The following is a 57,671-nucleotide window of genomic DNA, read 5'->3' as shown; positions in this document are numbered from 1 at the left end:
CGCCCGGCCCGTTACCCGGCCCGTTCTGCGGTGTGCCCGCCGGTACCGGAACCTCCAGGCGCTGCCTGCGGCGCTTGAGGAGCAACATCACGCCGGTCACCCCGTAGGCGATGGTGGCCAGGGCGAGCGGCCCGCCCATCGCGGCGCCGACGCCGGTCTGCTTCGCCTCGTCGGTGGCGCCGGTGGTCACCGCGACCAGCGTCACCACCGATTCGGGCAGAGCGGTACCGAAGGCGGCCAGGATGGTGCCGACCGCCATCTTTCCGACGTTGAGGCGCTCGCCCAGCCACTCCACGGCATTGACGAACCACTCACAGGAGAGGTAGATCGCCCCCGCACACACGATGAGCAGTACGAAATGGATCACAGGAACCGTCCGGATTTCCCGCACCGACGGGCATCGAGGACGACCAGCGCGGGGGGGCGGCGGCAGCTTCGACCCCGCCGACGCGCATCTGATGTCGTCGACAATGGGCCGAAGGTCTCGCCCACCCGCATCCCCATCGGGCGCGGGCCCGGCCACCGGGAACCCGGAGGTTCCAGTGTGTCGACGACCGGTATTGCGGGGCTACTCCCCTTCGCAGTGGCCCAGTGTAGCCGCATGCGGTGACGGAGCCGCCCCCGGCCCCCCTCGCACCTGGTCCGACGACCGGTGAAGGCGGGTTCTCTGGGTCTCAGCTGGCCTCCGACAGAAAGGCTCCGACCTCGGCGGCGAACCGCTCCGGAGCGTCGTGGTGCACGACGTGACCGGCCGGCAGCTCGACGAGGCGGGTCCGCCGGCCGCGGCGGGCGACCATGTCCCGGGCGTGATCCGCCGTCAACTCGTCGCTCTCCGTTCCATGGACCAGCAGGGTGGGGCAGGACACCGCCGTCCAGTCGTCCCAGTGATCACCGTTGAGCGCCTTCTGGGAGGCGACGGTGTCGTCGATCCCGAAGGAGAAGCCCCAGCCCCGGTCGCCCTGCCTGAACGAGCACTCCAGATAGGGCGCCGCCGCGCCGAGGGCGGAGACCAGCGCCACGCGGGACGGTGCGGTGGGGGGAAGGCGCGTGGTGAACGACCAGTCGCAGTGGACTGCCGCGCCTATGTCCTCCACGATCAGCCCACTGACCCTGTCCGGGTGCCGGGCGGCGAACTGGTAGGCGTTCACCCCGCCCAGGGAGTGCCCCAGCACCGGCACCGGCCCGGCCCCCAGGTGCCGGTGGAGGGCGACGACATCGGATACGTAGTCGTCCCTCCCGTAGGCGGGGGCGCGGTCGGATTCTCCGTGTCCGCGCTGGTCGAGCGCGATCACCCGCCACCGTGGCGCCAACGCCTCCGCGAGCGGGGCGAACGCCGACGCCTCGTTGTAGTGCCCGTGCAGGGCCAGCAGCGGTCTCCCCGGACCACCGAAGTCCAGGTACGACAGCTTCCGCCCGTCCGCCGTGAAGTACTCGCGCATGACGTGGATCATAGGAGCCGGCACCGACAGCCCCCCGCCCGGCAGTGGCCCGTGAACGGCCCGTCCGCCCGACGCGGACCCCCTCACCCGGAAGAGCCCGGCCCGGTGTCAGATCGGGTCCGGGATGGCCGCGGCCGGGGAGCGGGGGCCGTCCAGGGTGGCGGGGAGTTCCGCCCTGCGGCGTATGCCCAGTTTTCGGTAGCTGCTCGTCAGGTGCGTCTCCACGGTGCGGCGGGCCAGGTGCAGCAGGTCGGCGATCTCGGTGTTCGTCCGCCCCGCCGCGGCCAGTTCCGCGATGCGGCGCTCGCTGGCGGTCAGGGCCCCCGAGCCGGTCCGGGCCGCGGCCGGGACCCGGGCGCCGCCCTCGCGCAGGGCCTGCTCGGCCAGGGCGAGCAGCCTCAGGCCGCCCTTGCGTTCCGCCAGGTCCGCCGCCTCGCGCAGCCGGTCCCGGGCGCGTGCGCGTTCGCCGGCGGCGAGCAGCTGACGGCCGTGGGCGAGGAGGGCCTCGACCAGTTCCATGCCGGCGTCGGCGGGCGCGTCCCTGAGGGTGTCGACCGCCTCCTCGGCGAGGTGCAGTCCGCGGCGGCCGCCGGTCGCGCTGCCGAGGACGCGCAGTGCGCGACCCACCGTGCGCGGGGTGTTCCACACCCGGGCCAGCCGCAGTTCCTCGGTGGCCAGCGCGAGGGCCTCCTGGCCGCCGCCGAGTGCGAGGCGGCACTGGGCGACCGCCGTCCGCCAGGGGGTGACGACCGGGCTGAGCACCTCCCGGGCCGTCTGGCGGCGGCCGCACTCCAGGAAGTCGTGGAGCGCGCCCGCCGGGTCTCCGGCGGCGAGGCGCTGCACTCCCCGCGCGTAGAGGAAACGGTTCAGCTGCCATGATTCCGGGGCCCGGCTCAGGTCGAAGGCGTCGGCGAGCCGTCCGGCCTCCTCGGAGCGCCCCGCGTGTACCAGTGCCATCAGTACGTGGGCGTCCCGGTTGGAGGGTCCGCTCTGGGCGCGCGCCGCGACGGCCGCTCCGTCGCCGCGCACGGAGATCAGCCGGGCGACGTCGCCGCGGGCCGCGGCGATGTCGGCACGGGTGTTGAGCAGCGCGTCCTCCATGGGGTGGAGCAGGGCCGGGTGCCGGCAGCCGGCCAGACCGCGGTCCACGAGCCGCTCGGCCTCGTCGAGTTCGTCGGCCCACTCGGCGACCGCCGCCGCCGTTCCCAGCAGGAACGGCTCGGCCAGCGGGTCGGAGGGCTTGGCGAGCAGGGCCCGTACGCGGATCATGGCCTCGCCCGCCGAGATCAGGCCGGCCGTGGCCTCGTACCGCACCAGCAGGGCCCGGCTGGCGGTGCCGACGAGTTCCGGCGCGTGCCGGCCGCTCTCGGAAAGCCTGCGGTAGGTCTCCTGACGGGTGGCGAGGTCGGCGTCGGACAGCAGGGCGGTGGCGGTCCGCACGGTGCGGGTGAGTCCCGGATGTCCGTCCAGGCTGCCCTCCGTGCGCCGCAGCACCTCCAGCGCGGTGGTGACCTCGCCGCGGCCGACCAGGGCGGTGCCGAGGGCGACGGCCGCGCGCACCCGGTCGCGGGGGGCGGCGTGCAGGTGCTGTGCCTCCGCCAGGCGTGCGATGCCCACCGCGCCGTCGGCCGAGGCGTACTCCAGCGAGCCCAGCTCGGTCAGCAGTTGCTGGCGCCGGCCGTCGGAGAGCGGTTCGTCCAGGGCGCGGCGCAGATAGCGGGCGGCGGCGCCGGGGCGGGCGTCGTGCACCGCGACCGTCGCCGCGTCGCGCAGCACGCGCAGGGCCCAGGGCAGGCCGACGCCCGGCGCGCGCAGCAGATGGGCGGCGACCGCCTCGACGCGTTCGCCGCGCCGCAGGATCGCCTCCGCGGCCACCAGGTGCGCCGCCCCGCGCCGGGCCGTCGGCCAGCCGGTCAGCACGGCGTCCCGCAGGAGCCGGTGGGCGAAGCGGGGCCGGCCGGCGGAGTCCGGGCGCAGGAGTCCGATGCGGGTCATCGCGGTGAGCCAGCCCGTGACCCGTGCGGGATCCGCACCGGCCGCCTCGGCCAGCGTCCCGGCCACGTCCGGACCCACCGGGTCGGCCGTGCCGCCCCCGGTCCACTGTTGCGGTGCCTCCCGGGTGCCCTGCGCCCCTGCTGTCTCCGACGTCTCCTCTGCCTCTTGTGTCTCTTGTACCTCTTGTACCTCTTGTGTCCCTTCCGACTCCTGCGGCCAGGCCTCCTCCAGTGCCGCGAGGCACCGGGCCACATCGGACGTCGCCGCACCCGCGCTGTTCAGCCACCACGAGACCGCCGCCGGATAGCTCCCGGGGTACAGCGCGGCGCAGGTGTCCGGCAGCGGCGGAGCCGCGTCCGCCGCCGCGGGGCCGGCCGGCCGCGGACCGCCGAGGTCGTCGAGCAGGGCGTGCAGGAGCATCGGGTTGCCCGTCCCCGCCCGTACGCACTCCGCCGTCCATTCGGGTCCGGCCGCCGGGAACGCGGCGCGGACGAGCTCCGCGGCGGCCGTGTCACCGAGCGGGGCGATGGTGTGGGTGCGGACGAGGGAGGGGGGCAGGGATTGGGCGAGCCCCGCGCCCCGTGGGTCGATGTCGTACTGGCTGCGTTCGCTCGCCACGAGCAGCACCGGTAATCGGTCGATGCGGCGCACCGCCTCCCGCAGCCAGCGGAGTGACGGGGCGTCGGCCAGGTGGACGTCGTCGACCGCCAGCAGCAGCGGACCCTCGGCCGCGTACGCGTACAGCAGCCGCCACAGCCGGGCGGCGCTCCCCCGGTCGTCGGGGTCGGGTACGAGGTCGGTGAAGTCCGGCACGGGTGCCAGGAGTTGCAGAACCGTGGAGAACGGCACACCACTGTCCTCCGGCGAGCACCGGGTCCGCAGCACCCGCAGGCCGCGCCCCGCGGCGTCATGTACGGCGTCCTCCAGCATGGAGGTCCGGCCGGTGCCGGTGGCTCCCTGGAGCAGCACCAGGCCGCCGGACCCGGCGCGGGCCCGCTCCGTCTCGGCCGCGAGCAGCTCCCGGGCACCGTCGCGTTCGCGGAGCGGTCCTGTCATCGGTGCCTCCCGTGGTGAATGGTGTGCTTCCCGCCGGTGGAGACGCCGGAATCCGTGTCGCGGTCCTGTGAAGTGGCGTACCTCACTGTCGGCCCCGGACCCCTGCCCCGATGCCGATGGGACCCGTCGTGAACTGCGCGAACGCGCGCGGAGGCGGACCCGCCTCGTGGTGTTCGCCGCGACGGTCTCGTGGTGCGGCTCGTGGTGCTCCACGATTGCGGTCCCGGCGGTGCCCGCAGAAGGGTTGAAGGTGCTCATCCGCTACCGGCCCGCCTCGCGCGTCGGCCGCTGAACAGGGGAAACGCTTGCTCAACTCACCCCCGACCATGACCACGTCCTCTCCGGGCACGGGCCCGAACGCCGGTTCCGTGGACCGGCGCGTCCCCGTGGCGGTGTGCGCCGCGGACCCGATCAGCCACGAGGGCGCGGTCGGCCAGTTGCGCAGACACCCGGAGATCGAGCTGCGCGAGGAGTCCGGTCCGGGCACGGTGGCCCTGCTCGTGGAGGACGCGCTCGACGAGGCAGCGCTGACCCGGCTGCGCCGGATCGTGCGCAGCGAGGGGGCGCGCGCCGTGCTCGTGGTGACCTCCATGCGGGAGAACGAGCTGCTGGACGTGGTGGAGTGCGGTGTCGGCACGATCGTCTGGCGCCACGAGGCCACCGCCGAGCGGCTGGTGCAGGCGGTGCTGGCGGCGTCCCGCGGTGACGGCGATCTGCCCGCCGATCTGCTCGGCCGGCTCATCCAGCAGGTGGGCACGCTGCACCGGGGTGCGGCGGGCCGGACCGGGCCGCCGACCCTCGGGCTCACCCCGCGTGAGGTGGACGTCCTGCGTCTGATCTCCGAGGGCCTCGACACCGGTGAGATCGCGGGCAAGCTCTCCTACTCCGAACGGACCGTCAAGAACGTCATGCACGGGCTCACCACGCGGCTCCACCTGCGCAATCGCGCGCACGCCGTGGCTTTTGCCCTGAGGGAAGGCTACATCTGACCGTCCGGGCAGCCGGAGGCGGCCCGGCGTGTCCGCCGGGGCAGCGCGGACTGCCCGGCGGCCGTCCCCCGTGCCCCTGCGGCCCGGGCGGGCTCCCGGGGGACGATCGGCGGCGGACGACGTGCCGGGCGGAATCGGCCGTGCGGGCAGAGCGGGAGCGCAGGCGTGATCCACGAGGTGGACGAGGTACTCAAGAGCCTGCTGGGCGGCGGGGCGTTGACGGGGTCGGGAATCGAGGTGTCCTTCGAGGCACCGACCCGTGACTGGGCGGCCCGGCGCAACGCCCCTGTGGTCAACACGTATCTGTACGACATCCGGGAGGACGTGGCCCGGCGTCAGCGCGGCCACGTCGCGGTGCGCGACGAGCGCGACGTGGTCGTGCGGCGGAGCCAGCCGCCGCGCTGGTTCCGGCTGTCGTACCTGGTGACGGCGTGGACGAAGACCCCGCAGGACGAGCACCGGCTGCTCTCCGCCGTGCTCGCGACGCTGCTGCCCCGTGAGGTGCTGCCCCCGGAGGAACTTCCGGGCTCCCTGCGCGCGCTGGGCCTCTCCGTGCCGCTGACGGTGGCCGGCATCCAGACGGAGTCGCGGTCGCTCGCCGAGATCTGGTCCGCTCTGGGCGGCGAGCTGAAGCCCTCTCTCGACCTGGTGGTGACCGCGCCCTTCCCGGCCTTCCCGGAGTACGACGCGGGGCCGCCGGTCACCGAGGGCGCGACCGTCCGGGTGGGCGGTGTGGACGGCGACCCGGCGGCGTCCGGGGGGCGTTCGCACCGTCCCCACCAGGTGGCGGCCGCCCGGGCGGCACGGGCCGCCCGTAAGAACGCCGCCTCCCGCCAGGAGACGCAGGCCGGATCCGGCGGCCCGGAGGAGCGATGAGCGCCCCGTACGCCGTCTCGGCAGCTGATCCGCTGACGGCCGGCGCCGAGGCACCGCCCGGCGGCGCCGACGGCCCCGCCCGCGCGTTGCTCGCCCGCCTCGACGGGCTGCGCGGGCGGGTCTCGGCGCTGGCCGAACGGCGGGCGGCCGGCGATCCCACCGCCGACGACCCCCTGCGCGGCCTCTACCTTTCCGAGGAGGCGGTGCGCCATCTCCTCGGCACCTGGCCCACGTCGACGGGCGGCGGGACCGAATCCCGGCCTGCCGGCCCCGGCTCCGGCACCGGTCGGGCCGTCGACGAGGAGCCCGCTCCCGGCCCCGACGACCGGCTGGCCCGGCTGGCCGCACGTTCGGGACTGACTTCGCTCGACGTCGCCGTCCTGCTCGTCGCCCTCGCTCCCGACGTCGACCGGACCTTCGAACCGCTCTACGGCTACCTCAACGACGACGTGAGCAGGCGCCGGGCCACCGTCGGCCTCGCCCTCGACCTGTGCGGGGTGCCCGCGCAGTCCGCCGCGGCCCGGGCCCGGCTGCACGTCCGCGCGCCCCTCGCCGCCCTCGGCCTGCTGGAGGTCGACGAGCCCGAACGCCCCTTCCTGACGCGTTCGCTGCGCGTGCCCGACCGGCTGGTCGGGCACCTCCTCGGCGACGACACCCCGGACGCCGCGCTGCTCGCGCTGCTGCGCCCGATGCCGGAACCCCTGCCGTCCGACACGGCCGCCGATCAGTTCACCCACCGGCTCGCGGATTTGCTGGCGTCCGGCCCCGCCATCGTCTACCTGCGGGAACAGCGCGAGGGTGACGGCCTGGCCGTGTACGCCGAGGCCCTGCGCGCCGCGGGCCTGGAGGGGATGTGCTGCGACCTGCGCGACGAGCACGTCGCCGGGTTGCTGCGCGAGGCCCGTCTGAGCGGCCGGGCCGTCGTCGTGCCGGCCCTGCCCGAGCGGCCCGGCCCGCTGGTGCGGGCGCTCGTCGCCGCGCCGGACGTGACCGTGCTGCTGGCCGACCCCCGCCCGTACGACCCGTACTGGTGTCCCGAGGACCCGCTGGTCCTGGACGCGCCGGGCCGCCGGGACGGCGGGACGGCCGCCTGGCGGGCCGTGCTGGGCGCGGAGGCCGACGGCTTCGACCTGGCCACGACGGTCGCCCCGTACCGCCTGGGCGGGGACCGCGTGCGGCGGGCGGCGCGGGCCGCGCGGGCGCTGGCCGCCTTCGACGGCGGTCCGGTCACCGCCGCCCATGTGCGGCGCGCGGCGCGCCGGCAGTCGGCCTCGGGGCTGGAGAGCCATACCCGGCGCATCCGGCCGGCCGTGGGCTGGGGGGACCTGGTCCTGCCCGAAGGGCCCCTGGGGCAGCTGCGCGAACTGGCCCTGCGGGCCCGCCACCGCGACCGGGTGCTCGGCGACTGGCGGCTCAGCGCAGGCGGCGGGCGCGGCCGGGGCGTCCTCGGCCTGTTCGCCGGGGAGTCCGGTACCGGAAAGACGCTGTCGGCGGAGGTCGTCGCGGCCGACCTCGGTCTCGACCTGTACGTGGTCCAGCTGTCGTCGGTCGTGGACAAGTACGTCGGCGAGACCGAGAAGAACCTGGAGCGGATCTTCACGGAGGCGGACCGCACCGACGCGGTCCTGCTCTTCGACGAGGCCGACGCCGTCTTCGGCAAGCGCTCCGAGGTCAAGGACGCCCACGACCGCTACGCCAACATGGAGAGCTCCTACCTGCTCCAGCGGCTGGAGTCGTTCGACGGCATCGCGCTGCTCACCACCAACCTCCGCGCGAACATCGACGCGGCGTTCACCCGGCGGCTGGACCTGGTGGTCGACTTCCCGTTCCCGGACGCCGGACAGCGCCTCGCGCTGTGGCGGCACGGGCTGGCACACGTACCGTCCGCCGACGGCATCGACGCGGCCCCACTGGCCCGTGACTTCGAGCTGGCGGGCGGTTCCATCCGCGGCGCGGTGGTCACGGCCGCCTATCTCGCCGCCGGGCGCGGCAGCGAGGTGACCGCCGACGACCTGCTGGAGGGCGCTCGGCGGGAGTACCGCAAGGCGGGGCGGCTGGTGCCGGGCGAGGGCGGCTGGTGATCCGGCGGCCGGCCCTCCGCGGCGTCCCGGCGGGGCGGTCACCGGTCCCGGCCGCCGCGTGCCTCAGTCGTTCTTGGGGTGGACGATCTTCCACTCCTGGTTGCCGGTGTTGCTGCAGTCGGAGATGTTCAGCCGGTCCCCGACGATCGCCCCGCCGTTCACGTTCAGGCACCTGCCGTTGCTGGCGTAGTTGCGGATCCAGTAGTCGCCGTTGTCCTGCGGGTCGATCCACCACAGCTGGTTGTCGGCGGTGGTGCCGTCGCAGTGGAACTCGCCGATGCCGGTGCCCACGGGCCGGCCGCCGTACTCGCCGAGGTCCATGCAGAACTGGTCCTTGACGTTGCGGATCTGGAAGAGCGGCGTGCCGCCGGGGCCGAGCTTCGGGTACTTCACCTCAAGGTTCCACAGCTGGTTGTCCGAGGCGGTGCCGGCGCAGCCGGCCTGCTGGACGGCCATGTTGACCTGGCCCTTGTCGTTGCCCGGCAGATCGGCGCACATGCGGGTGGCGGAGTTGCGCAGCAGGACCTTCTCGGCGGGCACGACGGGCGGCGGTCCCTCGGGCTCCGGGGACTGCCCGCCCCCACCCCCGCCACCGCCGTCGTCCTCGGGCTTCTCGCTCTGCTGCGGTTCGGGTTCGGCGCCGGGCGACGGCGGCGGGGGTGGCGCGGAGAGGGGCGGGGTGGTGGGCAGAACGGCGCCGGCCTGCTCGGGGACCTCGGTGGCCTCGGTGCGGACCTGCGGCTTGTAGGAGATCCAGATCATCACGAACGCGATGCCCAGGGCGAGGAGGAGCCCGAAGAAGGTGGCCAGCCAGCGCGGGAGGAAGCCGCGCTGGACGTAGGTCCCCTCGACCTCCAGCGGCTCGGTGCCGGAGCGGCGCACCGTGAGGGTGTAGGGCCGTTCTTCCTTGGAGCCGAACCAGATGATCTGCCGGGGGCGCAGGGTCGTGTCGACGAACGCGGCCCGTCCGGGGTCGATCTGGACGTTCCCGGGGCGGAGTTCGTACGCGAGGTGGTCCCCGTTGTCGCCGCCCGTGACCGACGCCGTCACCTTGGTGTTGCCGAGGTTGTCCACCGCCAGTCTCGGGCGTCCGCGCAGGCGGCCCTTGACGGTCGGCGGCACGAGTTCCGCGCGCACCTCGGCGAACGGGGTGATCGTCAGGTTCCCCTCCGGAACCGTCACGGCCTCGGGGTGCTCGGTCGGCGTGATCCGCACCGCGTACGGGTTGGGCCCGGCCGTGGCGTCGGGGGTCCGGGGCGGCGCGAACGTCAGCTCGACCGTCCCCGTGGTGCCCGGGTACAACCGCAGGGTCGTCGGCTCCACCGTCGTCCAGGGCGCCACGTCGCCGACGGGCTCGAAGCGGTATTCGTCCACCACGTCGCCGGTGTTGCGCACGCGCAGACGCACCCGCGTACTGCTCCCGGGGTCGACGGTGACGGAGGAGGGTTCCAGGGAAGTCCAAAGGCTCACCCCGGCACGCTAGTTCCGCCGGGGCTCGCGGACAGGAGCCCCCGGGGCAGGGTGCGTTGCCCCGGGATCCCGCCGGTTGCCCGGACGCGCGGGCCGTGCGGCCCGTGGCAGCCGGGACGGTCCCCGCCGCCCCCGCCGCCGGGTGCCCGGGATCTGCCCCTCCAGGCAGCGGAGGGGGCAAGGAGAGTGCCCCCGTCCGGGTACCGGGGGACGTTTCGACGGGCGCCGCGCGCGCTCAAGGTGGGGGTGTCCTGTCTCGAATCCGAGGAGAGCAGAGCATGCCGTCCTATCTGTCGCCCGGCGTCTACGTCGAGGAGGTGGCGAGCGGTTCCCGCCCGATCGAGGGGGTCGGCACATCGGTGGCCGCCTTCGTCGGTCTGGCGCCGACCGGCCCGCTGAACGAGCCGACGCTGGTGACCAACTGGACCCAGTACGTCGCGGCCTTCGGCGACTTCACCGACGGCTACTACCTCGCGCACTCCGTCTACGGGTTCTTCAACAACGGTGGCTCGGCGGCGTACGTCGTGCGCGTCGGCGGCTCCGCCGGGGACGCGGCGGGCCGGGGGGAGGCCGCCGGACCCGCCGCGGTCACCGGCGGCTCCGCACCGGCCGCGCTGCCCCCCGCCGAGCCCCGCCCGCTCGGTACCTTCGCCGTGGCGGCCATCGCGGAGGGCCTCGGCGGCCCGCTGTCCGTCGAGGTCTCCGACGCCGAGGGCGAGGGACCCGCCGAGCGCTTCAAGCTGGTCGTCAAGGACGGCGACAAGCCGGTCGAGTCCTTCGACGTGACCGCGAAGAAGGGCAGCCGTTCCTACGTCGTCACGCAGGTCAAGGAGCGTTCCAAGCTCATCGCCGTGACCGAGGCCGCGCCGTCCGCGCAGCTGGCCCGTCCGGAGAACCAGACCGTGACGCTGCCCGCGCCGGCGCCCGCGCCCGTCGAGCCGGCCGCACCGGCCGGCCGTACCGCGGGCTCCCACCCCGGCCCGGCGCAGTACCTCGGCGACTCCGCCGACCGTACGGGTTTCGGCGGCCTGGAGGCCGTCGACGAGATCTCCATGGTCGCCGTGCCCGACCTGATGGCCGCCTACCAGCGCGGCGCGATCGACCTGGAGGCCGTCAAGGCGGTCCAGCTCGGTCTGATCGCGCACTGCGAGCTGATGGGCGACCGGGTCGCGATCATCGATCCGCCTCCGGGCATGAACGCCCGTGACATCCGGGTCTGGCGCCAGGAGACGGCCAACTACGACTCCAAGTACGCGGCCCTCTACTACCCCTGGATCAAGTCCTTCGATCCGGCGACCGGGCAGTCGCGCCTGGTCCCGCCAAGCGGCCACGTCGCCGGCATCTGGGCCCGCAACGACTCCGAGCGCGGTGTGCACAAGGCCCCTGCCAACGAGGTCGTCCGTGGGGCCGTGGACCTCGAACTGCAGATCACCCGCGGCGAGCAGGACCTGCTCAACCCGATCGGGGTGAACTGCATCCGGGCCTTCCCCGGCCGTGGCATCCGCATCTGGGGCGCCCGCACCCTCTCCTCCGACCCGGCGTGGCGCTACCTGAACATCCGCCGGTACTTCAACTATCTGGAGGAGTCGATCCTGATCGGCACCCAGTGGGTGGTGTTCGAACCGAACGACCACAACCTCTGGGCGCGCATCCGCCGCAACGTCTCCGCGTTCCTGGTCAACGAGTGGCGCGGCGGAGCCCTGTTCGGGCAGAGCCCGGAGCAGGCGTATTACGTCAAGTGCGACGAGGAGACGAACCCGGCGGAGTCGGTCGACCTCGGCCGGGTCATCTGCGAGATCGGCATCGCGCCGGTCAAGCCCGCCGAGTTCGTGATCTTCCGGCTGGCGCAGTTCTCCAGCGGCAACGGGGAGCTGGAGGAGTAACCGGGCGCCGCGGAGCCCTCCTCCGCGCCCGTCACCTCTCCGTGCCCCCCTCTTCAGAAGGACAGCGAACACATGAGCCTCCAGCCGGGTGACGCCCTCACGTCACACAACTTCGGCCTCCAGATCGACGGAGTGATGGTCGAGTACCTCGCCGAGGTCAGCGGTCTCACCCTCGAACAGGACGTCATCACCTACCAGCAGAACAGCGCGCAGGGCCGGCCCGAGGTGGCGCTGCTGCCGGGGGTGCAGAAGAACGGCCAGTGCACGGTCGTGCGCGGCATGACCCAGTCGACGTCGTTCACGCAGTGGATCAACGACTCGATCCGCGGCCAGATGAGTACGGCCCGCAAGAACGCCTCCATCATCATGATGGACTACCAGGACAACCCGGTGAAGCGCTACAACCTGCGCAACGCCTGGTGCAGCAAGATCGAGACGAGCACGGTGAAGGCTGGTGAGGCGGCGGCGCTGACCGAGACCGTCACCATCGTGTTCGAAGAACTGGTCATCGAATAATGCGGCGTTCGGTCGGGACCGCGCCGCGGACCGCGGCGGCGGAGGCGGGGCTCCCCCACTCCGCTCCCGCCGCCGCACCGGACCACGCCCCCGCCGGCCCTCCGGCCCACCCGGTGCCACGGCAGTCGCTGCGCACCGAGTTCCCCTTCGAGCTGCCGCGCGGGTACGTCGACGACGCGGGCACGGTGCACCGTGACGGTGTCATGCGGCTGTCCACGGCGCGCGACGAGCTGGTCCCGCTGCGGGACGTGCGCGTGCAGGAGAACCCGGCGTACCTCTCGGTGGTACTGCTGGGCCGGGTCATCACCCGGCTGGGCACCCTCCCGATGGTGCACGACGGGATCGTGGAGAACATGTTCGCCTCCGACCTGGCGTTCCTCCAGGACTTCTACCGCCAGATCAACGCGGAGGGCCACACTCGGGCGGCCGTGCAGTGCCCGCACTGCGCGGAGCCCTTCGAGGTGGAACTCGGCGGGAGCCGCCTGGGGGAATCGTGACGTACGCGACCGACCGGCTGCACGAGGAGATCGCGTACGTCGCCTACCACTTCCACTGGGGCCTGGACGCGATCCTCGACCTGGAGCACCAGGACCGGCGCCGGTACACCGAGCAGATCGCGTCCCTCGTGACGCGCGGCGCGACGGAGGGCTGAGCGGGTGGCATTCCTGGACCGGCTGCGGGGGCGACGCGCCGACGACGGCGGAACGGCGTCCGGCGGCTCCCCGGCTCGCGGCGCCCGCGGCACGGGGACCACGGAGATCACCGAGACCGCCGGGACCGCCTCGCGTACGGCTCCCGCGGCCGCCGCGGCCCCGGTGGCCGTCGCCGCCTGGGTCGGTCTGCCTCCGCTGCGGCGGACGGCGGCCGACGGACCGGCGGGCGTGGCGGACACCGCATTCGGCGGGCGACTGCCGACCTGGCAGAACCCGTCGTTCACCCGGGGGTCCTCCCCCGCGGTCCTGGACCCGTCGGCGGGCGGCAGCCTGCTCTCGGGAGCGCCGGCCGAGTCCGCCGGCCCGGTCCCGGGACTCGAACGGCCGGCCCCGGCACTGCCGTCGGGCCGTTCGGCCGGCGCACCCGCCGTGCAACGCATGCCGGTGGCGCCGCTCCGGGTGGTCCCCGCACGGACGCCGTCCCCCACGGCGACCGGAACCCCCTCGGTCCGCGCGGGAGCCCTGACCGCCAGGTCCGTGCCGACGGCGTCCGTGGCCCCGTCGCCTGCGGTGCCGCGCTCGCACGGCGACCGGCCGGCCCCGGCGCGGACGGGGACTCGGGCGCCCGGCCAGACGTCGGCGGCGGCGCGGGAGCAGGCCCCGGCACCGGCCCCGGCGCGGACGGCGTCGGCGTCGGCGTCGGCGTCGGCGTCGGCGTCGGCGTCGGCGAACCGTGGCGTCCGGGTGACGCCCGTGCCTCCGGCTCCGCCCCGCACACGGCAGCCCCTGACCAAGGCGCCGGCCACGCCCGCGGCCGACCGGCGAGCCCTGCCCGCGACGCGCCGGACCACCCCTCCGGTGCCGACGGCGACGGCGACGGCGACCGGCCTCACGTCCCCGTCGGCCGATGGCCGCCCGGGTGGCGCCGGCCCGTCCGCCGCCTCCCCGGGCTCCCTGCCCCCTGTGCAGCGGGCTGCCACTGACCGCCCTGACGGGGCAGCCGCCTCCGGGGACGCTCCGTCCCCGGCCACGCCCGCTGCCCCGTCGTCGTCCTCCGCCGCCGACTCCGCCGTTCCGGCCCCGTCCCCTTCCCTGCCGGACCGGCCGGTGCAGGGCAGCCCGGTACGGAGCGCCCCGCCCCGCCCCTCTTCCGCGCAGGGCGCGGCTCCGGCCGCCAGGCGTAAGGGGCTTGGCGCACCGGTGCAGCGAGAGGCGGTACGCCGCCCCGAGGGCTCGGCGCCCCGCACCGACGTACCCCGCGCGTCCGCGGTCCCGGGCGTGCGCGGCACGTCCGGCACGCCGGACGGGTCGGACACCCGAGGGTCGTCGGCATCCGAGGCCGTGTCCACCGCGCGGCCCACGACGCCACGGCGGGGCATGCCGCCCGCCGCGACGGCGCCACGTGCGGGCTCACCCGAGGACGCGCCCACGCGAGCGTCCGCCGCCGCGCCCGCACCGCGGACGCTCCGGCGCGACGGACCGACCGGCCCCCGCGAGACAGGCACGAACCCGTCCGGCGCGGGAGAGGGGTCGCCCGCGCCCGATGCCTCCGCCCCCACGCGGAAGGCGGCACCGGCCTCCCCGGCACCGACGTCCACCGCGAGCGCGGCGGCACGGGCCTCCGGGAGCGGTGCGCCCGTGCAGCGAGCGGTGCCCCGGCCCGGAGCGACGCCGCCCGCACCGGCGGACGGCCGGCGCTCCTCCGCGCTGTCCGACGGCACGGCCACCGGGCCCTCCCTACAGGAGGCCGTCCGACCCCACACGCCCCCGCCCGGGCCCACGCCCACCCGCAGCGGTGCCCCGGCGGCATACGCCCCTGCCCCGCAGGCACGCCCCACCGTCCGCTCCGACCGGCCGACGGCCGTACCGGGCGACGCTCCACGGACCGCCGCGGCACCGGCACCGGCACCCGCACCCGCACCCGCACCCGCACCCGCACCAACATCGGCATCGGCATCGGCATCGGCATCGGCATCGGCATCGGCATCGGCACAGACTCCGCACACCACGCCCCGGTCCGAAGCTCCCACGCCGACGCCCGTTGCCGGCACCGCCCCCGTCCGGCGTGCCGCGGCCCCGGCCGCACCGGGAGCGGCATCACCTGCCGGACCCGTGCCCGCCGGTCCGCACGCCGACCGGCCCGCCGCCCCCTCCATCCCGCAGCGGGCGGCCCGCCGGGAACAGTCGCGGGCCGGCCAGAGCGCCGCTGCCGCGCCGGCCGCCCGTCCGGGCACGGCGACGCCCCCGGTGCAACGTTCCACGCCCCGCACGCCCGCGCCCGCCCACGCGGCGGTGCCGATCGTCGGCCACGACCCCGCGGCCGTACCCCCGTCGGCCCCGGGCCGTACGAAGTCTCGGCACGGACCCGTTGCCCCGGGCCCCGCGCCGGAGGACCGGACCCCGACCACGGTCCCCCGCCCCCTTGACCCCGCCCCGCCCGGCTCCACGCCCGTGGACCCGGTGCAGCGCAGTGCCGCGCCTCGACGTGCGGGGCTCGGTGCGCCCCTGTCTCCCCCGGCGCACCCCGCTCCCCGGCCCGGGGCCGTGGTGCCGACGTCCCCGGTGCCCCGCCCCGCCCCGGGCCCGGCGACCGGCCGCACGTCCGACTCCCCGGGCCCCTCCGCTCCCGTGCCGGCGGCCACACGACGGTTCCTTCCGCTCGGCGCCCCGTCCACGGGTACGCCCGCCCCGACTGCGCCGGTCGCCGCGCCGGAGCAGCACGGTCCCCGTGCCGGTGCTTCCGCACCCCCGCCGGTCCAGCGGGCCTCGGCACCGGCCACGCCTGCCACACCCGCCACACCGGCCACACCCTCCGCGGCCCTCCCCCCGACGCCGCCCGCACCGGCCGCTCCCCGTAGGGCCGAGGTACTCCCCGTCCAACGGGCCTTCCCCGTCCGGGGCGTTCCCCTGCGCCGGCGCGCCGCGCCCGGCGCGGGCGCCGTGGCGCGCGGCCCGCTCCCCGTGGCGCCGCTGAGTCCGCCGCCCGTGGCCGCACCTCCGGCGCTGCCCGCGGTCCCCGCGGCCGGAGCACGGTCCGGGGGGGCGACGCCGTCCGGGCCCACGGTCCAGCGCCTCCCCTCCTTCGGCTCCGGCTCCGGCTCCGGCTCCGGCCGGTCCCTCGGCGCGCTCGCGGCCGCCGCGTCGGCCACCGTGGCCTCGACGCTGGGGCACTTCCGGCCGTCGTCGCAGCAGGCGCCGCCGGCCGAACCGCCGCCACCGTACGAGCCTCCGGCGGCGCACGGAGCGTCCCCGCCCGAGTACACCGCCGTCCCCGTCGGCGCGTTCGATCCGCGCGAGCTGACCGAGTTCCAGCTGGACGAGCTGGTGCACCGGATCATCGACCGGGTCACCCGCCTCGTCCGCACCGAACTGCGCATGGACCGCGAGCGGATCGGCAGGCTCCGCGATCCGCGCGCCTGACGGACCCACCGGGACCTCCCGGTCCCGCACCGACCGCCTGTGATCGGTGACCGTGCCCACCGCCGCCCCCTCACCACGACAGAAAGGGCCACCTCGGATGCCCCGCCAGGACCCCGGGTCCACCATCTGGTTCACCCTCACCATCGACGGCGAGAGCCTCGGGCACTTCAACGGGTGCGAGGGCCTGTCGTCGCAGGTGGAGGTCGAGCAGCGTCAGGAGGGCGGCAACAACGGCTTCGTGTGGCACCTGCCCACCCGGGTCACGTTCTCCACCATCCGGCTCACCCGGCCGCTCACACCGGACACCGCGAAGGTCGCCAAGTGGATCTCGTCGGTGCAGACGGGGATCAAGCGGCCCACCGCCCAGATCGCGGCGCTTCGGGCCGACGGGTCGCTGGTGGCCCGCTGGGGGCTCATCGACGTCCTGCCCGTGAGCTGGCAGGGCCCCACCCTCGATCCCGCGAGCTCCGCCGTGGCCACGGAGGTCCTGGAGATCGCCCACCACGGGTTCACGGACTGACGGCGCGAGAGAGACGGAGCGGAGAGGAGGCACACCCATGGCCACGAGCAGCAGGGGCGCCGGCAAGAGCCTGGTGCGCGCGACGCTGGCGATCCACGAGCCCCCGGTCGGGACGAGCACGACGCCCGGGGCACTGATGCGGACGTTCGGCTTCGAGTTCAATCCGGCGCAGCTGTCGCTGAGTCAGCGGGCGCAGTGGAAGGCCACGCCGACGATGGCCGTGCGCGACGGCTCCAAGCCGGAGTTCATGGGCGCCGAGCCGCGCGAGATGACCCTGGAGATCTTCCTGGACTCGTCGGCCGCGCCGACCGCCAACACGGTGCTCAAGAAGGTCGAATCGCTGCTGGACTGCTGCGAGGTGACGGCGAAGAGCATCGCCGCCGACCAGCCGTCGCCGCCGTGGGTGGTGTTCGAGTGGGGGTCCTTCTCCACGGCCCGGTTCGTCGCCTACGTGGGCTCGGTCGAGGCCTCGTACAGCCTCTTCGGCACGACGGGCGTGCCCATCCGTGCCACCTGTCAGGTGCACCTGGTGGAGATCCCGGGGAAGACCAAGGGGCAGAACCCGACCTCGGGCGCGCTCACCGCGCAGCGCGTGCACCGGGTGGTGGCCGGCGACTCCCTGCAGTCGCTGGCGTGGCGGGAGTACGGCTCGGCCACCGTCTGGCGGGCGATCGCCGAGCTCAACGGCATCGACGACCCGTCCCGGCTGGCGACCGGCACCGAGCTGGTGCTGCCGGCGCCCGAGGAGGTGTCGCGCTGATGGTGCGTCCCGCGTTCTCCAGCATCATGCAGGTGCGGATCGGTGCCGCCAAGCTCCCGGACGACATCGCCCCGCTGCTCGTGGAGGGCTGGGTCGACCAGGGCGTCAACGTGCCCGCCGCGTTCCGGCTGACCTTCCGCGATCCGTACCGCCTCGTCCTCGGCAAGCTCGGCGTCACCTTCGGCACGAGGGTGGTCCTCACGCCGATCTCCGACGGCCAGGGGGGCGGCAAGCCGCTCCTGACCGGCGAGGTCACCGCGTTGGAAGCCGACTACGACGGCACCGGAAGCTTCACCGTGATCCGCGGCTACGACTTCGGGCACCGGATGATGCGCCGGCGCCGTGTCGTCGCGTACCGCAACCAGAAGGCCTCCGACATCGCCCGCAAGCTCGCCGCCCTGGACGGCGTGCCGATCGGCCGGATCCAGTCGACGAAGGGCACGTACGGCTTCGTCAGCCAGTCCAACGTCACCGACTGGGACTTCCTCTCCCGGCTCGCGGACGAGAACGACATGGTGATGTCCCTGGACGCCCAGGGGAAGTTCCGGTTCGTCACGCCGACTCCGTCGGCCGGCGCTCCGTCCCCGCGGACCGACGGTGACAAGAGCCCCTTCGTCCTCCAGGCCGGCCACGACATCCTCCGGCTGCGGGCGGCGGTCACCGCCGCCGACCAGGTCGGCACGGTCGAGTCGCGCGGCTGGAACGTCACCACCAAGAAGAGGATCGTCGAGACGGCCCCGGTCACCACCGACCCCGGCATCTCCATCGGCCTCACGCCGGGCCAGGCGGCCGGGAAGTTCCCGTCGGCGCAGCTCGTCGAGACCGCCACGCCGTACGACCGGCAGGACGAGGTCCAGTACGCCGCCAAAGCCCTCGCCGCCGACGTCACCTCGTCGTTCGCGGAGCTGGAGGTCGCCGTGTACGGCAATCCCGAGCTGCGGCCGGGCGTGCCCGTGGCCCTCGGCGACGTGGGCAGGCCCTTCGAGGGCAAGTACACCGTCACCTCCGTGCGGCACGTCTTCGGCGACGGCAGGCACTACGAGTCGTGGATCACGGTGAGCGGCCGTCAGTGGCGCTCCCTGTACGGGCTGGCATCGGGCGGGGGCGGCGCGGACACCACGAGCGCCGCCCGGCTGCCCGGCGTGGCGAACGCCATCGTCACCGACGTGCAGGACCCGCTGAAGCAGGGGCGGGTCAAGCTCCAGTTCCCGTGGCTGGACAACACGTACGTGAGCGACTGGGCCCGCAGCGTGCAGTCCGGCGGGGTGGGCGGCGGCGGCGTCTTCCCTATGGACGTCGGGGACGAGGTGCTGGTCGCCTTCGACCGGGGCGCGCTGGACCACCCGTTCGTGATCGGCGGGCTCTACAACGGCCGGGACCTGCCGACCCGGGTCGACGACGTGCCCCTGCACGACGGGCTGAAGCGGAAGGCCGCCCGCCACACGGTGTCCGACCGGCAGGGCAACCGCGTCGACCTGCTCAGCCAGCGGACCGGCCGCCGGAGGCAAGGCGTCCGCATCGCCAGCGGTGACGACCGGCTGACCATCAACCTCGACCGGACCCAGACGGAGATCACCGTGGACAGCAAGGGGTCGGTGACCATCAAGGGCGGCCGCTCGGTGTCCGTCGAAGCCGGAACCGACCTGACGCTCAGCGCCCGGCGCCGGCTCACCATCAAGAGCGGCGGCCCCCTCGACATCCAGGGCAGCGGCGTCGTCAACATCAAGTCGCTGGGCGCCGTCAGCATGGACGCGGTCGGCGCACTCAGCCTCAAGACCCTGGGCGCCGCGATGATCTCCTCCGTCGGCACGGTCCAGGTCAACTCCGTCGCCAACGTCGGCATCCGCGCCGTCCGGCTCGACCTCCAGGGCCTCGTTTTCGTCAACACCGTGAAGTACCCCCTCCCCGCATGACCGGACGACCGCGCCGGCGCGCCCGCGCAGCCGGCGGAAGGAAAAGGCAGGTGGCCCCCTGATGGCCGAACAGTTCGTCGGCTCCGGCTGGGCGTTCCCCCTGCGCATCGGCCCCACCGGGGGCATCGCGCTGGTCAGCGGCGAGCGCGAGATCGAGGAGGCCATCCGGCTCGTGCTGGCCACCGCTCCCGGCGAGCGGCCGATGCGCCCGGAGTTCGGCTGCGCCATCCACGACCTCGTCTTCGCCCCGGTCAACGAGCAGACCGCGGGACGCATCCAGCACGAGGTGCACGTGGGCCTGGACCGCTGGGAACCCCGGATCGAGGTCCACGACGTGGAGGTCTCCGCCGGCGCCGACCAGGGCGTCCTGTTCATCGACGTCCGGTACTCCATCCGCGGGACCAACAACCCGCGCAGCCTCGTCTTCCCCTTCTACGTCATCCCCAGCCACGACGAGCCGGGCGCGCCGGGCTCCTCGGAAAGCGACCTCTGATGTCCCTGCCCTCCCCCAACCTCGACGACCGGCGCTTCCAGCAGTTCGTCGACGACGCCAAGCGCTACATCCAGCAGCGCGCCCCGGAGTGGACCGACCACAACGTCTCCGACCCCGGCATCACGCTCGTCGAGACGGTCGCGCACATGGCCGACCAGATCGTCTACCGCCTCAACCGCGTCCCGGAGAAGAACCACCTCGCCTTCCTCGACCTGGTGGGCATCACCCTCTTCCCGCCCTCCGCCGCGCGCACGGACGTCACCTTCTGGCTGTCCGCGCCCCAGGAGGACGTGATCCTGGTCCCGGCCGGTGCCGAGGTCGCGACGTTGCGCACCGAGCGGGAAGAGGCCGTCGTCTTCGCCACCGAGCGCGACCTGGCCGTCGTCCCGTGCGCGCTGTCCCACGTGGTGGTGCAGCACCGGGGGCAGCCGGTCGCGGACCGCACCACGGAACTCGACGAGCGCAAGGACGTGCTGTGCTTCGCCGAGGCCCCGGTACCCGGCGACTGCATGCTCATCGGTCTGACCGCGGCCGCTCCGTACTGCGCGCTCGCGCTGGAACTCGACAGCCGCGTCGACGGCGTCGGTGTCGATCCCCGCCAGCCCCCGCTCGTGTGGGAAGCGTGGACCGAGGACGGCTGGCAGCCGTGCGAGGTGGACCGGGACGGCACGGGCGGTCTCAACCGGCCCGGCGACGTCGTCCTGCACCTGCCCGGTGGTCATGTGCTCTCGCGCAACGGCGGGCACGAAGCCGGCTGGGTCCGCTGCCGCGTCACCGATCCGCTGCCGGGCCAGCCCTTCTACACCACCTCGCCGAGCATCCGTTCCGTCGAGGCCTACACGATCGGCGGCACCACGCGCGCCGTGCACGCGGAGACCGTCCACGACGAGGCCCTGGGCGAAGCCACCGGACTGCCCGGCCAGCGGCTGCGGCTGGCCCACGCCCCGGTCGTCGCCGATGACCCGCCGCTCCTCCTGCAGACCGCCGCCGACGACGGCTGGCAGGACTGGCGGGTGGTCCCGCACTTCGCCGCCTCCCGCCCCGGCGACCACCACGTCACCCTGGACGCCGCCACCGGCGAGATCGCCTTCGGCCCGGCCGTCCGGGAACCGGACGGGTCACTGCGCCAGTACGGGGCGGTCGCCCCCAAGGGTTCCGTCGTCCGCGCCCACCGCTACCGCACCGGCGGGGGACGCGACGGCAACGTGGCACGCGGCGCCGTGCAGGTGTTGCGCACCTCCGTCCCGTACGTCGCGGAGGTCGTCAACCGGGAGGCGGCGCGCGGCGGTGTCGACGGCGAGACGGTGGAGGAGGCCAAGCTGCGGGCACCGATCACCCTCCGCGCCCAGGACCGCGCCGTCACCCTGCGCGACTACGAGGAGCTCGCCCGCCGGGCCGCGCCCGAGACCGCGCGCATCACCTGCCTGGAGGGCGAGGAGGGCGAGCACGGCGCCTACGCGGTCCGCGTCCTCGTCGTCCCCCAGGCCGTCCCCGATCCTGGCGGGCGGCTGCGGTTCGAACAGCTCGTGCCCGGTGACGCGCTGCTGGGCCGGATCACCCGTCACCTCGACGAACGCCGTCTCGTCGGCACCCGGCTGGCCGTCGGCCCGCCGTACTACCAGGGCGTCACCGTCGTCGCCACGGTGCACGCCTTCCGCGGCGTCGACACCGACCGGGTGCGCCGCCAGGCGCACGACGCGCTCTACCGCCACCTCGACCCGCTGACCGGCGGCGCGGACGGCCAGGGCTGGCCCTTCGGCCGGCCCGTCCAGACCGGCGAGCTGTTCGCGGTCCTGCAGCGGGTCCCCGGCGTGGAACTGGTCGACGAGGTCGTCCTGCACCCGGCCGACCCCCTCACCGGACGACGCGGCAACCCCACCGACCGCATCGACCTGGAACGGCCCTCGCTGGTCTTCTCCTACGACCACCGCGTCCGCGTGATCGGGGACGGCGCATGACGGCCGCCGCCCACCGTGGCTCCGTCGACGGGCTCGGCTCCTCGCTCCCCCTGGGCACGATGCTCCCGGCCGTCTTCGCCGACGACGACCTGGCGCAGCGGTTCGTCGGTGGACTCGACGACGTGCTCGCACCCATCCTGAACGTCCTGGACTGCCTGGACACCTATTTCGACCCGGCGTTGACCCCGGCCGACTTCGCCCGGTGGCTCGGCGGCTGGGTGGGCGCCGAGACCGACGGCAGCGAGCCCGAGCCGCGGCTGCGGGCCGCCGTCGCGGCCGCCGTCGCGCTGCACCGGATCCGCGGCACGCGCCGGGGCCTCGCGGAGGCGGTACGGCTGGCGTTCGGCGTCGTACCCGACATCACCGAGAGCGGCGCCGCCGACTGGAGCGCCCGCCCGCTCGGCCCCTTCCCCGGCGCCCCGCGCCCCCGCCTCCACGTCAGCCTCCGGCTGCCCGACCCGACGCCGGCCGACGCCCACCGACTGGACTCCCTCGTCGCCGCCGCCCGGCCCGCCCACATGCCCTACACGGTCGAAGTGACGGCCGCCGAAAGGACCCCGCAGAGATGACCACGCAGAACTGTGCCGAGTGCGGAACGCGCGCGGAACCGGGCCAGTCCTTCTGCGACGCGTGCGGCGCCGTGCTCCGCTGGGACCAGGACGCCCGCGCCACGCGGCCCGCCGACCCGTCCCAGCAGCCCGGCGGGCCCGCCGCGGACGCGTCGCGGACCCCGCACGAGGACGCGGCCCGTACGGAACGGCCGGCGCGGGCCGCCGGCGGTTCCCCGGGGTCGGCGCCGGATCCGGCGGAGCAGCAGGGGCAGGAGGAGCCGGCGCCGGCCGCTCCGCCCCGTGCCCCCGCCGGCGGGCAGCCCGCCGGCCCCGCTCGGACACCCCCGGGCACCCCTTCACCCCAGGACACCGCACCGTCCGGGCCGGTAGCCGCCACCCCGCAGCCGCAGCCGCTCAGCGACACCATGTCCGACCGGGCGCGCTCCCTCCTGGTGCCCGTGGCGGACCCGGAGTCGCCGCACCCCGCTCCGGCGGGCGCCGGGCCCGTCCTGCCCGGACGGCCGGACGCCGACCGGCCCGCGGTACGCACCCCGGGAGAGCAGCCCGGCGTCGCGGGCGGCCCGCCGTGCCGGTGGTGCTCGACGCCCAACCCGCCCGACCGCCACTACTGCGTGCGCTGCGCGATGCCGCTGGCCGAGACCGGCGAGGCCTCCGCACCCGGAAGGGCGCCCTGGTGGCGCCGGCTCTTCGGCGGGCGGCGCCGCGAGACGCCGTGGGCGGGCGAACGTCCCCGGCTGCGCCGCGTCTTCGACCGGATCGGCACCTGGATCACCCTCGCGGTCGTCGTCACCCTGGCGATCCTGGGCTTCGTGTACCTGCCCGACGGCGTCCGGACCACCCTGGACCACTTCGCCAAGCGTGCCCCGGTCGCCCCGGACCGGATGGCGGCCTCCCGTTCCTATCCCGACCACGCGCCGGAGCTCGCCTTCGACAAGCGCAGCAACACCTGGTGGGGGCCCGGCGTCTCGCAGTCCGGCCAGGGCGAGTGGATCGAGGCCGACTTCAGCGAGCCGACCCGGCTGCTGGACCTGATCATCACCCCGGGCGTCTCCGCGCGGGCCGACAAGATCGGGGAGTCCGCCCTGCCGCACCGCGTCACGGCGACGATCACCGGTAAGGACGGCAAGGTCACCACGCGCCGGCTGACCCTGGATCAGGGGGCGGGCGGCCAGCGGCGCCCGTTCCGGGTCGGCGAGGTCACGAAGGTCCGCTTCACCGTCGAGTCGTCGCACGCGGCCTCCGCCGAGAAGCAGGTCGCCATTTCGGAGATCGAGTTCTTCGGCCCGTCGAACGCCAACCGCTCCTGACCGCACCACCCCAGTCCCCACACCCGACAGACCGCGGGGGGTGATGCCACATCACCCCCCGCACCGGCCGGCACCCCCACCGGCCGCCCCGCCCGCGCCCGGTGCGGGGGCCGTGGACCGGCATGGCCGACAATGCATCACGTGGCGGTGGGGTGGGGCAAGGCCTTGCGACAACCGGTACGGTGCCGGATCGCCGCCACGTCAAGGTTTGTGGGGGATCGCATGGGTGTGTTGGGTGTGCCGGATGCTGCCGGTGTGCGCGAGGACAGGTTCGACTGGTTCTGCGAGACGGTGTCCAGCGATGTGATGCCCGTCATGCTCAACACCCCTCATGCGGCCGACTTCCGCGCGGGCATCACGTACCTGGACCTCGGCGTGGTGGGGCTTTCCGCGGTCAGCTGCTCACCGGTGCTCTCGCGCCGCACCCCCGCCCACGTCCGGCGCGGCGATCCCGAGCACGTGCAGCTGGCGCTCGTCACACGGGGCGGCGTCAGGATCTCGCAGCGGGGCAACGAATCGATCGTCGCGGGGGCACTCGTGCTCACGGACACCTCGCGACCGAGCGAGGGGGCGTGCACGGGCGCGCAGACCGAGACGCTGGTCGTGCAGATTCCCCGTCAGGTCCTGGCGCTGGGCGCGGACCGGGTGGACGGCCTCCTCGCGCGGAGCCTGGCGGCGGACACGGGGACGGGCGCGATCCTCGCCGACTTCCTGAAGACCCTGCTCACACGTGGCCCGCACTGCCGCCCGGAGGAGCTGCGCGCGATGGGGTCCATCACCCTCGACCTGGCCACCGCGTTCCTCGCGCAGCAGCTCGGCGACCCCGGCCGGGCACCTGCCGAGGCCCGTGCGCAGGAGGCTCTGCAGCGGATCCACCGCTTCGTCGAGAACAATCTCGGTGATCCGGGGCTGACTCCCCAGGTGATCGCCGAACGGCACAACATGTCCCTGCGCCGCCTCCACGCCCTCTTCCGGGACCAGCCCCTGACCGTCTCGGCACTCATCCGCCAACGCCGGCTGGAGCGGGCCCACGCCGACCTCGCGTGCGCGGAACTGCGCGGCCGGGCCGTGCAAGTGATCGCGGCCCGCTGGGGCTTCTCCAGCGCCACCGCGTTCAGCCGGGCGTTCCGCGAGGCGTACGGGATCACCCCGAGCGAACACCGTGCGTCCTCCCTGCCCTCCTCCCCGGCCGCCCCAGGGCACGCGGAGCACAGGATCCGAGCACTCCACGCACACCACCGCGGGCTGCCCGGACTTAGATTCCCCTCTGGAGATACCGCCCCAGGGTGAACGGATCCAGGGGGCGACAGCCCCGCCTGGTGCCTGGCCGAGATCCTCTGACGAGGCGCACCGCGGATGATGGGCCTGGCGGGTACGGGGGTCTCGCCGCTCATACCCGGCCGCGCCCCGGAGGTCCGAGGACCGGTCCGTCTCCCCCGCGCGGGGGAGACGGGCCGGTCCCGGTGACCGATTCGGCCGGAGGGTGGTTCGGGCGGTGTCCTGCCGGGACGCGGTGGGCGCGGGCCAGAGGCTGTCCCAGGACGGCACCGGGGTCGACGCCGGTCAGGTCGCGGCTCGCGTCCCACAGCCGCGCCGCGACGGAGGCGTCGGCAAGGTGGTTCCACACCGGTTCGGGTCGGGGCTCGCCGCGCAGGCCGAAGACGCGCGGTCCCCACAGCTGGCCTCCACGCACGGTCGGGTCGAGCACCGCTCGGACCGCGGGCCACGCGCCGGCGTGTTTGCCCTGGACGAGGAAGGCCGCGGGTGCCGCGCCCAGCCGTGCCCGGGCGGTGCGCACATGGATCGGCGGCCGGGACGGGGTGAGGGAGTCCAGCGCGCCGCCGGGATGGACCACCACGCTCGCCACCGCGGCGCCGACGGCGCGCAGGCGGCGGTCGAGTTCGACCCCGAAGTACATCTGCGCCAGCTTGGAACGTCCATAGGAACGCTTGGGCCGGTAGTCCTTCCGGGAGTGCAGGTCGTCCGGGTCGAGCCGCTCCGACTTCGCCGCGAAGCTGCCCATGGTCACGACGCGACCCGCCGGCGCGGCCGACAGCAGTGGCATCAGCCACCGGGTCAACGCGAAGTGCCCGAGGTGGTTCGTGCCGAACATGAGCTCGTGGCCGTCCTCCGTCTCCCTGCGCGCGGGGTCGTCGAGCGCGACACCCGCGTTGTGGACCACCGCGTCAAGGCACTCCACCCCCAGCGACTCCACCACTGATCGCAGTGAGGAGAGGTCGGCGAGGTCCAGCGGAACGGCCCGCACCCGCGCACCGGCGACACGTGCGCGTATCGACGCCAGGGCGGCCTCGGCCTTCACGGGATTCCGGCTGCCGAGCACGACGGTCGCTCCGGTTGCCGACAACTGTTCCGCGACGAAGTACCCGATACCGGCGTTGCCGCCGGTGACCAGGAAGACACTGCCATCGGCACGCGGCGGGCGTCGGACGTTCCAGGGCGGAATGGAGGATGCGGACGACACGGCGACGGAGACTCCCCTGCTGGTGACAACGGCTGCCGCTGCATGCGGGCAACTCGACACCCACCACGGTTCCAGCGGCCGCCGACACATCCCCCACCGCTCACCGACAGTCCCGCCCGACGGCCGACATCCCACCGACACGGTGCCGACCCGTCGTGGGTGTGCGTCCCGCCGCCGCACTCGGCGGCGCCCCACACATCGGCCGCGGACCCGTTCACCCCACCCCCCATAAATTCGCTTAAGCATTCGAATTCGGGCCTTGGTGGCACCGCCGACGGGGCCGCTCCAGCCGCCGCCGCGGGCCGTTCAGCCGGTCGGGAGCGGGCCCGCGGGTCCGTTCGCCGGAGTGCTGTGCCTTCATTGCACGGATATTCTGGGAAGTGTGATCGAGTCTGGACGGCCGGGGCTCCGTCGGCGCTACGGCCGGGGGTGGCTTGTGCGGCTGTCGCCGGTCATTCTGACCGTCGTGATCGCCAGCCTGGCCTATGCCACTCCGCCGGAGCTGGCCTTCAGCCGCCTCCTGCCGGCGGCGCCGGCGCTGGCCGCCGCCATGTGGCCGGTCCTCCCCACCGTTCTGCTCGGCACGGTCTGCCTCCTCCTGATGATCGGCCTCAGCCTGGTCTTCCCCGATCTGGGAACGTGGTGGACGGCCGCGGGGATCATCGCGGTGACCGTGGCCGCGGCGTACGGAAGCCACCTCCGGCTCCAGCGCGAGCGCACCCTCCTCCAGCTACGGCTCGTCGCCGACGCGGCGCAGCAGGTGGTGCTCAGCCCCCTGCCCAGCCGCCTCGGGAACATCGAGATCGAGTCGCTGTACCTCGCGGCCGCGGCGGAGGCCCGCATCGGCGGGGACTTCTACGAGGTGGTCGACACTCCGTACGGGGTCAGGCTGCTCATCGGTGACGTGCGGGGCAAGGGACTGCCGGCGGTGGGGGCGGCCGCGGCGATCGTCAACGCCTTCCGGGAGGCCGCCTACGACGAGACCGACCTGGTGAACGTCGCACGCAGGATGGATGCCAGCAGCACCCGCTACAACTCCTCCTTCCCCCCGGAAGGCCCGATGGAGCGCTTCGCCACCGCCCTTCTCGTCCAGATCCCGCGCGAGGGCGGACACATCGACATCCTCAACTGCGGACACCCCCCGCCGCTGCTCCTGAACCGCAGGAACGTCCACACCCTTGATCCCGCGAACCCCTCGCCGCTGCTCAGCCTCGCCGAGCTGATCGGCGATCACTACAGCGTCGACACCTTCGACTTCACCGCCGGTGACCTGCTGCTCCTCTACACCGACGGGATCGCCGAGGCGCGTGCCCGAGACGGCGAGTTCTTCCCGCTGGCGGATTGGATGGGCCGACAGCCCCCGACGCCGCCCCGCGAACTGCTCACGGCCCTCCACCGCGACCTCGTCCACCACAGCAGGGGGCGCCTCGACGACGACATCGCCGCCCTGGCCGTCCGCCTGTACGAGCCCTGAGGCTCAGAACCCCGCGGGGTCAGGCGCCGGGCCGGACCGGGCCGACGAGGGTACCGGCGGCCACCTCGAAGCGGCCTTCGGCGACCGAGGCGCCCGGGATCTCGCCGCCGGGAGCCCTGAGCGTGAACGACGCCTCGTCCGCCGGGGTGCCGTGCCCGTTGTCGGGGACCTGGATGTCGAAGTGGACGGGTCGTCCCGGACCGAAGGTCACCGGTGCGGTCTGGTCGCCGTACCGACCGGCCGTGGTGCCCAGCGCTGTGCCGCGCAGCGAGAAGGCCACATCGGTCGGGGAGCCGGCGAGTCGGCACGGCGCGTAGCCCTTCGGCGCGGTCAGCGTGACCCGGAAGTGGACGTGCCCGGCGCTGGCCTGGTCCCGCGTGATCTTCGCGAGGTGGTTGGCCGGACGGCAGGCCGACGGGGCGGCGACGGCGCCCGCCGTCGCGGCCCGCGCGGTGCCCGCGCCCGCGATGGCCGCCAGAGTGACGGCGACGACAGCGGCGGTGGCGGACGTGCGGCTGGTGCGCATTCTGGACTCTCCCTGGTTTTCGGACCGGTTCCGCGGGCCTTCCCCGCGGAACCACGGGTCGGAGGGATCCCTGCCCGACGCCCCATCGCCCCAATGTCCCGAAACGCCGACAAAGCCACTCTTGCGCGGAAACAGCCGGGAGTGCCCTTCCGGGCCCGGCCGGACGCCCGGCCCGCGGACCGCCCGGGCGGGAGCGCCCGGGCGGTCCGGCCCTCAGGACGCCCGGTTGCGGAAGTCCTGGCGCAGGGCGTCGAGGATCCGCGCCGCTTCGTCCAGGTCCGCCGCGCGACAGCGGTCGATGGCCGACGACAGGCGGATGACCGCGTCGTCGTAACGGCCGAGGCCGGTTCCCTCGATCAGGGCCGTGACGCGGACGGCTTCTGCGCGCGGCACCTCGCCGTCCGCGCCGCCCTCCTCGTACGCGGCCACGGCGGCCTCGCCCTCGGCGAGGGCCTCGTGGAAGCGTTCCACCTCGGCGAGCACCCGGGCACGGCGGTAGCGCACGGCGCCGTTCTGGTACCAGGGGACGAAGCACTCGTCGTCCTGCGGAGCCGCCGCGCGCACCGCGTCCGCACGCGTCAGGTGCTCCAGTGCCTCCTCCAGGCCCTCCGCCTCGCGGCCGCGCACCGTCAGCCGTGCGAACTCGCACATCATCTGGATGACGAAGGAGGCGTTCGGGGCCTGCGCATGGGCGTCGACCGCGCGCTGATAGGCCGTACGGGCCGCGTCCCGCCGGTCGGCCAGCAGCAGCGCCGTCGCCGCCTCGGCCGCCACCATGGTGTGGATCTCGCGGTCCTCCTGCCAGGTCGCGACGGCGTCGGCCACCCTCAGGAACTCCTCCGCCGCCGGCAGGTACTCCTCCAGCTCCCGCAGCCCCCTGGCCAGGGTCAGCCTCACGTGGGCGCTCAAGCGCTCGTCGTCCCCTCCGGCCCCGGCGGCGGAGGCGTCCGGCAGGCCGGACAGGACCGACTCCAGGACGGCGACCGCGTCGGCCTGCCTGCCGTTGCGCGCCAGGACGTCGGCCAGTTGCAGGCGGACGTCGGTGGCTTCCCGGGACGCACCCTCGCGGTCGTAGCGGTCGGCCGCCTCCGAGAAGTGGCGCACCGCGCCGGTCGCGTCCCGCATGTGGGCCGCGGCGTGAGCGAGCAGGGCGTACGTCGGGGCCAGCGGGAAGTCCGCGTCGTCGTACCGCACGGCGTCGGCGACGGCCTGGTGCAGGAGTTCCGCGGCCTCCGCCGGCTCCTGCCGCGCCAGCAGGATCTGGGCGAGCCTGGCCCGTACGCGAGCGGCCCGCCAGGGGCGTTCGCCGGCGGTCAGCTCGGTCAGGGCCGCCCGCATCTCCGTCTCGGCCGTGGCGAGGTCGTCGCGGCGCGCGGCCCGGTCGGCCGTGAACAGCCGTGCGGCGGCGACCTGGTGGGGGACGGACAGGCGCTCGGCCTCGGCGCGCAGCGTACCGCCGACCCCCTTCGCCCACTCCAGCACGGACGGGTCCTCCTCCCGCGTCGCCTGGTGGGCGGCCAGGGCGCACGCGTGCAGGGTGACGAGGTACTCCTGTACGCGCTGCGCGGCGGTGTCGGCGCCGGACCCGGCCGCCTCCTCCTCCGAGGCCCCCTCCGTGAGGGGCGCCGTGACCTTGAGGTCCTCGGCAAGCCGCAGGGTCTTGTCGACGGTGGCCCGGATCTCGGCGGCGTCCGGGTGACGGGCCGCCGGGTCCGCGGCATCGTCGGGCGCCTCGCGGGCCTTCTCGTCCTGCCCGATGGTCAGCCGTGCGAAGGCGTGGGCCCGCAGGGCCAGGGCGTGCCAGGGCTTGCCGAGCGCGTCGTACAGCTCGCCCGCCCGTTCGAGCTCGGCCGCGGACTCGTCTTCGTGGTCCTCCTGTGAGAGTTCGTACGCCCGGTGCTCCGCCAGTTCCGCGAGCAGCAGGTCCTCCGGGCCGAGCCGGTCGTCGTGGGTGGCGCTGCCGTCGTCGAGGCGCTCGGTGACCCGGCGCCACAGGCGGGTGCCGCCGGGGTGCCCCACCACGGTCAAGCGGCGTGCCTCGCGCACCAGCTCGAAGAAGTCCTCCGGGATGGGCGGCGCACCGGCGGCGCTCCCCGCGCCGGCCGCGGTGGCGGTCGCCGCACCGGGGGCGGCGGCGGGCGCGGCGGGCTTCGGGAGCGCCGTGCGCAGTCCGAGCGGCAGCGGCTCGTCGAGCAGCGGCGGCTGCGCGAGCCGCGCCCGGCGGACGTCCCCCACGGTGGTGCTGCCGTTGCGGGCGTCGAAGGCCGCGCCGAGCCGGTCCCCCTCGGCGCGGACGTGCGCGAGCAGCGCGCCGGCGGTCCACACGCGGCCGGGCGGCCCCGCGACGGCCGTGTCCTCGTGGCCGTCCCCGACGATGCGGGCCAGCAGCACCTCCACACCGGTCAGGAAGCCCAGCCGGGACAGCGGGGCGCCGGTCGCCTCGAACAGCGGTCGGTTCTCGGCGAGGACCTCCAGTCCGCGGCCCTCGTTGCGCGAGAGCGCGCAGAACTCCAGGTGCATGCCGATCTCGTCCTGCATGCCGGTGTTGCCGCGCACCCTCCGGTAGCCGGTGAGGTGGTGGGAGCGGGCCTCGTCGGTGCGCCCGGTGCGCAGCAGGGGCAGGAGCGCTCGCGCCTGGCTCAGCTGCGGCTCGTCACTGCAGCCCTGGTCGCCGGAGAGGACCGGACGCCAGTGTTCGAGGGCCGAGGCGTCGTCGCCGGTGCGCACCGCGTGCCCGGCGAACTGGCGTACCTCACAGGCCTCGCAGTCGCTGAGCTCGCAGCGCGGGCGCGTCGCCCACAGGTCGTAGGCATCGGCCACGCCGGTTCCCGTGTGGGAGGCCACGTGGTAGCGCATCGCCGCGACGGGCTGCATGTCGTGGCCCGCGTCGGCGTAGCGTCCGCGCATCCGGTCGATCCAGCCCTCGACGGTGGCCAGCGGCACCTCGGGGACCTGGAGCGGGACGTGGTGACCCACTTGAACCGCCAGAAGACCTGGTGGGCCTCCCATTCGCTGAACGCGCCCGGTTCGGTGTCCCACAGCTTGAGCAGCCGGGCGAAGACCACCGGGGCCTTGCGGTGCTCGCCGGTGAACTCGTACGCCGACATCAGCTCCAGCAGAGCCGTCGCCAGTACGTCCGTCTTCTCCAGGGCCTCGGCCGCCTCGACGAGTTCCTCGGCGGTGACGGTCCGCTGCAGCCCGTACGGCCGGCCGTTGTTCTCGCGGAGCGCCTCGAACACGGCCTCGGGGGTGTCCAGCATCACAGTTCCTTCCGGGGCTCGGCGCCGGACGCGTCCGGGCCGGCGTTGTGCATGGCGTGGGTGAGCAGACCGATGAACGCGCGGTTGAGCAGGGCGCTCTCACTGGCCCGCAGCGGCCGGCGGCTCAGCAGCAGCGCCTGTCCGTAGAGGGCCTCGGCGGTGGTGACGGCGAGGCCGCGCTCGGCGATCGTGACCGCCTGGCGCACCAGGGGGTTGAGGTGGTTCAGGACGAGCTGGGCGGGCGGGGTCTCCTGGTGGAGCGAGCCGAGGATGTCGGCCCACAGGCCGTCGCCGTCGGCCGCCAGGCTCGACCGGGTCCGCTCGTGCCGCGCCTCCCGGTTGTCGAGCAGCAGGGCGGGGGCGGTGACGGGCTGGAAGTCCCGCAGGACCACGTCGCAGTCGTGCACGCCGATGGTTTCCCGGGCGACGGCCAGGAACGTCGCCGCGCGCAGCTCCGCCGTGGGGTCCACGGCGTCCAGGTGGGCGGTGACCAGAGCCGGGTCGAGGTCGGTGACGGCCGTGCCGGGACGGATCTCGGGCAGCCGGTGCACCAGGTCGCGGTCGTAGGTGTAGCCGCCGTTGACGACGCCCAGGCCGGCGGCGGACGCGATGGGGGCGACCTGCCGGAACTCCTCGACGCTACGGGTCACCAGCACCGTCGGGTGGGACCGGAGGAACTCCTCCAGGGTGATGTTGCCGTCGGTGGTCTCGAAGGGCAGCCACGGCAGCACGACGCGCAGCAGCTCGTCGTCGTGGCGTGCGAGGGCCTTCACCGCGAGGTGGTGGACGTCGATGAAGCGGTGCAGCAGCGCCGGGTCGCTCGCCGCCAGCCCGGTCAGCCAGTCGCGGATCCGGTCGCCCAGCGCGTCCCGTACGGCGGCGAGGGTGCCGTCCTCGTACAGCGACTCGCGGGAGGCCGTCGGCCGCAGGCTGGTGGTGTCGACCACGCAGCGTACGAAGAACGCCCACTCGGGGAGCAGTTCGGGCGCCCGGTCGGTGAGCAGCATGCCCTTGAGGTGTACGCGGTGCCCGGCGCGCTGGGCGGGGCTCACGGACGTCGGCAGGACGTACGCGACGCCGCGCAGCCCGGCGGCGGGCAGGTCCAGCTCGATCGTGTCGAGCGGGGTGAAGTCGAACTGCTCGCGGCAGTACGCGGTCAGTGCCTCGCGGCGGGCCAGCGGGGAGCGGTGCCGCTGCTCCCACGGCGGTGTCACGTTGACGCGCTCGGGCGCCTCGCCTCCGGGGCCGGCCACGCGCACCTCGTGGCGCAGCAGGCTCCCGTAGTGCCGGGCCAGCGCGACGACCCGCTGGGGCTCGGTCCATTCCGCGTTGTCGGCGCGCGGGGTGAGGCGGACCGTCGTTCCCGGCTCGGGGACGGCCGAGGCGTCGAGCGTACGGATGGTGTAGCGGCCGTCGGAGTGGCCGCGCCATTCCACGGCGGGAGCGGCCGGGTCGGCGGCGGACCGGCTGACCACGGTGATCTCGTCGGCCACCACGAAGCAGGCGAGCAGGCCGATGCCGAACTGGCCGATGAACTCGCCGCGGGCGGCGTCGAGCCCGGCGCCGTCCAGGGCCCCGTCGGCGGTCCGCTTGGAGCTGCGTCCGATGGTGGCCAGGAAGCGGTGCACGTCGGCTTCCGTCAGGCCGATTCCGGTGTCGGTGACGGTGAGCGTGTCACCGGTGCGCACCGTGATGGTGCCGGGGGCGCCGGGGTGCAGGGCCTGCCGGGCGGTGATGGCGTCGACGGCGTTCTGGAGCAGTTCCCGCAGGTAGACGCGGGGACTGGAGTAGAGGTGGTGGGAGAGCAGGTCGACGAGGCCGCGCAGGTCGACCTGGAAGGTGTGCGAGTTCTCGGGGTGGGTCACCGGTCGGGGTCCTTCTGTGGGCGTGCCCGGGCAGGGCGGGGCCGAGCCCCGGCTCGGCACGGGGACGGAGCGGGGCGGCCCGGCACGGCGCGGGCGACGGGGAACGGGAACGGGCGGGGCCGGACGGCTGGGCCGCGCGGCGGGCTCAGCGGCCGGCGGCCGAGCGGTGTTTCCGGTAGGCGGCGACGGGATCGGAGCCGTTCAGGTACTGCCACGGCGACTCGGTCACGTCGCCGTCGGTCGCCTCGAAACACTCGCGGGCGGCGGACCGCTCCCCGGCGAGGGAGAAGGCCATGGCGAAGGAGTTGAGTACCTGGATCCGCTGGTACGGGGAGGCCAGGCGTTCGAAGTCCGGGTGACGGAACGAGTGCGCGGCCGCCTCGTGGAGGGAGGCGCTGACGTCGGGGCGGCCCATGTACCGGCCGTCGGCTCCCGAATCGAGCATGAGCCACTGTTCGAGGTGTGCGTCCGGAACCAGCATGCCCAGTGCCGACCCGCCGGGCGCGGCCGCGGCGGATTCCCGTGCGAAGGCGTGCATCTGCTCGTCGGAGCCGCCCCACTTCTTGCAGACCTGCTGCAACTGCTGGCTGTGCGCCCCCAGGTGGTGCGGGGTGCGGCGCACGGCCGCTTCGAACCGCCGCAGCGCGAGGGTGGGGCCGACCTGGAGACCGCGTCCGGTGATCTGGAGGCCGTACCAGGGGGACGACCATTGCGGCTCGCGCTCGGCGGCCTCGTAGAACCACTGCTCGGCCAGCCGCAGGCGCCCGTGGAACAGGTCGAACTGCTCGCGTGACACGTGCTTGGCGAGGGCGCCGGTGCGCGCCTCCCAGCCCCAGGTGATGTGCCTGAAGCCGGCCAGGACGCGCGGCAGTGCCGCCTCCGGCTCGGCCTCGACGGCCTGCACGATCCACCGCTCCACGCCCGCCGTGTCGGCGACGGCCCAGAGCAGCTCGGTACGGTCGCCGCCCTCGGGGTGTGCCTCGAAGAGCCCGCGCACCGTCGCCCAGTCGGCCGTCGCGGCGGCCTCGCGGGCCTGCGCGACGTCCGGGTCCCCGGAGTCCTTCCGCAACCGTGCGGCGGGCCGCCCCGTCCACTTCCCCAGCGTGCGCCCCATGTCGCGGAGCAACGCCATGTCCCCACCCCTTGCCGTGTTCGTGCGGGGCAGCGGATCGATCGCTCCCCGTGAGGGAAGTGACTATCACGCGCGTCCGACAATCGCACAACCATATGTGGCCGCTGTCGCGGAGGACCCGCTGATCAGGGGGTTGCCGGAGTGGGGTTCGGCCGCCCGGCGCATCCGGCCGGCGGAGTGGAAGGGAACGGAGCGGTGTGCCGCCGGGATCCCGCCGGCCCTACCGCGGCCGGCCCGGACGCGTCCGGCGCCTCGGGGTGGGCGCCCTTCGGGCTTCCCGGTGGGCGGCTTCGTGGTGTCAGAAGGCGTAGACCGGGTTGCCGTTCAGGGTCGCGGACATCTCGCACGCGTTGGAGAAGGTGTGCTTCCACGCGACGCGGCTGCCGCGCCAGACGCCGTCGGCGGTGACGGTGACGGGGTCGTAGAGCATCGGGCAGACCCGGCCCGCATCCGGGGCGGCCAGCAGGTGGCCCAGCTCGCCGCCGGTGGCGTTGAGGGCGTCGCACGCGGCCCTGGGGGTGGGGTGGGTGCCCTCGGCGGTGTAGGCGCAGCTGAGGACGGCGGCGCGCAGGACGGTACCGCCGATGGCCGCGCCGTCACCCTGGGCGACGGTGAAGACCATGGCGGACGGGGCGTACGGGCTCGCGGGCTTGGCCTCCGCCAGGCCCGTGGTGCCGGCGAGGCAGAGGAGGGCGGCGGCGGAGACGGTGGCTAAGCGGTGACGCACGAGAAGACTCACTTTCGATTCGAAGGCCGATGATCGCGTCACATCCCCCATGTGACGCTCAAGCGGGGCAGAGCCTGCCAGATCTGAAGGCCCGTCGCATATGGGTGAGCGGTTTGCGGACACGTTCGTTCGGATGTCGGACATCAGGGCGCCATCCGTGCGGCCGTCGGGGTCATGTCGCAGGTCCGCGGCACGAGGGGGCGCGGCGCTCCGCCCGCCACGTCCCGGCCTTCCGCGCCACCCGCCCTGGTGGGCGCGGCGCGGGTTTCGCGGAACGGCCGTCCAGAGTGGCCGAATCGGCGCGACGAGCCGCCGCCACCCCGCCGGGCCAGGCGCCACCAACCCGGCGGGTCCGGTAGCGGTCCGCATCGCGCCCCTCGCGTTCAAGGACTGCACCACGGACGCGTCCGGCCTGCGCGTCGCCGTGGAAACGAACGTCGCTGCCGGGCCGGCCCTGACCGGCCGGAGTCCGGTGGCGCCCTCTCCGGGCCGGCCCTCGGGGCGGCGGCCGATCGCCAATGACCCTGCGGACAGAGGTTGTTAACCTATGGCCATCAATTGGGGAGGGGTGGGGCGGCGCCTCCCGCTCCGGACCTCCCGCCTCCGGCACGCCCCGCGCACCGCGCGCGACGCCGCACCTGGAGAGGTCTCGTCCATGCCCGTGGTCAACGACCGGATCAGCGTCCTGTCCGAGGACTTCGCCGCCGACCCGTACCGTCACTTCGCCCGGCTCAGGGAACGGACCCCGGTGCACTACGAGCCCGCGGTCGACGGCTACTTCCTCTCCCGCCACCAGGACGTGAAGCGGGTACTGACCGACCACGAGGCCTTCAGCACCGAGACGTTGCAGGTACGCGCGGAGCCCGTGATGCGCGGGCCCGTGCTCGCCCAGATGACGGGCGCCGAGCACACGGCGAAGCGGAAGATCGTCGTTCGCAGCTTCACCGGGGCCGCCCTCCGGGACCAGATGCGCGCCGTCCACGCCAACGCCGCCGAACTCCTTGCTCCCTTCCTCCCCCGGGGCCGCATGGACCTGGTCAACGACTTCGGCAAACCCTTCGCCATCCGCGTCACGCTCGACGTGCTCGGGCTGGACCGCGAGGACTGGCGGCAGTTGGCCGCCTGGCACCGCGGGGTCGCGGAGTTCATCACCGCCCTGGCCCTGACGCCCGAGCGGCGCCGGCACTGCCTGGAGTGCGCCGAGCGGCTGGAGGCGTACCTGCGTCCCGTGATCGCGCGGCGGCGCCGCCATCCGGGTGAGGACCTGGTGTCGAAGCTGTGCACCGCCGAGTTCGACGGCGTCGCCATGAGCGACCGCGACGTCACCGCCCTCGTCATCAACGTCCTGGCGGCCGCCACCGAACCCGCCGACAAGACGCTCGCCCTGCTCTTCAAGCACCTGATCGACCACCCCGAGCAGCTGGCGCAGGTCCGCCGCGACCCGGGCCTGCTGCCCGCCGCGATCGCCGAGACCCTGCGCCACACCCCGCCGGTCCAGCTCATCCCCCGCCAGGCGGAGCGGGACGCCGTGTTCGCCGGTGTCACCGTCCCCGCTGGCGCCACCGTCTTCTGCATGATCGGCGCGGCGAACCGCGATCCCGACGCCTTCACCGCCCCGGACACCTTCGACATCCACCGCCCGGACCTGGCCACCGCCCGCTCCTTCACCGCGGCCGCCCAGCACCTGTCCTTCGGCACGGGACTCCACCAGTGCGTCGGAGCGGCCTTCACGCGCGCCCAGATCGAAACCGTCGCCGCCCTGCTGCTGCCGGTGCTCGACCGGGTCCGCTTCAGCCCCGGGTTCCGCTACCGCGAGGCCGGTCTGTACACCCGCGGACCCGTCGCCCTGCCCCTGGAGTTCACGCCCCGCCTCGGCTGACGGCCCACACCGTACTCCCACACCCCCTCGAACGAAGCGAGCGAAGACCGACGATGCCACCGACCGACATCACCCGCGCCATCAACGACCTGCTGTTCACCCCGGACCTCGACCTCGCCGAAGCCGTCGACCGGCACTTCACCCCCGACTACCGACAGCGCACCAACGGCGTGTGGAGCGACCGGGCCGGCTTCGTCCGGCACATGACCCGCCTGCGCGCCCTGGTCCGCGGCGGGCACATCGAGGTCCACGAGGAGCTGCGGGACGGGCCGGTCTACGCCGACCGTCACACCGTCACCGTCCTGCGGGACAACGGCCGTACCTCCCGCACCGAGGTCTACCTCTTCGCGCGGATGGCCCCCGACGGCCGCTTCCGGCGCGTGGAGGAGACCACCCTCCTCGTCGACGGCCACCCCGACGACGGCAACCTCGCCACCATCACGTGACGTGAGCCTTTACCCAGCACTGGTTCCTGCCGGATCCCCTTCCGCCTACGCTCTCTGACGGAGCAGCGGCGGCCCCGGCCCTGCGGGCCTGACCAGCCCTCACGGACCGAAGGGCGACAGCCCGTCGTACGCCCGCGCGATGCGGTGCGGCGCGTACGGGCGGCGCCCTGCCGATCGGAGCCGGACGGAGGTGCTGGTACCCCCTCCGGTGCGGGAACGAGGGGTGGAGGCGCCATGGCGTCCGTGGGGGAAAGACTCAGCAGAGCGCGCGTGCAGGCCTTCATCGGCCGGGACGAGCAGCTCGGGCGCTTCGAGGAGGCCCTGGCCGGTGATCCACAGGCACCGTTCGCGTTCTACGTGTACGGGCCCGGCGGCATCGGGAAGTCGACGCTGCTGCGTCGCCTGGCGGACCACGCCCGTGCGGCGGGCCGGCTGCTCGTCGAACTCGACGGCCGGTTCGCCGACCGGGACCCGGCCGACTTCGAGCGTGCCGCCGGGCCCTTCCTGGACGTTCCCGGCACCGTCCTGCTCGTCGACTCCTTCGAACACTGCCAGTGGCTGGAGAGCTGGCTGTGGCAGCACTTCCTGCCCCGCGCCGCCGAGGACACCCTGGTCGTACTGGCCGGGCGGCGGGCCCCGCAGCCCCAGTGGACCGCCGACCCCGCATGGTCCCGGCTCCTGCACGTCACCGAGCTGGCCCCCTTCTCCGACGATCAGGCCCGCCACCTGCTGACCGCCGCGCGGATCCGGCCCGAACTGCGCGACCGGGTCATGCGTTTCGCCGGCGGCAACCCGCTGGCCCTGTCCCTGGCCGCCGCGGCGGGATCGGAGGGCTGCGGCCGGGAGGAGATCTGGGCCCCCTCCGCGGACGTCCTGCGCACCCTGCTGACGGGACTGATCGGCGAGGTGCCCACGGCCGCCCACCGCCGTGCCCTGGAGGTGGCGGCGCAGGCGCGCTCGACGTCCGAGGAACTGCTCGCCGCCGTGCTGCCCGCGGAGGACGACCGGTACGACGCCCACCTGCTGTTCTCCTGGCTGCGGGACCTCCCCTTCATGGAATCCACCCACCAGGGGCTCCACCCGCACGACGCCGCGCGCGAGACGCTCGCCGCCGACCTGCGCTGGCGGGCACCGAACGCCTTCGAGACGATCCGCCGCCGCCTTGCGGACGAGTACCTGCGCCTGCTGCGCGAGGCGCCCGAGGACCGGGTGTGGACGGTCACCGACGAGCTGTTCCACCTCTTCCGGGAGGGCGCGACCCTGGCGCGGCTGCGCACCTGGTCCCGCGAGGACGAGGTGCACGAACGCCCCCTGCACCCCGACGACCTCGACGTCGTCCTGCGCATGGCCGAGGAGACGGAGGGGGCCGCCTCCGCGGAGCTGGTCCGCTACTGGGCGGAGCGCCAGCCACGGGCCTTCAGCGTCTACCGCCTCGTCGGCACGGGCCGGACCGTGGCCTTCACGGCGCGGCTGGCCCTCCCCGCCCCGCCCGACCCGCAGGACCTGGCCACCGACCCGGTCGTCGCCGCGGCATGGGCGTACACCGAGGCGACGGCGCCGGTCGCCCCCGGCGCGCACATCGGCGTCAGCCGCTTCTCCGTCTACCCCGAGCGCTACCAGGTCCCCTCGCGCGTCATCGACCTGAGCAGTTCGCGGGCGCAGGCGGAGGCCGCCCGGGCCCACGGCCGCGCCTACGGGTTCGCCGTCTACCGGGACGCCGAGACCTGGGGCGCACGGGTCAAGGGCACCCTCACCGACACCGGGGCGCGGCCGCGGGTCGGTGCCCACACGTACGGGGTGTTCGGCGTCGACTGGCGTCAGGAGCCCGTGGAGGCGTGGCTCCAGCGGTTCATATCGGCCACGGAGGTGCCGGCGCCCGTCGGCGCGGGACCCTCGCCCCTCTCTCGCGCCGCGTTCGACCGGGCCGTACGGGAAGCGCTGGCGCACTGGCGCGACGCGGGCGCCTTCGCCGCCTGTGCCCTCCTGCGCACCCGGCTCGCGGCCGACTTCGAGGAGCCCGTCGGTGAGCTGCGCACGCTGCTGCACCACGCCGTCGACGACCTGGCCCGCGACCCGCGCGGGGTGCGGGCCCGCGAGGCCCTGACCGCGGGGCACTTCTCCGGCGCCCCCACCCAGGAGGCCGCCGCCCGCCGCCTCGGGCTCCCGTACGGGACCTACCGCCGTCACCTGCGGCAGGGCCTGGACCTGCTGTGCGAGGCCTTGTGGCAGCGGGAGGTGCAAGGGCCCGGATGAACCCGTCCGTCGACCGCGGTGGCGACCGGGCGACCGGGCGACCGGGTGACCGGGTGACGGCCGGGGTGGACAGGTGCGGACAGCGGTGGACAGTGGACGTGCCCGTCCGGCCTGGATAGTGGACGGCGTCCGGCACGAACCTGTGCGTCATGAACGCAGCACGCAGTCAGCCGTCCATGCCGGGAGCGGTGCTCGCGGCGCTCGCCGCGGCCCAGTTCACCGTCATGCTCGCCACCTCGATCGTCAATGTGGCCCTCCCGCAGATCCGAGCCGGGGCCGGGCTCTCGGACGGCGCGACCACCTGGGTGGTCAACGCCTACGGCCTGGCGTTCGGGGCCCTGCTCCTGGCCGGCGGACGGGTCGCCGACCTCCTCGGCCGCCGCCGCGTGCTGGTCGCCGGGCTCGCGCTGTTCGCCCTGGCCTCGCTGGCCGCGGGGCTGGCCGCCTCCGCCTCCGTACTGATCACGGCCCGCGCCCTCCAGGGCCTGGGCGCCGCCGCCATCGCCCCGGCCGCGCTGGCCCTGGCCATGGCCGGGTCCCCCTCCGGCGCGCGGCGCGGCAGGGCGCTGGCCGTGTGGGGAGCCGTCTCGGGTGCGGGCGGAGCGGGCGGCGTCCTGTTGGGCGGTGTGCTCACTCAGACGGCGGGCTGGCCGTGGATCTTCCACTCGGTCGCGCTCGGATCGGCACTGGTGCTGGCCGGTGTGGTGGCGTACGTGCCGCGCGGCGCGGGCGGGACGGGCGGACGGTTCGACCTGCTGGGCACGGCCACCGTCACCCTGGCCCTGACCTGCCTGGTCTGGGGCCTGACGACGGCGCGCGGCGCGGGCTGGAGCGACCCGTTGGTCCTGGGCGTCCTCGGGGCGGCCGCCGTGCTGCTGACGGCCTTCGCCGTGATCGAGGTCCGGAGGCCGTACGCGCTGGTACCGCCGCGGCTGTTCGCCGCCGGGCGCGTCGCCGCCGGCAACCTGCTGATGGCGCTGCTGGGTTCCGTGTGGATCGCCCTCTTCTTCTTCCTGCCGCTCTACCAGCAACAGGTGCTCGGTGAGGGCCCCTTGGCCACCGGTGCCGGACAACTTCCCTTCGCCGCGGCCAACATGCTCGGGGCCGCGCTCGTCCCGCGTCTGTCGCGGCGCGTCGGCGCCCCGGCAGCTCTGACCTCGGCCCTGCTCACGGAGGCCGCCGGGCTGTTGTGGCTGTCGCGGATCAGTGCCGACGGGAGCTACCTCACCGGCGTCCTCGGCCCGAGCCTGCTGATCGGCCTGGGGCTCGGCGCCGCCTTCGTCCAGCTCACGGCGCTGGCCGTGGACGGCGTACCGCCGCGGGACGCGGGCCTGGCCGGCGGGCTGGTGAACACCACCCGGCAGGTCGGTGGTGCGATCGGCCTCGCCGCCCTGACCACACTGGCCGGCTCCGTCACCGCCCACGCGTCCCCGCACCTGCCCGTCGCGGAAGCGCTCACGGCCGGCTACCGGACGGCCTTCACGGTCTCGGCCGCGGTCCTTGCGGCCGCGGCGGCCCTCGCTCCGCTCCTCACCCGCCGCGCCCCGGCCCGTACGGCGGCCGCGCCCGACCCCCGTACCCCGGTCCACCCCGTCCACCCCGCTCGCGGCCCCCACGCCGCCCGCCCTCCCGTGTCCGGCTGAACCGCTGGATCAGCCGGCCGCACCCCGCACCACCACCCACCCCGCCCATCCACCGGTCCATCCGTCGGAAGAGGTTCCTTCCCGTCATGAACGACACCACCGCCAAGCCGTACCTGACCGGCCACTACACCCCCGTCGCCGACGAGGTCACCGCCACTGATCTCACGGTCGAGGGCTCCCTGCCGCCCGAACTGTCCGGCCGCCTGATCCGCAACGGGCACAACCCGAAGCCCGGGATCACGCCCACCCACTGGTTCAAGGGCAGCGGCATGGTCCACGGCATCCGGCTGCGCGACGGGCGCGCCGAGTGGTACCGCAACCGCTGGGTCCACACCCCCGCCCTCGACGGCGCCCCCTACATGACCGAACACGGACCCGACCTGACCGCCAGCACCGCAGGCACCCACGTCATCGAGCACGGCGGACGCCTGCTGGCCCTGTCCGAGGCCTGCCTCCCCTTCGAGCTCACGCCGGAGCTGGAGACCGTCGGCGCCCACGACTTCGGCGGCAAGCTGCGCAGCGCGATGACCGCGCACCCCAAGGAGGACCCGGCAACCGGTGAGCTCCACTTCTTCGGGTCCTCGCCGTTCCCTCCGTTCCTGACCTACTACGTCGCCGACGCCAAGGGCGAGATCACCGACAGCGCCGAGGTCCCGGGAGCCACCGCCTCCCTCAAGCACGACTTCGCCATCACCCGCCGCCACGTGGTCTTCGTCGAGGGCAACGTCACCTTCGATCCCGCCGAGCACTCCGGCATCCCCTACGCCTGGAGCGACGGGCAGCCCGCCCGGATCGCCGTGATGCCGCGCGGCGCGGACGGCGCCCGCCACGTCCGCTGGTTCTCCGTCGAACCGGGCAACATGCTGCACGTCTCCAACGCCTACGAGGACGACCAGGGCCGCGTCGTCCTGGAAGGCCCCACCGTGGACCGCGAGGGCTTCCGGCTCTCCTGGAACTGGTGGGTCGGCGCGCCCGGTCGCGGCAGCGAGCCCGCCTCCCGCTCCTACACCCGCCGCTGGGTCATCGACCTGGCCGAGGGTACGGTCGCCGAGCAGATCGTCGACGACCTGCCGGTGGAGTTCCCGACCCTCAACGAGGCCTACCTGGGAGCGGAGAACCGCTACCAGTACGCCATCTCCTTCCCGGACGACAAGGGCTTCGGCGGCTACGGCATCGTCAAGTACGACCGCACCACCGGCGCCCGCCGGGTCCGCCCGGTCGGCGATGCCCGGATGCCGGGCGAGGCCGTCTTCGTACCCGCCGCGGACGCCACGTGCGAGGACGACGGCTATCTGCTGACCGTGGTGTCCGACCTCAAGCAGGACGCCTCGCAGCTGCTGGTCCTCGACGCCTCGGGCCTGGAGCAGGTGGCCGCCGTCCACCTGCCGCGGCGGGTGCCCGCGGGGGTCCACGGTTCCTGGGTCCCCGACGGCGTCTGAGCACCTCACCCCGAGGAACCCGGGCGCGCCGGTGACCGCCCTCGTCTCCCCCGGCACCACCCGTACCACCCGAGCGGACCCGAACGGCCCCGCGAGCTGCGTGCTCGCGGGGCCGTTCGGGTCCGCCTGACGGGGCCGGTCAGAAGCCGCAGGACGCTCGCGCGTCCTGGAAGCGCTCGGGACGCCGCCGCCGGTATTCGACCAACGACTGCGCGACCGCGGCGCCTTCGCCCACGGCGGCGCCGACCCGCTTCACGGATCCGGACCGCACATCGCCCACGGCGAAGACCCCGGGCAGGCTGGTCTCCATCGGCAGCGCCTCCGGCCCGGCCCCGCCGCTGCCGGTCAGGACGTACCCGCGGTCGTCCAGCCTCAGCGTGCCGCCGAGCCACTCGGTCGAGGGGCGGCCGCCGATCAGGACGTACAGGCAGTGTGCGGAGACCGTTCGCTCGGTGCCCGCGCGCTCGCGGAGCCGGAGCCCGGTGAGGGTGGTCCCGCCGAGGCATTCGGCCACCTCGGTGCCCAGCAGGACCTTCAGGCCCGGGGTCCGCTCGATGCGCTGCACCAGGTAGCTCGACATGGAAGCGCCGATGTCGATGCCCCGGACCAGCAGGGTGACGGAGCGGGCGTAGCGCGCGAAGTAGAGGGCGGCCTGTCCGGCGGAGTTGCCCGCGCCCACCATGTACACGTCCTCCCCCACGGTCGAGGGGGCGTCGGAGAGGCACGATCCGTAGTACACGCCGGAGTTGAGGAGGCGGTCGACGCCGGGAGCCGTGAGGCGGTTCCAGTCCACACCCGTGGCGACGACCACCGCGGCCGCGGTCACCGAGGCCGTTTCGTCGGTACCGGCCTTGGTGAACTCGACGGTGTGGTCGCCCGTTTCCGTCGGGGTCACCCGGCCGGCCACCCGGGTGGGCTGCCACTCGACGCGGGCCCTGCGGGCCTGTTGCAGGGCCCGCTGGGCGAGGTCCCCACCCGTGAGGCCCACGGGGAACCCGAGGTAGTTCTCGATCCGGGAGGTCGATCCCGCCTGCCCGCCGGGCGCGTCGTCCTCGATCACGACGACGCTCATGCCCTCGGCGGCGGCATACACGGCCGCGGAGAGCCCTCCGGGGCCACCGCCGATCACCGCGACGTCGTAGTGGTCCTGCTCGGCCTGCCGGATGAGACCGAGCCGTTCGGCCAGCTCGCTGATCGGGGGGTCCGCCAGCTCGGTGCCGTCGCCGAGCCGGACGCGCACCGGGGCGTCCCGTACGTCCTCGTCGGGCAGCCAGCGGAAGATGACGCCGCTGCGACCGAGGAAGTCGCGCACCGCGTAGGCGGCGGGTGAGAAGCGGCTGCCGCGCACCTCGGCCGTCGGCAGATCGCCGCGGAAGTCGGCGTTCCAGGTGCACAGGGAGTCGTCGAGGGCGCCACGGAGGTGCTCGGCCGGGTTCTCGTCGCTCCCGGCCGGTGCGGTGCGCACGCCGGGCACGGCGTCGGGACGCCCGGTCAGCGACAGCCAGCGCACGCCGGGGTGCGCCGCAGCCGGATCGGGGGCCTCATCGGCGAGCACGGCGGCCACGGGTACCTGCCGGTCGGCCAGCGAGTTCAGCGCCCTGACCACCTCCGCCGGGCCTCCGACCTGCAGCACGCGGAACGACGTCCGGTACCAGCTTTGCACCAGCTCGGCCGTCTCGTGCCGGCGGAGCGGATCGGAGTCGGAGAGAACGATCACCGGCAGTGCGGCTTCGGCGGCCATCAAGAGGTCCTCCAGATAGGTCTTGGGAGATCGGCTTCCTCTTGCGTTCAACGAGCGGGGGCCCGATACGAATCGGCCCGGAGGCCCCGGAGCTCGGGAGACGCGACCGCGGGCCGGCGGGGCCGCAGGGGGGCATGGCGGTGCCCCCCTGCGGACTGCGGACTGCGGACTGCTCAGAGCCGGCCGAAGAACTGGTTGCCGGGGGCCGAGTGGTTCTCGCTCGTGTAGTACTCCTTCATGGCGGAGCTGATCTCGTCGCGGCTCAACTGCCCGTCCCCGTCGAGGTCCAGCCGGTCGAAGGCCTCGTCGAAGGTCTCGCGGGGCAGGCGGAACATGCCGTGGAGCAGAGAGGTGTACTCGTCACGGCTCAGCATGCCGTCGCGGTCGCGGTCGGCGAGCTCGGTCCAGGCGTTGCTCATCGTCCTGATGCGCTCCCAGATCCTGTTCCGGTCCGTGACGATCCGCGCCCGGAAGGCCGCCCGGAACTCCTGCCGGTCCACCCCTCCGTCGTCGTTCTTGTCCATCGCCTGGAAGACGGTGTCCCAGAGGTCCGCCAGCGATTCCCTCAGTCCGGCCACGGCGTCCGGGGCCAGGCCGTGTGACTCGGCGAGCCTGTCCGAGAGGCCGATGACGTCCGACTTCACGAGCCGCCCGTCCCGGTCGGAGTCGAAGACATCGAACGACCGGTCCAGCTTGATGTCCAGAACGCTCACGACACCATCCCCTTCACTTCATGCAGTCGTCTCGTGACGCTGCGTGGCGGGGCCCAGGAAACCACACGCCCCGCCCTTCCCGCAGGCGAAGAAGGGGTGACTGCGCGTTCCGGGTGACGCGGCCCGGCCTCCGCGGTGAGCTCACCCGGTGGGGTCACGCGGCGGCCGCACCCGATGGGGTCACGCGGTGAGTCCGGCCTGCAGCGCGGCCAGCCGCTGCTCGAAGGGCACCGGTGCGAAGCCGTCCGCCGGGTCCACCGACGTGACCGCCCCCGTCGACGAGCGGGGTGCGATCGCGGCGGCGGTGTCGACGTCCGGGGCGGCCCGTCCGGCGGTGGGGGCCATGAAGCGTGCGAGCTCGGCGCCCGCGCGGGAGATGCGCTGCGCCAGACCCTGCCGGCCCCAGTCCTCGGAGGCCGCGTAGACGGCGGTCGGCACGACGAGTGCGCGCAGGTGGGTGAAGAGCGGGCGCATGGCGTGTTCGGTGACCAGGGAGTGCCGGGCCGTACCGCCGGTCGCGCCGAGGAGGACCGGTTTGCCGGTGAGTGCGTCCTTGTCGATGAGGTCGAAGAACGATTTGAACAGGCCGCTGTACGAGGCCGCGAACACCGGGGTCACGGCGATCAGCCCGTCGGCGGACGCCACCGCGTCGAGCGCGGCGGCCAGTCGGGCGGGCGGGAACCCGGTGACGAGGTGCTGGGCGATCTGCGTGGCCAGGTCCCGCAGTTCGATCACCCGGGGCTCGGCGTCCACGTGCCGGAGCGTCGCGGCCGCGAGGCGGTCGGCGAGCAGGCGGGTCGAGGAGGGCGAGCTCAGCCCGGCCGATACGACGACGGTCTTCATGCCGGCGTCCCCTCCTCCGGGGTCTCCCGGGCCGCGGCCACGCGGGCCCGGTGCGTGGGCGCGTCCGGCACTCCGGCGGGACGCAGGTTCGCGAACTCCTTGCGCAGCACCGGCACGACCTCCTCGCCGAGCAGGTCGAGCTGCTCCAGGACGGTCTTCAGGGGCAGGCCCGCGTGGTCGATGAGGAACAGCTGGCGCTGGTAGTCGCCGGCGTAGTCACGGAAGGAGAGGGTCCGCTCGATGACCTGCTGCGGGGAGCCGACGGTCAGCGGGGTCTGGGAGGTGAACTCCTCCAGCGACGGGCCGTGGCCGTAGACCGGGGCGTTGTCGAAGTAGGGGCGGAACTCGCGCACCGCGTCCTGGGAGTTCCCGCGCATGAACACCTGGCCGCCGAGTCCGACGATGGCCTGTTCGGGGGTGCCGTGGCCGTAGTGGGCGTAGCGCTGCCGGTACAGCTCGATCATCTGGCGGGTGTGGGAGGGCGGCCAGAAGATGTTGTTGTGGAAGAAGCCGTCGCCGTAGTAGGCGGCCTGCTCGGCGATCTCGGGCGAGCGGATGGAGCCGTGCCAGACGAAGGGTGCGACGCCGTCCAGCGGGCGGGGCGTCGAGGTGAAGGACTGCAGCGGGGTGCGGAACTTGCCCTTCCAGGTGACGGTTTCCTCGTCCCACAGGCGGCGCAGCAGCGCGTAGTTCTCGATGGCGAGGTCGATTCCGTCGCGGATGTCCTTGCCGAACCAGGGGTAGACCGGTCCGGTGTTGCCGCGGCCCATCATCAGGTCGACGCGGCCGTCCGCGACGTGCTGGAGCATCGCGAAGTCCTCGGCGATCTTCACCGGGTCGTTCGTGGTGATCAGCGTCGTCGAGGTGGAGAGGATCAGGTTCTCGGTGCGCGCGGCGACGTAGCCGAGCATCGTGGTCGGCGAGGAGGGGACGAAGGGCGGGTTGTGGTGCTCACCGGTGGCGAAGACGTCCAGGCCGACCTCCTCGGCCTTCTGCGCGATGGCGAGCATCGCCTTGATGCGCTCGTGTTCGCCGGGTGCGCGCCCGGTCGTCGGGTCGGCCGTGACGTCACCGACGGTGAAGATCCCGAACTGCATGGCTCCCCTTCCAAAGTTGTTTACGATTCAACGATACCTGGCAACAGGGGGCGCGGCCGATCTATTCCGGGCCGGGAGGAGAAGATCCGCTCACCGCCCGGCCGGGCGCGTCGAGGCGGTGCGGCCGGTGCGCCGGTGGCCCGAAATCCGGTGGGCGGAGGGTGTGCCCGTCGGACACAATGCCCGTGATGATCTCCACCGCCGGCGAACTGCTCGCCGCCCTCGAAGACCTGCCGCACGCCGCGCGGCTCCGGTACACCGCCGTCACCGCCCACCGGCTCTCCGCCCGGGGACGACTGGGCCCCCTGCTCACCGGGCTGGACGCGCTCGGCCCGTACGAGCGCCGCCTCGCCGCGCTGGCCGCCCTGACCGCCGGGGAAGCGGAGTACCTGGCGGCCCGGCTCGCCGATCCCGACCCGGTGGTCCGCCGGTACGCGTTGCGCGGCGCGCGGCGGCTGCCCGTCCCGGACTCCGCCGTCGAGGCCGCGTACGAGGACGCGCCCGCCGTGGTCCGGGCCGGTCTCACACGGCTGCTGCGTGACGGGCGGCGGCCCCGACTGGCCGAGCGGCTGGTGCCGCGGGTGCGCGCCGAGTACGGCGACCGGGACGCGGCCCGCCTGCTGCCGGGCTGCTCTCGGGAGTTCACCGCGCGGCTGCTTCCCGAACTCGCGGGGGCGCTCGCGTACGAGGACTGGGGCGGACTCGCCGTCCGCCACCCGTGCGCGGTCCTCGACCACGCCGAACGGGAACTCGACGGTCTGCCCTCCCGGTCGCGCGACCTCTGGTGGCGGCGGCACGCCAACGCGATCGCCGCGGCCCTGCCCGCCGCACCCCAGCGGGTGCTGGACCTGCTGGAGCGGAACGGTCCGGACGGCCTTCCCGGTCCGGTGCACGACCGGCTGGGCGACCTCGTGGCGGTGGACGCCGAGCGGGTCGCCCGTTGGTTCGCCGACCCCCGCCGGGCGGTCAGGCGGTGGGAACGGACGCCCGGCCGGGCGGTCATGCGCCGGCTGGTGTCGGCGGACCCGGCGTCCCTGCCCCGGCTCGGGGCCCTGTGGTTCCACCGGGAGGCCTTCGGCCTGCTGCTGCGGTCGGTGCCACCGGCTCGGCGACCTGCCTTCGTCGACGCCGTGGTCGCCGCGGGCCGTCCCGGCGGCAACGTCAGCGCGCACGAAGGGGTGCTCGCCCGGCTGCCTGCCGCCGAACGGCACCGCCGCGCCCGCGCCTCGGTCGAGGCCCTGCGCACCGAGGGCACGACGGACTGGGCGCTCTGGCACTCCCTCGCGCTGCTGCCGCCCGCCGAGGCCCGCCCCGAGCTCCTGGCCGCCCTCAGCACGAACGACGCCGATGAGCGCGGGACGATCTGGGAACGGCTGACCGTCAACGCCGGCCTCACCGGTGATCCGGAGGAGGTCGCGGCGGTGCTGGCGCTGGCCGCCGGCCGACTGGCCAACGAGCGTGACCCCGTACGCCAGGAGGCCCTGTCCGCCTTCGACGACCTGCCGGTGCCGCTCCTCGCCGCGGCCCTCGACGCCGGCCCGGCCACGGCGTCCCCCGGGACCGTTCCGACCGCTCCGTCCTCAGGGGACCGTACCGGGGCCGACTGCCTGGAGCGGCTGTGCCGGGACGCCCTGCGCGCCCGGGACTGCTCGGCCCTGAGCCGGGAAGCGATCCGCTCCCTCGCCGTGAACCTGCTCGCCGCCGGGGACGCGCCCGGCGGCGGGGACCGCGGTGCCACCGCCCCGCGTACCGCGGTGCGCATCATCGAGACGCTGACCGCCCACACCGGTACGGTCGCACTCGGCCGCCCGGGAAGCGTGTCTCCCGGCGGCGGGACGCGCGCCCTGCTCGACGCGCTCGGCCCGTGGCTGGACCGGGCCGCCGCCCGCGGGGACTTCGCGCCCCTGCTGGCGCTGGTCACGTCCTGCGGGCATCGCGCGTACCGGATCCCGGAACTCCAGGACCGCCTCGAACAGGCCCTGCGCACCTGCCCGGACGGGGTCTTCGGCGAGGTCGCCGCGGCCTGGCTCGCCGATCCGGCGGCCCGCGGCCACCGCGTGGCCCGGCTCCTGGAGCGGGAGCCCTCGGCCGCCTTCCTTCCCCCTGTCCTCGCCGTACTCGCCGCGGAGCGGACCGACCTGCTGGACCTCGCGCTGACCGGGAGCCCCGTCCCGGGCGGCCGGTTCCCGGCGGCCGGCGCTCCCCGGCCGCTTCCCCCCTTCCGGTACGCCGACCGGTGGCTGCCCCGGCAGCAGAGGGCCGCGGTCCGGCTGGCCGCCGACGTCATCGCCGGTCCCGGACGGGGCCTCGACGAACGCGCCGCGCTGCTGCGGGCGGTGGCCCCGGTGCCGGAACACGGGCGGGCCCTGCTCCAGCGGTACACCGCCGCCGCGCCGGGGCCCGGGGGCACGGCGGCGGCCCTCACGTCGGCGGCCCTGGAGGCGGCCGCCCACACGGACGACCCGGCCTCGGCCCTCGCCGTCCTCCTCGACCACGCGGGCGACGACAGCGCCGTGGCCGCGTGGTCCGCGGCCGGCCGCGCGGCCGCCCACGCCCGGCCCAGCCGGCTCGCGGCCCTGTTCCGTGACGTCCTGACCCGCGATCGCGGGGTCAAGGTCACGGTCCGGAAGGCGGCCGCCCGGCTCGCCGCCCGCCACCTGTCCCCGGCCGCCGCGACCCGGCTCCTGTCCACGGTGGCGCGCACCCCCGGCATCCATCCGGACGTGCGCGTCACGGTCGTCGGTCTGGCCCCGGCGCTGCTGCCCGCCGAGGAGATGTGGAGCCTGCTGGACTCGGCGGTCACCGACGGGCCCGATGCCGCCCGGCGCGCCCTCACGGAACCGGACCCGACGCGGCTGTCCGCGGCCGACCGGCCCCGTTACGGGGAGCTCCTCGCCCGGCTGCCCTTCGTCGTCGGGGGGCAGGCGCCGGATCTCGCCCTGTCCGTGCTCGGCGACTGGGCGCGGTACGCGCCCGCGGCCGGCACGGCGCTGGCGGACGTCTACACCGACCTCGCCTCGCCCCTGAGGCCGTGGCGGGCGAGGTCCGCCCTGATGGGCCTGGCCCGCTCCGGACTGCCCCACCCGATCGGCGGTGTGGAGCCCGGGAGCCTCCTGGACGATGTCGTGGACCGGCTGCTGGTCCTCGTCGCGGCCGGGGAACCGGAGGGCGGTGGGCGCGAGGATGATCTGCCGGCACGCCGTCGCCTGGAATCCCTCGCCGACTCAGCGGCCGGGGACCACCGGATGTGCGCGGCCCTGGCCCGGAGGCTGGGGACCGATCCGGCGGTGACGGCCGCCCGTACCTCCCTCCTGGTACGGGCGGTCGACCTGGAGGCCGACGCCGCCGGGCTGCGGCGCTCGCTCCGTGAGCTGACGGCCGCCGTCGAGGGCCGCCCCGTTCTCGCGTTCCGGGTGGCCGGGGACCTGGAGGAAGCACACCGGTACGGGCCTCCGCTCGCCGACCCCGCCGCGGCCCTTGCCGCGGTCCGCGATCTCAGCGGCGACGGGGATCTGGCGCGGGGCCTCCTCGCGGTCGGCCTCGCCACGGCCCTCGGAGCCCGCCAGCATTGGCCGGACGCCTGCCGCGCCGCCCTCGTCGGGCTGCGCCGTCACCCGGAGCGGGAGGTCCGGGAGGCGGCGTACGCCACGGTCCTGGGCGGAAGCTGAGCCCGCACGGGGGGGCGCCGTCCCCGGGGCGCATCCTCCGGACGGACCTGGGCGGCGCGCCGGGGGCGGCCTTCCGCCACGGGTTCGGCCGGTCGGGGTGGCGGGCTGCCCGGACACGGCGCGGTGCGCCGCCCCGGGCCGCCCGGGCGGGAAGGCTCGGCCGACAGGTCCGTGCGGCTCACAGGAGGGGTGGCCCATGCCCGGTGCCCGGCCCCCTCTCGCAGCGGACGTACGCGCCTTCGTGGTCACCGCGGCGGCGGGATGCCTGGTCGGGCTGGTGGGCGGCGGCTTCCGGTGGTGCCTGGAACGGGCCGACGCGCTCCGCCGTGCGCTGCTGGGGGCCGCCGCCGGGCTCGGAGTGGCCGGGGTGCTGGTTCCGATCGCCCTGACCGCGTCGGGTGCGCTGGTCGCCCACCTCATCGCCCGGCGGGTCCCGTACGCGGCCGGCAGCGGCATCCAGCACGTGGAAGCGGTCTGGCGGGGGGAGAGCGCCACGCACTCCTGGCGGCTGCTGCCCGCGAAGTTCGCCGGTGGCCTCGTCGCGATCGGCTCCGGCCTGGTCCTGGGACGGGAGGGCCCGACCGTCCACATGGGCGCCGCCATCGGGGTCCTGGCCGGCCGACACGGCAGGCTCGGGCCCGAGGACGCCCGGCTGCTGCACACCGCGCTCGGCGGGGCGGGCCTGGCCGCCGCGTTCTCGGCCCCGCTCAGCGGGCTCCTGTTCGTCTGCGAGGAGGTGACCCGATCGTTCCGGCCCCGTCTGGTGCTGTTGACGCTGCTCGGCACCGTCGCGGCCGTGGCCTGTGCCGAGCTGATCGTGGGCGGTGCCCGCGTCTTCCCGCTGCCGGACCTCCCGGCCCCGCCGCTGTGGACGCTGCCGGCGTTCCTGCTGTTCGGCGCGGCCGCCGGGGCCCTCGGCGCCGCGTACGCCCACCTGGTCGTGGGAACGCTTGAGCTGTGCGACCGGATGACGCGGGTACCGGTGCCGGTGCGCGCCGCCGCGATCGGCGCCGTGGTCGGCGCGCTGATGGCCGTGGACCCGCTGCTGGCCGGTGGCGGCGACCCGCTGACGGAGCGCCTGCTGACCGCGGCGGGCCCGGGCGTGACGGCCCTGACGGCCTACCTCGCCGTCCGGTTCGTCGCGGGCCCGCTGAGCTACGCGGCCGCGACCCCCGGCGGACTCTTCGCCCCGCTCCTCGCCCTCGGCGCCCTGTGGGGAACGCTGGTCCACGCGCTCGCCGCGCCCGTGCTGCCCCCGCACGCGCCGGGGCCGGCCGCGTTCGCCGTGGTGGGCATGGCCGCCCTGTTCACCGGAGTCGTCCGCGCACCGGTCACCGGCATCGTCCTGGCCGCGGAGATGACGGGCGCGGTCTCTCTGTGGCTCCCGCTGCTCGTCGCGTGCTTCGCGGCGACGGTCACCGCCGACCACCTGGAGAGCGAGCCGATCTACGACAGCCTCCGCCGCAGGATGCTGCAACGCCCCTGACGGTGCGCCGCCGGCCGCCGCCCTCCGGACCGGCGGTCCGAGGCGCTCAGCGAAGGTTCACCCGGCCCGCCCCGCACCCGTCGCCTCCGACGCCATTTCCTGCAGCCTGGCCCGCGTCGTCGTCGAGTTCACGGGGAGCACACGGGTGATCGTGCGGTCCAGCCACGCCGTGTCCGCGAGGCGGTGGAGCTCGCCCTCGTCGACCAGATGGGACAGGAGGGCTTGGAGGAAGGCCAGTTCCCCGATGGGGTACCACCACGGATGACGGTCGAAGAAGACCAAGCGGTCCTCGTACGGGTGCCGAACAGTCATGTGCAGATAGCCGCCCCGACGTCCCCGCAAAGGGCCCGGCAGCCCGGCGAACATGCCGAGCAGGCCGACCGTTGATCCGGCCTTGCCCGGGAGCCTCGCTCCGATGGTGACGCCCATGCCCATCATGATCCTCGACCAGGGGATCGACTCCGTCGAGGAGTCCCGCGCGTGGGCGCGCATACCGTCCTCACCGAACTCCACCCAGGCGCCGCCACCCGCCCGCCCGGGATCGCCCAGCAGCCAACGGCCCTCCACCCGTACCAAGGGACCCAGGGATAGAATCGTGTCAGTCATGGCTCGATTTGATCAGACGCACGGGTGACACCCGTTCGATTTCGGCCACTTGCCCGTCGGCCAGGACGGCGCGCTGCCGGCCCCGTCCGCCCGGCAGCCGCTCGTGGCGGCCCGGAGACCCCGACGCCCTTGCCGCCGCCGAGCCGCACCCCGAGGGAGGAAGGCCGTGAACGGTCCGCACGGGCAGGCCCCGCGGTGGCGCACCGCCCCCGACGGCGGGCGACCCGAGGGCGCCGCGTGCGCCCACCTCGACCAGGCCCTGCTGCCCACCGATCTCGCCACGGAGCGTGGCTGCGCCGCCTGTCTGGTGCTCGGAACACCCTGGCACCGGCTGCTGCGCTGCCTGACCTGCGGAGAGGTGGGCTGCTGCGACAGTTCACCCGGCCGCCACGCCCACGCGCACGCGGAGTCTTCGTCCCACCCGATCGCCGAGTCCTACGGGAGCGGGGAGAACTGGGCCTGGTGCTACCGCGACCACCTCTTCCTCGTCCCGGCGTCACCACCCGGCGGCGAGCAGGTGCATCCACGGGGCCGGCCCCGGGCGAAGCAAGGGGACAGAGGCGATCGCCGTGACCAGGACCCGCCGTAGCGGACCCGTGCCCCTCCGCCCTGACCCGGCCGGTGTGCGCCGCCCGGGGGGAGGCGGCCGGTGTGCCCCGGGAGCAGGGCCTCCCACGCGTCGTAGCGTCTCCCCGTGAAGGGGGTCGAGAGGTCGAAGAGAGGGTGACCGCGCATGGGGCGAGACGGACAGGACCGTGGCGGCGGGAACGGCCGCGGCAAGCACGTGATCGTGGTCGGCGCGGGCGCGGCGGGACTCGCGTGCAGCGCCGACCTGCTCGCCTCGGGCGTCGGCGTCAGCCTGTTGGAAGCGGCCGAAGCGGTCGGCGGGCGCATGCGCACGGACCGTGTCTCCGGCTTCGTCCTCGACCGCGGCTTCCAGGTGTTCAACACGTCCTACCCCCAGGTCAAACGGCGCATCGCCCTCAGGCCGCTGCGCCTGCGACCCTTCACCCCGGGCGTGCTCGTCCACACCGGTGGTGGGCGCCTGCGCCGGTTCACCGACCCCACCCGGCGACCCGGTGAAAGCCGCGACCTGCTCCCGGGCCGGCTGGCCTCGGCCCGCGACCTGACCGCGCTCGGTGTCCTGACGGCGCGCGACGCGCTCCTTGCGCCCCGCCGGCTGCGGGCGCGCCCCGAGCGGACCACCCTGACCGCCCTGGCCGATGCGGGATTCTCCGCCGACCTGGTCGAATCCTTCTTCCGGCCCTTCCTTGCCGGTGTGTTCCTGGAGGACGACCTGGAGACCTCCTCCCGGTTCCTCCACTTCGTGTGGCGCAGCATGCTCCGGGGCACCCTGTGTCTGCCGGCCGACGGCATCGGCGCCGTGCCCGCCCAGCTCGCCGACGGCCTCCCCGCCGGCGTGCTGAGCCTCGGGACCCCGGTAGCCCGCCTCGCCGAGGACGGCGTGGTCCTGGCCGACGGCGCGCGACTCCGGGCCGACGCGGTCGTCGTCGCCACCGGCCAGTCGGCGGCGGCCGGGCTGCTGCCCGGACTCACCGTCCCCGCCGGACGCACCGTCACCACCCTCTACCACGCCGCCGCCCGCTCTCCCCTGCACGAGCCCACCCTGCTCGTCGACACCCGGCGCCGGTTCCTCAACACCTGTGTGCTCAGCGAGGTCCACTCCGGCTACGCCCCCGACGGCCGGGCCCTGATCTCCACCTCCGTCCTCGGCGCTCCCGGCTCCGCGGAGGAGGCGGTGGTCCGGGCCGCGCTGGCGGAGGCGTACGACACCGACACCGGTGCCTGGGAGTTGGTGCACCGCTGCACCGTCCGGGACGCGCTGCCCGCCATGCCCCCGCCGCTGCCGCTCACCCGGACGACCCGCTTCGGCCCCGGCCGGTACGTCTGCGGCGACCACCGGGCGACCGGTTCCCTCCAGGGCGCACTGGCCTCCGGAGCCCGAGCCGCGCGCGAGGTGCTGGCCGACCTCGGTGCCACCAGGAGGCCACGGCGGATCCCGGCCCGGAGGCCCCGGCCGTGACCGGCGACTGGTGATCAAGGTTTGAGTGTCAATGCCGGACATGACAAAGGCGCCGCGCAGAGCGTGCGCCGCATGTGGGACGCCATCCCGGAGCGTGCCGACGGCCGCCGCCCGGTCGCGCTGATCCTCGGGCACTCCGCCGGCTACGGCCTCGCCACCCTGCTGACCGGACTGCGCCGGCACGGCATCCGCGGAATCGGCGTCGCCTTCGAGGCGCCCGACAACGGTCGCCGTACCGCGACCGCCGGCTGGTACCGCACCGCGGCCGTCGCCGAACTCGCCGCAGACGGTGGGCACGACATCCGGTTCGTGAACACCGACGCCTTCTCCGCCGAGGCCAAGTCCCGGGTCTGCGACCTTCTTGAGGAGCACTACGGGCCGGTCGACCACCTCGTCTACAGTCTCGCGGCCCCCCGGCGCACCGACCCGGTCACCGGCATCGTCCACCACTCCGTGATCAAACCGCTCGGCGCCGCGTACGAGGCACCCGCGCTGGACTTCTCCGGCGCTGCACCGCGGGTCGTACGGGCTCGGATCGAACCCGGCACGGACGAGGAGACCCGTGCGACCGAAGCCGTGATGGGCGGCGACGACTGGAGCCTGTGGATCGGCGCGCTGGCCGCCCGCGGCCTGCTCGCCGAGAAGGTCACCACCGTCGCCCTCACCTACGTCGGCTCCGAGGTCACCGCTCCCGTGTACCGGCAGGGCACCATCGGCGCGGCCAAGGAGCACCTGGAGCGGACCGCCCGCGACCTCAACTCCTCCAGCCCGCTCAAGGAGAAGGACGGCCGCGCCTTCACCGTCGTGGCCGGGGCCGCGGTCACCCAGGCCTCCAGCGCCATCCCCTCCATCGCCCTGTACACCGCCTTCCTGCGTACCGTCCTCGGTGAGGACGGCTTCCGCACCACCGCCGAGCAGGCCGCCGACCTGTGGGACCAGCTCGAAGGCCACACCCCGCTCGTCCTGGACGGGCAGGGCCGGATCCGCCTCGACGGCTGGGAGCTCGACGACCGGGTGCAGGAGCGCGTCCGCGCGCTCTGGGCCGACCCCGAACGGGGCCTCGGAGAGTCCCGGCCCGGGGCCGACTGGTTCATGGACCGGGTCCGGGAGTTGTACGGCTGGGGCATCGACGGCGTGGCCTGTGACCGGCCGGTCGAGACCGACGTGCCCTGGCCCGGCCGGTAGCGCCGCGGGGCGGCCGGGCGGGCCGGGGAGCCACGGCCGATTGTCAGTGGCGGGTGCGAGGGTGAGGACATCGAAACGCGATCAGGGGGAGCGGACATGTCCGGAAACCAGAACTACATCAATCACGTTGCTCTCGTTCTGGATGCCAGTTCGTCCATGTCACACATGCGCGGCAAGGTCATCGAGGTGGCGGACCAGCAGATCGCCTACCTGGCCCGCCGGTCGCAGGAACTGGACCAGGAAACCCGTGTCACGGTGTACGTGTTCGCCGACACCGTGCAGTGCGTCATCTACGACAAGGACGTGCTGCGGATGCCGTCCCTGAAGCAGCTGTACCGGGTCGGGGGAATGACGGCCCTGCTGGCGGCCGCCCTGAAGTCGCAGCGCGAGCTGGCGCAGACGGCTCAGCTGTACGGCGACCACAGCTTCCTGACGTTCGTGCTGACCGATGGTCAGGAGAACGCGAGCCACCGCTGCCAGGACGCGCCCGGCAGCGATCCGCGCGCACTGGTCCAGGCCGTGGCCGAGATGATCGCGAAGCAGGAGGACAACTGGACCCTGGCCGTCCTGGTGCCCGACCAGATGGGCAAGCGGGAGGCCATGCAGTACGGCTTCCCGAAGGAGAACATCGCCATCTGGGACGCCACCAGCACGCAGGGCCTGGAGGAGGCCGGGCAGGTCATCCGGGAGGCCACCGAGAAGTTCATGGTGGGCCGTACGAAGGGCATCCGGGGATCGCGCGCCGTGTTCTCCATGGGCGCGGAGGCCGTCAACAAGGACACCATCAAGGCGGCCGGACTCACCCCGGTGGACCCGGGTCAGTACCAGCTGCTCCCGGTGGACCGTGACGCGGCGATCCGGGAGTGGGTCATCGAGTCCGGACACGCGTACCGCACCGGCGGCGCCTTCTACCAGCTCAGCAAGTCGGAGAAGATCCAGGCGCGGAAGCAGATCGCGGTGCTGGAGAAGAAGACCGACCGGGTCTACGCCGGGCCGGAGGCCCGCGCCCTGCTGGGCCTGCCCGGCACGGAAGTCCGCGTCAAGCCGGACCACAACGACGAGTTCACGATCTTCGTACAGAGCACCAGCGTGAACCGGAAGCTCGTCCCGCAGACCCGCCTCCTGCTCATGGGCTGACCGGCACCTGCGTCTGCGACGAGAGTGGCCGCGGGCATGCGAAAACGCCCGGCGGGGTGGTCCCTGCCGGGCGTTTTCGGATGTCCGCGGTCCGCTGTCCGCCGGCCACCGGTGGTTTAGTACC

Annotated in this window: 43 protein-coding genes (1 of these 43 running past the window's edge); 28 read left to right on the top strand and 15 right to left on the bottom strand. The window is 74.3% G+C overall.

Annotation, left to right across the window (positions count from 1 at the left end):
* The 3 genes from ACZ5D2_RS29845 to ACZ5D2_RS29835 form a co-directional block, all read right to left on the bottom strand.
* On the bottom strand, positions 1-367 hold the 5' end (the start) of the coding sequence (locus ACZ5D2_RS29845) for a sodium:calcium antiporter (RefSeq protein ID WP_371680742.1). Its footprint begins 698 nt before the window's first position; the window shows 367 of its 1,065 coding nt (coding positions 1-367); the start codon lies at positions 365-367; the stop codon falls past the left edge of the window.
* Between the two features lie 307 nt (positions 368-674).
* On the bottom strand, positions 675-1,439 hold the full coding sequence (locus ACZ5D2_RS29840) for an alpha/beta fold hydrolase (RefSeq protein WP_468933583.1): 765 nt from the start codon (positions 1,437-1,439) through the stop codon (positions 675-677).
* 108 nt (positions 1,440-1,547) lie between these two features.
* Entirely contained in the window at positions 1,548-4,490 is a 2,943-nt protein-coding gene (locus tag ACZ5D2_RS29835; protein ID WP_468933580.1) for an AAA family ATPase, read from the bottom strand.
* A 326-nt stretch (positions 4,491-4,816) separates the two neighbouring features.
* On the opposite strand from ACZ5D2_RS29835, the gene ACZ5D2_RS29830 reads away from it, so the two are divergent.
* From ACZ5D2_RS29830 to ACZ5D2_RS29820, 3 genes are all read left to right on the top strand, one after another.
* Positions 4,817-5,479 (top strand): helix-turn-helix transcriptional regulator, encoded by a 663-nt coding sequence (locus ACZ5D2_RS29830; protein WP_371680738.1) that lies wholly within the window; start codon positions 4,817-4,819, stop codon positions 5,477-5,479.
* Between the two features lie 165 nt (positions 5,480-5,644).
* A complete protein-coding gene (locus ACZ5D2_RS29825; RefSeq protein WP_468933577.1) occupies positions 5,645-6,355 on the top strand; it encodes a Pvc16 family protein in 711 nt (236 codons plus the stop codon).
* Positions 6,352-8,436: an ATP-binding protein gene (locus ACZ5D2_RS29820; RefSeq protein ID WP_468933574.1), complete on the top strand. Its 2,085-nt coding sequence runs from the start codon at positions 6,352-6,354 to the stop codon at positions 8,434-8,436. Before ACZ5D2_RS29825 ends, ACZ5D2_RS29820 begins: the two co-directional genes overlap by 4 nt.
* 63 nt (positions 8,437-8,499) lie before the next feature.
* Here ACZ5D2_RS29820 and ACZ5D2_RS29815 read toward each other — a convergent pair whose 3' ends face one another.
* On the bottom strand, positions 8,500-9,906 hold the full coding sequence (locus tag ACZ5D2_RS29815) for an RICIN domain-containing protein (protein ID WP_468933572.1): 1,407 nt from the start codon (positions 9,904-9,906) through the stop codon (positions 8,500-8,502).
* Positions 9,907-10,184: 278 nt separating this feature from the next.
* Here ACZ5D2_RS29815 and ACZ5D2_RS29810 point away from each other — a divergent pair, with 278 nt between their 5' ends.
* The 13 genes from ACZ5D2_RS29810 (at position 10,185) to ACZ5D2_RS29750 (ending at position 25,191) form a co-directional block, all read left to right on the top strand.
* Entirely contained in the window at positions 10,185-11,789 is a 1,605-nt protein-coding gene (locus ACZ5D2_RS29810; protein WP_371680734.1) for a phage tail sheath subtilisin-like domain-containing protein, read from the top strand.
* Between the two features lie 72 nt (positions 11,790-11,861).
* Positions 11,862-12,305 (top strand): phage tail protein, encoded by a 444-nt coding sequence (locus tag ACZ5D2_RS29805; RefSeq protein WP_266844631.1) that lies wholly within the window; start codon positions 11,862-11,864, stop codon positions 12,303-12,305.
* Positions 12,305-12,802, top strand: coding sequence for a hypothetical protein (locus tag ACZ5D2_RS29800; protein WP_468933569.1), 498 nt, complete (start codon positions 12,305-12,307; stop codon positions 12,800-12,802). The genes ACZ5D2_RS29805 and ACZ5D2_RS29800 overlap by 1 nt, the downstream gene beginning before the upstream one ends.
* Entirely contained in the window at positions 12,799-12,957 is a 159-nt protein-coding gene (locus ACZ5D2_RS29795) for a DUF6760 family protein (RefSeq protein WP_187743631.1), read from the top strand. The genes ACZ5D2_RS29800 and ACZ5D2_RS29795 overlap by 4 nt, the downstream gene beginning before the upstream one ends.
* Positions 12,958-15,943: 2,986 nt before the next feature.
* Positions 15,944-16,378, top strand: coding sequence for an extensin (locus ACZ5D2_RS29790; RefSeq protein ID WP_468933566.1), 435 nt, complete (start codon positions 15,944-15,946; stop codon positions 16,376-16,378).
* A 97-nt stretch (positions 16,379-16,475) separates the two neighbouring features.
* A complete protein-coding gene (locus ACZ5D2_RS29785) occupies positions 16,476-16,898 on the top strand; it encodes a phage tail protein (protein ID WP_371680730.1) in 423 nt (140 codons plus the stop codon).
* Positions 16,899-16,935: 37 nt separating this feature from the next.
* Positions 16,936-17,658, top strand: coding sequence for a CIS tube protein (locus tag ACZ5D2_RS29780; protein ID WP_371680729.1), 723 nt, complete (start codon positions 16,936-16,938; stop codon positions 17,656-17,658).
* The gene (locus tag ACZ5D2_RS29775) at positions 17,658-19,571 is read left to right on the top strand and encodes a VgrG-related protein (protein WP_468933561.1); all 1,914 of its coding nucleotides are present in this window, start codon (positions 17,658-17,660) and stop codon (positions 19,569-19,571) included. The genes ACZ5D2_RS29780 and ACZ5D2_RS29775 overlap by 1 nt, the downstream gene beginning before the upstream one ends.
* Before the next feature lie 61 nt (positions 19,572-19,632).
* Positions 19,633-20,064, top strand: a complete 432-nt coding sequence (locus tag ACZ5D2_RS29770) for a GPW/gp25 family protein (RefSeq protein ID WP_371680726.1) — start codon at positions 19,633-19,635, stop codon at positions 20,062-20,064.
* Complete coding sequence (locus ACZ5D2_RS29765; RefSeq protein WP_468933558.1) at positions 20,064-22,022, top strand: putative baseplate assembly protein; 1,959 nt, start codon at positions 20,064-20,066, stop codon at positions 22,020-22,022. The genes ACZ5D2_RS29770 and ACZ5D2_RS29765 overlap by 1 nt, the downstream gene beginning before the upstream one ends.
* Positions 22,019-22,591, top strand: a complete 573-nt coding sequence (locus ACZ5D2_RS29760; RefSeq protein ID WP_371680723.1) for a phage tail protein — start codon at positions 22,019-22,021, stop codon at positions 22,589-22,591. The genes ACZ5D2_RS29765 and ACZ5D2_RS29760 overlap by 4 nt, the downstream gene beginning before the upstream one ends.
* Positions 22,588-23,901, top strand: a complete 1,314-nt coding sequence (locus tag ACZ5D2_RS29755; RefSeq protein WP_468933555.1) for an NADase-type glycan-binding domain-containing protein — start codon at positions 22,588-22,590, stop codon at positions 23,899-23,901. Before ACZ5D2_RS29760 ends, ACZ5D2_RS29755 begins: the two co-directional genes overlap by 4 nt.
* Before the next feature lie 222 nt (positions 23,902-24,123).
* Positions 24,124-25,191 carry an AraC-like ligand-binding domain-containing protein gene (locus tag ACZ5D2_RS29750; RefSeq protein WP_468933553.1) on the top strand — a complete coding sequence of 356 codons (1,068 nt, stop codon included), beginning with the start codon at positions 24,124-24,126 and terminating at the stop codon, positions 25,189-25,191.
* A gap of 100 nt (positions 25,192-25,291) precedes the next feature.
* Here ACZ5D2_RS29750 and ACZ5D2_RS29745 read toward each other — a convergent pair whose 3' ends face one another.
* The gene (locus ACZ5D2_RS29745) at positions 25,292-26,383 is read right to left on the bottom strand and encodes an SDR family NAD(P)-dependent oxidoreductase (RefSeq protein ID WP_468933550.1); all 1,092 of its coding nucleotides are present in this window, start codon (positions 26,381-26,383) and stop codon (positions 25,292-25,294) included.
* Positions 26,384-26,765: 382 nt separating this feature from the next.
* On the opposite strand from ACZ5D2_RS29745, the gene ACZ5D2_RS29740 reads away from it, so the two are divergent.
* On the top strand, positions 26,766-27,857 hold the full coding sequence (locus ACZ5D2_RS29740; RefSeq protein WP_371680719.1) for a PP2C family protein-serine/threonine phosphatase: 1,092 nt from the start codon (positions 26,766-26,768) through the stop codon (positions 27,855-27,857).
* A 19-nt stretch (positions 27,858-27,876) separates the two neighbouring features.
* Here the strand turns inward: ACZ5D2_RS29740 and ACZ5D2_RS29735 are convergent, their stop codons facing one another.
* The 5 genes from ACZ5D2_RS29735 to ACZ5D2_RS29715 form a co-directional block, all read right to left on the bottom strand.
* Positions 27,877-28,383: a DUF4232 domain-containing protein gene (locus ACZ5D2_RS29735; protein WP_371680718.1), complete on the bottom strand. Its 507-nt coding sequence runs from the start codon at positions 28,381-28,383 to the stop codon at positions 27,877-27,879.
* Between the two features lie 213 nt (positions 28,384-28,596).
* Positions 28,597-31,359, bottom strand: a complete 2,763-nt coding sequence (locus tag ACZ5D2_RS29730; RefSeq protein ID WP_468933546.1) for a hypothetical protein — start codon at positions 31,357-31,359, stop codon at positions 28,597-28,599.
* A 283-nt stretch (positions 31,360-31,642) separates the two neighbouring features.
* A complete protein-coding gene (locus tag ACZ5D2_RS29725; protein WP_371680716.1) occupies positions 31,643-33,508 on the bottom strand; it encodes an HSP90 family protein in 1,866 nt (621 codons plus the stop codon).
* 145 nt (positions 33,509-33,653) lie between these two features.
* Complete coding sequence (locus tag ACZ5D2_RS29720; protein WP_371680715.1) at positions 33,654-34,640, bottom strand: hypothetical protein; 987 nt, start codon at positions 34,638-34,640, stop codon at positions 33,654-33,656.
* A gap of 298 nt (positions 34,641-34,938) precedes the next feature.
* Complete coding sequence (locus ACZ5D2_RS29715; protein ID WP_371680714.1) at positions 34,939-35,367, bottom strand: subtilase-type protease inhibitor; 429 nt, start codon at positions 35,365-35,367, stop codon at positions 34,939-34,941.
* Positions 35,368-35,914: 547 nt separating this feature from the next.
* Here ACZ5D2_RS29715 and ACZ5D2_RS29710 point away from each other — a divergent pair.
* From ACZ5D2_RS29710 to ACZ5D2_RS29690, 5 genes are all read left to right on the top strand, one after another.
* A complete protein-coding gene (locus ACZ5D2_RS29710) occupies positions 35,915-37,246 on the top strand; it encodes a cytochrome P450, cyclodipeptide synthase-associated (RefSeq protein WP_371680713.1) in 1,332 nt (443 codons plus the stop codon).
* A gap of 53 nt (positions 37,247-37,299) precedes the next feature.
* A complete protein-coding gene (locus tag ACZ5D2_RS29705) occupies positions 37,300-37,692 on the top strand; it encodes a nuclear transport factor 2 family protein (RefSeq protein ID WP_371680711.1) in 393 nt (130 codons plus the stop codon).
* A gap of 270 nt (positions 37,693-37,962) precedes the next feature.
* Positions 37,963-39,945, top strand: a complete 1,983-nt coding sequence (locus ACZ5D2_RS29700; RefSeq protein ID WP_371680710.1) for an AAA family ATPase — start codon at positions 37,963-37,965, stop codon at positions 39,943-39,945.
* Positions 39,946-40,094: 149 nt separating this feature from the next.
* Positions 40,095-41,588, top strand: a complete 1,494-nt coding sequence (locus tag ACZ5D2_RS29695) for an MFS transporter (RefSeq protein ID WP_371680709.1) — start codon at positions 40,095-40,097, stop codon at positions 41,586-41,588.
* An 86-nt stretch (positions 41,589-41,674) separates the two neighbouring features.
* A complete protein-coding gene (locus ACZ5D2_RS29690; RefSeq protein WP_371680708.1) occupies positions 41,675-43,027 on the top strand; it encodes a carotenoid oxygenase family protein in 1,353 nt (450 codons plus the stop codon).
* 139 nt (positions 43,028-43,166) lie between these two features.
* On the opposite strand, the gene ACZ5D2_RS29685 is transcribed toward ACZ5D2_RS29690, so the two are convergent.
* The 4 genes from ACZ5D2_RS29685 to ACZ5D2_RS29670 form a co-directional block, all read right to left on the bottom strand.
* Positions 43,167-44,768, bottom strand: coding sequence for an NAD(P)/FAD-dependent oxidoreductase (locus ACZ5D2_RS29685; protein ID WP_468933532.1), 1,602 nt, complete (start codon positions 44,766-44,768; stop codon positions 43,167-43,169).
* Between the two features lie 173 nt (positions 44,769-44,941).
* Positions 44,942-45,481 (bottom strand): EF-hand domain-containing protein, encoded by a 540-nt coding sequence (locus ACZ5D2_RS29680; protein ID WP_371680706.1) that lies wholly within the window; start codon positions 45,479-45,481, stop codon positions 44,942-44,944.
* Between the two features lie 180 nt (positions 45,482-45,661).
* Entirely contained in the window at positions 45,662-46,324 is a 663-nt protein-coding gene (locus ACZ5D2_RS29675) for a CE1759 family FMN reductase (RefSeq protein ID WP_468933529.1), read from the bottom strand.
* The gene (locus ACZ5D2_RS29670) at positions 46,321-47,421 is read right to left on the bottom strand and encodes an LLM class flavin-dependent oxidoreductase (RefSeq protein WP_468933526.1); all 1,101 of its coding nucleotides are present in this window, start codon (positions 47,419-47,421) and stop codon (positions 46,321-46,323) included. Before ACZ5D2_RS29670 ends, ACZ5D2_RS29675 begins: the two co-directional genes overlap by 4 nt.
* Positions 47,422-47,609: 188 nt before the next feature.
* On the opposite strand from ACZ5D2_RS29670, the gene ACZ5D2_RS29665 reads away from it, so the two are divergent.
* Together ACZ5D2_RS29665 and ACZ5D2_RS29660 are read left to right on the top strand one after the other, a co-directional pair.
* Complete coding sequence (locus ACZ5D2_RS29665) at positions 47,610-51,089, top strand: hypothetical protein (protein WP_468933523.1); 3,480 nt, start codon at positions 47,610-47,612, stop codon at positions 51,087-51,089.
* A 196-nt stretch (positions 51,090-51,285) separates the two neighbouring features.
* Positions 51,286-52,575 carry a chloride channel protein gene (locus ACZ5D2_RS29660; RefSeq protein WP_468933521.1) on the top strand — a complete coding sequence of 430 codons (1,290 nt, stop codon included), beginning with the start codon at positions 51,286-51,288 and terminating at the stop codon, positions 52,573-52,575.
* Between the two features lie 57 nt (positions 52,576-52,632).
* Here ACZ5D2_RS29660 and ACZ5D2_RS29655 read toward each other — a convergent pair whose 3' ends face one another.
* Positions 52,633-53,181 carry a hypothetical protein gene (locus ACZ5D2_RS29655; RefSeq protein WP_371680701.1) on the bottom strand — a complete coding sequence of 183 codons (549 nt, stop codon included), beginning with the start codon at positions 53,179-53,181 and terminating at the stop codon, positions 52,633-52,635.
* A gap of 166 nt (positions 53,182-53,347) precedes the next feature.
* Here ACZ5D2_RS29655 and ACZ5D2_RS29650 point away from each other — a divergent pair, with 166 nt between their 5' ends.
* The 4 genes from ACZ5D2_RS29650 to ACZ5D2_RS29635 all read left to right on the top strand — a co-directional run bounded on the left by ACZ5D2_RS29650 (position 53,348) and on the right by ACZ5D2_RS29635 (position 57,547).
* Positions 53,348-53,770, top strand: a complete 423-nt coding sequence (locus ACZ5D2_RS29650) for a UBP-type zinc finger domain-containing protein (protein WP_371680700.1) — start codon at positions 53,348-53,350, stop codon at positions 53,768-53,770.
* A gap of 144 nt (positions 53,771-53,914) precedes the next feature.
* Entirely contained in the window at positions 53,915-55,225 is a 1,311-nt protein-coding gene (locus ACZ5D2_RS29645) for an NAD(P)/FAD-dependent oxidoreductase (protein WP_468933517.1), read from the top strand.
* 21 nt (positions 55,226-55,246) lie between these two features.
* Complete coding sequence (locus tag ACZ5D2_RS29640; RefSeq protein WP_468933514.1) at positions 55,247-56,410, top strand: enoyl-[acyl-carrier-protein] reductase FabV; 1,164 nt, start codon at positions 55,247-55,249, stop codon at positions 56,408-56,410.
* Positions 56,411-56,506: 96 nt separating this feature from the next.
* Positions 56,507-57,547 carry a vWA domain-containing protein gene (locus ACZ5D2_RS29635; protein ID WP_371680697.1) on the top strand — a complete coding sequence of 347 codons (1,041 nt, stop codon included), beginning with the start codon at positions 56,507-56,509 and terminating at the stop codon, positions 57,545-57,547.
* Positions 57,548-57,671: the final 124 nt, after the last annotated feature.

The organism is Streptomyces sp. NPDC031479, assembly GCF_055581065.1.
This window is presented reverse-complemented; position numbering and strand designations above follow the sequence as displayed.

Bases quoted from the DNA above. Each gene is read 5' to 3' on its own strand.
- ACZ5D2_RS29830 (WP_371680738.1), top strand. From the start codon at position 4,817: ATGACCACGTCCTCTCCGGGCACGGGCCCGAACGCCGGTTCCGTGGAC.
- ACZ5D2_RS29760 (WP_371680723.1), top strand. From the start codon at position 22,019: ATGACGGCCGCCGCCCACCGTGGCTCCGTCGACGGGCTCGGCTCCTCG.
- ACZ5D2_RS29670 (WP_468933526.1), bottom strand. From the start codon at position 47,421: ATGCAGTTCGGGATCTTCACCGTCGGTGACGTCACGGCCGACCCGACG.
- ACZ5D2_RS29690 (WP_371680708.1), top strand. From the start codon at position 41,675: ATGAACGACACCACCGCCAAGCCGTACCTGACCGGCCACTACACCCCC.
- ACZ5D2_RS29695 (WP_371680709.1), top strand. From the start codon at position 40,095: ATGAACGCAGCACGCAGTCAGCCGTCCATGCCGGGAGCGGTGCTCGCG.
- ACZ5D2_RS29750 (WP_468933553.1), top strand. From the start codon at position 24,124: ATGGGTGTGTTGGGTGTGCCGGATGCTGCCGGTGTGCGCGAGGACAGG.
- ACZ5D2_RS29660 (WP_468933521.1), top strand. From the start codon at position 51,286: ATGCCCGGTGCCCGGCCCCCTCTCGCAGCGGACGTACGCGCCTTCGTG.
- ACZ5D2_RS29720 (WP_371680715.1), bottom strand. From the start codon at position 34,640: ATGGCGTTGCTCCGCGACATGGGGCGCACGCTGGGGAAGTGGACGGGG.
- ACZ5D2_RS29805 (WP_266844631.1), top strand. From the start codon at position 11,862: ATGAGCCTCCAGCCGGGTGACGCCCTCACGTCACACAACTTCGGCCTC.
- ACZ5D2_RS29780 (WP_371680729.1), top strand. From the start codon at position 16,936: ATGGCCACGAGCAGCAGGGGCGCCGGCAAGAGCCTGGTGCGCGCGACG.
- ACZ5D2_RS29755 (WP_468933555.1), top strand. From the start codon at position 22,588: ATGACCACGCAGAACTGTGCCGAGTGCGGAACGCGCGCGGAACCGGGC.
- ACZ5D2_RS29645 (WP_468933517.1), top strand. From the start codon at position 53,915: ATGGGGCGAGACGGACAGGACCGTGGCGGCGGGAACGGCCGCGGCAAG.
- ACZ5D2_RS29810 (WP_371680734.1), top strand. From the start codon at position 10,185: ATGCCGTCCTATCTGTCGCCCGGCGTCTACGTCGAGGAGGTGGCGAGC.
- ACZ5D2_RS29675 (WP_468933529.1), bottom strand. From the start codon at position 46,324: ATGAAGACCGTCGTCGTATCGGCCGGGCTGAGCTCGCCCTCCTCGACC.
- ACZ5D2_RS29735 (WP_371680718.1), bottom strand. From the start codon at position 28,383: ATGCGCACCAGCCGCACGTCCGCCACCGCCGCTGTCGTCGCCGTCACT.
- ACZ5D2_RS29770 (WP_371680726.1), top strand. From the start codon at position 19,633: ATGGCCGAACAGTTCGTCGGCTCCGGCTGGGCGTTCCCCCTGCGCATC.
- ACZ5D2_RS29835 (WP_468933580.1), bottom strand. From the start codon at position 4,490: ATGACAGGACCGCTCCGCGAACGCGACGGTGCCCGGGAGCTGCTCGCG.
- ACZ5D2_RS29705 (WP_371680711.1), top strand. From the start codon at position 37,300: ATGCCACCGACCGACATCACCCGCGCCATCAACGACCTGCTGTTCACC.
- ACZ5D2_RS29840 (WP_468933583.1), bottom strand. From the start codon at position 1,439: ATGCGCGAGTACTTCACGGCGGACGGGCGGAAGCTGTCGTACCTGGAC.
- ACZ5D2_RS29635 (WP_371680697.1), top strand. From the start codon at position 56,507: ATGTCCGGAAACCAGAACTACATCAATCACGTTGCTCTCGTTCTGGAT.
- ACZ5D2_RS29765 (WP_468933558.1), top strand. From the start codon at position 20,064: ATGTCCCTGCCCTCCCCCAACCTCGACGACCGGCGCTTCCAGCAGTTC.
- ACZ5D2_RS29820 (WP_468933574.1), top strand. From the start codon at position 6,352: ATGAGCGCCCCGTACGCCGTCTCGGCAGCTGATCCGCTGACGGCCGGC.
- ACZ5D2_RS29710 (WP_371680713.1), top strand. From the start codon at position 35,915: ATGGCCATCAATTGGGGAGGGGTGGGGCGGCGCCTCCCGCTCCGGACC.
- ACZ5D2_RS29665 (WP_468933523.1), top strand. From the start codon at position 47,610: ATGATCTCCACCGCCGGCGAACTGCTCGCCGCCCTCGAAGACCTGCCG.
- ACZ5D2_RS29800 (WP_468933569.1), top strand. From the start codon at position 12,305: ATGCGGCGTTCGGTCGGGACCGCGCCGCGGACCGCGGCGGCGGAGGCG.
- ACZ5D2_RS29685 (WP_468933532.1), bottom strand. From the start codon at position 44,768: ATGGCCGCCGAAGCCGCACTGCCGGTGATCGTTCTCTCCGACTCCGAT.
- ACZ5D2_RS29775 (WP_468933561.1), top strand. From the start codon at position 17,658: ATGGTGCGTCCCGCGTTCTCCAGCATCATGCAGGTGCGGATCGGTGCC.
- ACZ5D2_RS29655 (WP_371680701.1), bottom strand. From the start codon at position 53,181: ATGACTGACACGATTCTATCCCTGGGTCCCTTGGTACGGGTGGAGGGC.
- ACZ5D2_RS29785 (WP_371680730.1), top strand. From the start codon at position 16,476: ATGCCCCGCCAGGACCCCGGGTCCACCATCTGGTTCACCCTCACCATC.